Origin of the sequence: Lihuaxuella thermophila (genome assembly GCF_900110165.1) — a bacterium.
Lineage (GTDB): Bacteria > Bacillota > Bacilli > Thermoactinomycetales > Thermoactinomycetaceae > Lihuaxuella > Lihuaxuella thermophila.
This window is the reverse complement of the sequence record NZ_FOCQ01000003.1, coordinates 1-57,671: the sequence shown is the minus strand read 5'-3', so window position 1 is coordinate 57,671 and position 57,671 is coordinate 1. Positions and strand designations below refer to the sequence as shown.

The window sequence follows — 57,671 nt, the reverse complement described above, 5'->3', positions numbered from 1 at the left end:
AAACAGAAACAAGAAAGCCAAGCGAAGGCCGGGATCCCTGTGCAAAGCAGGGACTCCCTCTCCTTCCCTCTTTCCTTCACCCAGCAACGGCTGTGGATTCTCAACCAGTTGGAACCGGGGAACCCTTTTTATAATGTGCCGTCCGTGTTTCGCTTAAAGGGAAGCCTGGATATGGACGCATTGAAACGGACGCTAAATGAAATGGTTCGCCGGCACGAAGTTTTGAGGACCACTTTTGCCGAAAATGAGGAAGGGCAACCCGTGCAGAGAATTTCTCCTTCTCAGCAGATGGAAATGCGTGTGATGGATCTTCGCAACCTGGACGCTGAGAAGCGGGAAGTGGAAAAAGAGCGCTTGATTCAGGAAGAAGCACTCTATTCCTTCAATCTGTCCGAAGGCCCTCTGTTCCGGGCACTTCTGCTTCACTTGGAAGACGACGAGTATTTGTTCATGGTCACCATGCATCACACCGTCTTCGATGGCTGGTCCCTTTCGGTCTTTGTTCGTGAAATGTGTGCACTGTATGAAGCGTTCTGTCAAGGTGAAGCTTCTCCTCTTCCTCTGCCCAACGTTCAGTATGCGGATTATGCCTGTTGGCAGCGTGAAAGGCTCCAGGGTGAACTGGTGGAAAAGCAACTGCAGTACTGGAAGAGTAAGCTGGGCGGGGCTTTACCTGTCCTGGAGCTGCCGACCGACCGGCCGCGTCCGGCTGTCCAGACATTTAAGGGAACTTACCACTCCATCCTGCTGCCTGTGGATCTGTATGAGGAGCTGAAAGAGTTCAGCCGCCGCGAGGGGGTCACGCTGTTCATGACTCTCCTGGCTGCTTTTAAAGTTTTGTTGTTCCGGTATACCGGACTGGAAGATATCATTGTGGGCTCTCCGACCACCGGCCGAGAAATGCAGGAATTGGAAGGGCTGATCGGTCCGTGTGTGAATACGTTGGCTCTTCGTTCGGATTTGTCGGGAAACCCCACGTTCCGTGACCTATTGGCGCAAGTTCGTGACACTTCTCTTGGTGCATTTGAAAACCAGGACCTCCCCTTTGATCGCTTGGTAGAAGTGTTGCAGCCGGAAAGAAACTTAAGGTACAGCCCTGTTTTTCAGGTGATGTTTACACTGCAAAATTCGCTTCCGGCGATCCAGATGCCCGGTTTGTCGATGGAATTTGTTCCGATTGACTGCGGAACCGCCAAGTATGAGATTTCCTTGGATGTATTTGAGGGGCCGGAAGGACCCACCTGTATATTTGAATATAACACGGATTTATTTGATAAAGACAGAATCGAACGGATGGCCAGCCACTATCAGACCCTCCTGGAAGCCATCGTAGCTTCTCCGGAGCAACGCATTTCCGAGTTGCCGTTGCTCACAGAGACTGAGAAACACCAGCTCTTGCATCAATGGAACCGCCGCTCGCTGCAACACGGCAGTGACGATTGCATGCACCAGTTGTTTGAAAAGCAGGCACAACAAACTCCCGAAGCGGTGGCGGTATCCTTTGAGGCGAAACACTTGACGTATCGGCAACTCAATGAACGGGCCAACCAACTGGCACGTCGACTTCGCTCCCTGGGGGTCGGCCCGGAGACAATTGTGGGCATCTGTGCAGAACGATCCCTCGATATGGTGGTCGGGACGCTGGCCATTCTGAAAGCTGGCGGCGCCTATTTGCCGATGGACCCGTCTTATCCAAAGGACCGTTTGCAATATATGATGGAGGACGCCGGTGCAGAGATCCTGGTGACGCAGCAAATGCTGAACGGAGTCGTTCCTGATGGGGTCAATGCCGTTGTTTATCTGGACGATCCGACGCTCGATCTGGAAAACCGGGAAAATCTGACACCGCTTACCCATCCGGATCATTTGGCTTATGTCATCTATACATCGGGTTCCACAGGCAAACCAAAAGGAACCATGATTACCCACCGCAGCTGGGTGAATGCTTTTCACGGATATGATCAAGCATACGGACTGCGCGAACACTGCACGGCACATCTCCAAATGGCCAGTATCTCCTTTGACGTGTATGCGGGTGACCTGGTGCGGTCGCTTCTTTCCGGAGCCAAACTGGTGCTTTGCCGCAAGGAAATTCTATTCGATGCTCCCGAATTATACCGTCTGATGGCAGAGGAAAAAGTGGATTGCGCAGAATTCGTGCCTGCGGTGATGAGGAATCTGGTCGAGTACCTGGAAGAAACCAATCAGACGCTGGATTTCATGCGGGTCATCGTCGTGAGTTCGGATGTATGGTATGTCCATGAGTATCGGCGTTTCCAGCGGGTATGCGGTCCGAAGACACGGTTGATCAATGCTTACGGGGTGACGGAAGCAACCATTGACAGCACCTATTATGATGGTTCGATGGAATCATTTGCGGATAACGACATTGTTCCGATCGGACAACCGCTTGCCAATGTCTCCGTTTACATCCTGGATTCCCATCTTCAACCGGTTCCGGCCGGCATACCGGGAGAGTTATGTATCGGGGGTGCGGGTGTAGCACGCGGATACTTGAATCGACCGGAGTTGAATGCCGAAAAATTCTTGGATCATCCCTTCGTTCCGGGAGAGCGTTTGTACAGAACCGGCGATCTGGCGTGCTTTATGCCGGATGGAAATATCAAGTTGCTTGGCCGGATTGATCACCAGGTCAAAATTCGCGGTCTGCGGATTGAGCTGGGCGAAATTGAGACGGTATTGGGAGAACACCCCGAAATTCGTGAAAACGTAGTGATTGCAAGAGAGGATAAACCCGGGGATCTGCGGTTGGTCGCTTATCTTGTGACCCATCAGCAGAAGGAGTTGCCGTTTGAAGAACTCCGGATGTATCTGAAAGGGAAATTACCCGATCACATGGTGCCTTCTGCATTTGTGCATCTCGATGCCCTGCCTCTGAATAACAGCGGAAAAGTGGATCGACGTGCCTTGCCGGCTCCTGACTGGGAAGAGCTTGGCTCGAAATCCAATTTTGTCGGGCCGCGCACGGCAACGGAGGAGATGCTGTGTGACATCTGGGGTCAGGCGTTTGGGCTTCGACGGGTAAGCATATTTGATGACTTCTTTGCTTTAGGCGGTCATTCGCTTTTGGCTATTCAAATTATTTCGCAGATTAAAAAAGTTTTTCAAGTCGATTTATCTTTAAAAACGTTATTTGAAACCCCGACGGTGGCCGAACTGGCTACAGTGATCCATGGATACCGCGGGGAACAGAAGGAATATGAGGACTTTCTCAATTCTCTGCCTCAAGTGGAACCCGACCGGGAAAATTTGTACGAGCCCTTCCCGCTTACGGATGTGCAGGAGGCTTACTGGATCGGTCGCAGCGGGGAATTTGAGCTTGGCAATGTTTCCACCCACAATTACGATGAACTGGAATTTGAAAACCTGGATATGGAGCGTTTTGACCAAGCATGGCAAAAATTAATCAAGCGCCATGATATGCTTCGTGCCGTCGTTGATTCGGACGGAAAGCAACGGATATTGAAAGAGGTTCCCCATTATGACATCAAGGTAACGGATTTGCGGGGGAAAAGCCAGGAAGAAATCGATTTCAGCATTGAAGCGATTCGCCAGGAAATGTCCCACCAAATTTTAGACACTTCCAGGTGGCCGGTATTTGATTTGCGGGTGACCTTACTGGACGGAAACAAGGCCCGAATCCATTTCAGCACCGACTCACTTACTTTTGATGCATGGAGTTTCGTGGTTCTGATCAAAGAGCTGGTCCAACTTCATGAAAATATCGATACCGAACTTCCGGAATTGGAGTTTTCGTTCAGGGACTATGTATTGGCGGAACGTTCTCTTCATGGGTCGGAACCGTACCGGCAATCGCAAAAATACTGGCAAAATATCATTCCGTCCTTGCCTCCCGCACCGGAACTGCCGTTGGTGAAGAGCTCGAGTTCGGTCACGCGGCCCCAGTTTAAGAGATTGCACGCCAGCCTGGAGCCGGATGTCTGGAGAAAACTGAAAGGGAAAGCAACCAGAAGAGGCATGACTGCGACGGGAGTACTGTTGGCTGCTTACGCTGAGGTGTTGACAGCCTGGAGCAAAAGTCCCCATTTTACACTCAACCTGACCTTTTTAAACCGGCATCCGTTCCATCCGCAGGTGAATGACATTGTGGGTGAATTTACCTCACTCACCTTATTGGAAGTGGACAACTCGTCACAGGAGCCGTTTGAAGTGCGGGCACGCAAGATCCAGGAGCGGCTGTGGAGCGATTTGGAACATCATTATGTCAGCGGAATCCAGGTACTCCGGGAATTGAAACGAATTCAGGGCGGCGTCACCAGCGCCAAAATGCCGATCGTATTTACCAGTGCCCTTACCTTGCCCATCCCCGACCAGGAGGATTCCCCGATTTCGTTGAGACCGATCCACAGCATCACGCAAACCTCTCAGGTTTCGCTGGACTGCGGGGTTTGGGAAGATTCCGGCACCCTGTATTGCAACTGGGATGTAGTGGAGGAAATTTACCCGGACGGAATGCTGCAGGATATGTTTGATGCCTACTTCCGTTTGTTGCGCCGGCTGGCCGAAGACGAAAGCCTCTGGTCCGAAACGGTGATTCCTTTGATCCCCGAATCCCAACTTGAAAAACAAAAAGAAGTGAATGAGACAAAGGGACCCGTTTCAACCGGGATGCTGCACACCTTATTTACAAAACAAGCATCACAAAGAGTGGACCAACCGGCAGTCGTCACCTCCGGGCGAATGCTCACCTATGGCGAAATGGACCGGCTTTCCAACCAGGTCGGACACCTGTTGCGGGAGCAGGGGGCCCAGCCCAACAAACTGGTCGGTGTGTTCATGGAAAAAGGCTGGGAACAGGTCGTAGCGGTCCTGGGCATTCTCAAGTCGGGTGCGGCTTACTTGCCGATTGACCCTGAATTGCCTCAAGAGCGCGTCACGTATTTGCTGGAACACGGCGAAGTGAGCCTGGTACTGACCCAATCGTGGGTAGCTGAAAAGGTGGATTGGCCGTCCCATATCAAACGCTGGAATCTGGATGGGGACGAGTTGCGGCACTTCTCAACCGAACCCCTTTCCAGCGTGCAGAATCCCGGAGATTTGGCGTATGTCATCTTTACCTCCGGCTCGACCGGATTGCCGAAGGGGGTCATGATCGACCATACGGGTGCGGTTAACACGATCAACGATATTAATTCCCGCTTTGACATCGACAGCAACGATCGCGTTTTCGCTCTTTCGGCTCTGAACTTTGACCTGTCTGTCTACGATATCTTCGGAACGCTGGCGGCGGGCGGAACGATTGTGATCCCGGATGCCGACTCCAGAAAAGATCCCGCCCACTGGATGGACCTGATGGAGAGGGAAAAAGTGACGGTCTGGAACTCTGTTCCCGCTTTAATGGGCATGTTGACGGAGTTCGCGGAGGGGCGGCAAGAAAGATTGCCGGGCAGTCTGCGCCTGGTATTGTTAAGCGGCGACTGGATTCCGCTCAACCTGCCGAATAAGATCCGGTCCTTGTCAAACGATGTACAGGTGATCAGTTTAGGCGGTGCCACAGAAGCGTCCATTTGGTCCATTATTTACCCCATTGAGGCTGTGGACCCTGCCTGGCAGAGCATTCCGTACGGGAAGCCGATGGTCAATCAAACCTTCCACGTTTTGAATGATGCTCTCGAACCCTGTCCGATTTGGGTCACGGGACAGCTGTATATCGGCGGGATCGGTCTGGCAAAAGGGTATTGGAAAGATGAAGAGAAAACCCGCTCCAGTTTCATTATCCACCCGAAGACCGGGGAGAGGCTGTACCGCACCGGGGATCTCGGACGATATCTTCCGGATGGGAATATTGAGTTCCTGGGCCGGGAAGATTTCCAGGTCAAGGTGCAGGGTTACCGCATTGAATTGGGAGAGATCGAGTCCGTATTGACCCAGCACCCCTGTATAGCGGAAGCGGTCGTCACCGCGGTGGGAGAGCAAAAAGGAAATAAGAAACTGGCTGCCTACGTGGTTTGCCGGGAAGGCATGCAGGCAGATCCAGACGAGTTGCGCGGTTTCCTCCTGCAAAAACTGCCGGAGTATATGGTGCCGAAGTATTATATGGAACTGGTTGCGCTGCCGTTGACTCCAAATGGAAAGATCGACCGTAAATCGCTGCCCAAAATTGAAGCGATGGAGGAAGAAATCAAACAAAGTTTTGTTCCCCCGCGCAATGAAGTGGAGCAAAAGATGGCTGACATTTGGGCGGAGTTGCTGGAGATCGAGAAAGTTGGAGTGACGGACAACTTCTTTGAATTGGGAGGCGACTCCATGTTATCGGTCCGGGTCGTCAACCGGTTGCGCCAGGAATTCCAGGTTGAATTGCCGCTCAGAAAGATTTTTGAAACGCCTGATATCGCGCGGTTGGCCGAGTACATCACCAAGAAATTGAATGTATTAAAGATTTAAACACAACGACGCTGCCAATTGCACCCGGTGATTCCTTTGCCGGGTGCAGAACCGGCAGCCGTTTGAAAGGATGGTCGTCAAAATTGGAAAAAAATGTTTGGTTACGCAGGTTTGTGATGATCGGAATTCCTTTGTTCATGGCCATTTTGGAAACCACTCATCCTGTGCACTTGAAACCGACCGGTGTCTACCGTGCCCTGAGTTCTCACGTCGATTGGTGGATTTTTCTTCATGTGATCCAATTGGTTCTGTTTGGTCTGTTGGGTCTGGCGGTGTACTGGCTGGTCAGCGGCATTCGGGGGCTTGCAGCGACGGTTGCACGCATTTCCGTCTTGTGCTTTGTGATTTTCTACAATGCGTTTGATGCATTGGTCGGCTTGGGGAATGGCATTTTGATCAAGTATACGCAAGGCACTGCCCCGGAACAGAGGGAAGTGCTGGAGAAAGCCATTGATGCTTTTTGGACCAGCGGAATTGCTACTTTGATCACCGCACTTGCAGTAACTTCCTGGTTGATTGCTGTTTTCGCCGCAATGATCGCCCGGGCGGAAGCAGAATCAAAGCGCTGGCTGGTATTGTTGGGGGTTGTCGCAGTACCTTTTGGCTTGTTTAGTTTTCCTGCCGGAATTTCCGGCACGCTTGTTTGGTGGATCTGTGTCGTTGGGTTGGGCGTTGTTTTTGCCCTGCTCGCCAAACCTCGTCTGTCGACGGGGCTGTTAACGGTAGCCGCTTTGCTGTTTGCTTCCAGCCACACACCACCATGGGGGCCTCCGGGTCTGTTTTGTTTCTTCCTGGCCACCTTGCTGGTGGAGTTGAATCTGGAAAAGCAATTCGCATTCCGTGTTCAGTTGGCCAGGAAAAGCCGGGCATAAGCAGACATCTGGAAAGGAGCACATCATGTCGAGACCATCCGTACCATCCATGAAGAATGAATGGATCTTATCTTCCCATCCCAAACCGCACGCCAAACTCCGCTTGTTTTGTTTCCCTTATGCAGGCGGAAATGCCGTGATTTATCGTTCATGGCCGGAATTATTTCCCCAGGAGATTGAAGTGTGTCCCGTCCAACTTCCCGGCAGAGGGAACAGGTTGTTGGAACCTCCTATCAACCGTCTTGATTCTTTATTGGAAGTGATGACAGAAGCGCTCCTTCCCTTGATGAATCTCCCTTTTGCTTTTTTCGGGCACAGTATGGGAGCACTCATCAGCTTTGAGTTTGCGCGTTATTTACGGAGAAACAAAGGCTTAGAGCCGGTTCACCTGTTTGTTTCCGCACACAGGGCTCCCCAGATCCCCAGAGCCCGGTCCGACATTCATCAGTTGCCCGATCAGGAATTCATCCAATCGTTGAAAAAATTAAACGGCACACCGGAGGATGCACTGCAAAATGAAGAGTTGATGAAGTTGTTATTGCCGGTCATCCGGTCCGATTTTGCGCTGTGTGAGACGTATGAATACAGGAGAGAGTCTCCGCTCGGCTGCCCGATCACCGCCATGGGCGGGTCGGAAGATACAGGAGTTCCGGTCGAACATGTTGCCGCATGGAAGGATCATACCGTCAATACCTTTGCGATGCAGTTATTTTCAGGAGATCATTTTTTCCTCCATGATCACCAGAAACAACTGTCGGAGTTGATCTTTCAAAACTTGACTTTGTCGGCGCTTGCGAGATGAGTGTTTTCCGAAAGTGATCCGGGAGAGCTCTGTCACTCCGCTCGTAGACAGGGGATAAAGATCCCGGATCTTGGCCAATCACTTTCAAAGACCGATACAGGGAGATGGATCACATGTATAACTATGAACGGTTCGAATCGGAAGTTCGCAGTTATTGCCGGTCATTTCCTACCGTTTTTTGCAAAGCGAAAGATCATCTTCTATGGGACATTGAGGGGAAAGAGTATATCGATTTTTTTGCCGGGGCAGGAGCATTGAACTACGGACATAACAATTCATTTTTGAAAGAAAAGCTTATAGAATACATCGTGGGCGATGGGATCACTCATAGCCTGGATATGGCTACGATGGCAAAAGAAACGTTTTTGGGTAAGTTTTACGAAGTGATTCTGGCTCCCCGCCGGATGAATTATAAAATCATGTTTCCGGGTCCTACCGGCACGAATACAGTGGAAAGCGCCCTGAAAATAGCGCGCAAGGTGACGGGCCGTACCTCTGTGATCAGCTTTACGAATGCCTTTCACGGGATGAGCCTCGGTTCCTTGTCGATGACCGCAAATCCCGGAAAAAGGCGCGGAGCAGGGGTTCCGCTGGAATATTGCATACGCATGCCTTATGATCGCTTTTTAGGTGATTCAGAAAGTTCGCTGGCGTTTATGAGAAAATTTTTGCAAGATAAGGGAAGCGGAATCGATCTGCCTGCGGCGATGATATTGGAAACGGTTCAAGGTGAAGGGGGATTGAATGCAGCCAGTTTCTATTGGTTAAGAGAGGTCGAAAAAATAGGCCGGGAATTGGGGATCTTATTAATCATTGATGATGTACAGGCCGGCTGCGGACGTACAGGAACCTTTTTCAGCTTTGAACCTGCGGGAATCCAACCGGATATTATTTGCTTGTCCAAATTGATCAGCGGATATGGTTTGCCTATGTCTTTAACTTTAATTAAACCGGAGTACGATATTTGGAGCCCCGGTGAGCACAATGGAACCTTCAGGGGGAATAACGCTGCTTTTGTCACGGCTGCCGCTGCCTTAACCTATTGGGAAGACCGGACATTTCAGGAACAAATCCAGCAAAAGGCGGAGAGAGTCCATCGGAAACTAACACAAATGATCGCGGACTATCCGGAATTGAGAGGAGAGGTACGAGGCCGGGGACTGATGCAGGGCATTGCCTGCGGAGTGGATGGATTGGCTGAAAACATCTGCAAATCCGCGTTCCGGCGCGGAGTGATCCTGGAAACTTCCGGTCCCCGTGACGAAGTCGTGAAGCTGCTCCCGCCTTTAACGATTACGGAAGAGGTGCTTGATCAGGGTTTGCAAGTGTTGGAAGAGAGCATCCAGGAGTGCCTGAACAACGAACTTCATGTGGCCTAGCCCATTTTTGGAACAGGTAACGAGTCAGGGGTTCACCTGAGGGAATCTCCGGTCTCCCCATCCAACCGATGGATCCGGGCCGCCGCCTGTCGGATGCGGGAGCCCTCGGCAGGATTGTAAAAATGGTTAAACTTGCGTTTTCTCTGTTTCTCTGCAACTGCACACATGATAAGATATAAAAGTAATCTACATACGAGGAGGAGCACCAGCATATGACTCAAGAGCGCCAAGGAGCCGTTACGTTTAAGGGAAATCCCGTAACTCTGCTGGGTCCTGAGATTAAAGCGGGGGACCAGGCACCGGACTTTACCGTATTAGCCAACGATCTTTCCACGGTTACCTTAAATGACAGCAAAGGTACGGTTCGCATCATCAGTGTCGTTCCGTCTCTGGACACGGGTGTCTGCGATCTGCAAACCCGCCGCTTCAACGAAGAAGCCAGCAAACTGGAAGGTGTGAAAGTTCTCACGATCAGCGTAGATCTCCCGTTTGCGCAAAAACGCTGGTGCGGGGCGGCCGGGGTGGACAACCTGCAAACACTGTCTGATCACCGCGAACTTTCCTTTGGCACCGCTTATGGTGTTGCGATCAAAGAATTGCGGTTGCTCACCCGCGCGGTCTTTGTCATCGACAAAAATGACAAAGTGGTTTATGTGGAGTATGTACCGGAGGTAACCAACCATCCGGATTACGAAGCACCGATCCTCGCTGCCAAAAAAGCACTGGAAGCTTAATTTCTCTTTTGAACAAAAACCCGGCGGTAGTGCTGGGTTTTTGTTTTACTGTCTTTAAAGTGTAGGTGAGATCTGTTGAAATCAACTCTTCGATTATTTGTGGCCGTCCCTCTGCCACCGGAACAAAAAAGGATGTTGAGCCGCTGGTGCCATGAGCGGAAAAAAGAGTGGCCATTTGGAAAATGGGTCTTTGAAGAAGATTATCACATTACTTTGCAGTTTTTGGGCGATTGTTCCCACGGGCAACTGGAGTCCATTGTTTCCGCTTTAGAAGCGGTTGCAGGGAAAGAGCGGCCTTTCACGTTAACCATTCGGGGAATTGGCACGTTTGGCCGGCTGGAGCAACCACGGATCTTATGGGCAGGCGTGGCAGGAGACTTAGAGCGTTTGCGCCATTTGCAGCAGCAAGTGACCACGAATTTGGCGCCCATCGGGTTCCCGCCGGAAGACCGGCCCTATCGCCCGCATATCACCTTGGCGCGCAAGTACCAAAAAAATGATTTTATCACCCGGCAGGCAGGGCAGATGAATCCTTGGGAGACAGATGAGTCCGCCTGGGAGGCGGAGGAAATCGTCCTCTATGAAACCCGTCTGGGCCAGCAGCCGATGTATCATCCCATCAGCCGCTTTCGGTTTCCATAAAATCTTGATCATGGTCTGGCCGACCAAGGGTGGGTGAACATGTGGCAACCAGGGGGGAGAACCAGCCATCCCTTTAGAAAGATGGAAAACTTGGCTGCAAAAAAGGAGGGTTCCTTCCCGGACGCCTCCTTTTTTCATCGCCTTTGGGCAGGTATTAAATTGGCCGTCGACCTTACGAACCGGTTTTTGCTTTCATCCATTCTTTTCCTTTCAGCCAGCGGGTGATGATCATGCTGGACACGGTGTCTCCGGTAGAGTTGACCATTATCGCGGGCGGATCGACGAGCGTTCCCAGAATCGCCAGGAGAGGCAAAGCCTCCGGCTGAAAACCGTACATGGTAACGATCAATAATTCACCGATAAACCCGCCGCCGGGAACACCGGACATAACGGTTCCGCTCAAGATGGCGATCAAAATGGCTGTCAGGTATGTTTCGATTCCTTCAAACGGGATTCCAAAAAGGCCGAACAAGAAAGAGATTTTCAGGATCGCGCTGATACAGGAGCCATCCATGTGAATGGTCGCACCGATCGGGAGAACAATTTCCCGTATCTCTTTATCTACGCCAATTCGCCGGGCGGCAGTCAAGTTTGCCGGGATGGTTGCTACGCTGCTGCCGGTTCCCAGTGCCGTTACCGCAGGGGTGAGGATATGTTTCCAAAAGGAGCGGATGCCTTGTTTACCTCCCGCCACCCAGGCATATAAAGTGAAAAAGATAAAGAAGTAAAGAATGGATACCGGGTAATAAACGGCTGCCGCACGGGCATAAGAACCGAGCAGTTCCGGACCGAATACGCCCACCAAATTGGCAAAATAGGCTCCCAATCCCAGTGGAGCGATCCACATGAGCACGAAGATCAATTTCATCATCACTTCAGACAGGGCATCCAGTCCCCTGGCCACGATTTTTCCCTTTTCGCCCGCCAGGCTGACTGCCATTCCGAATAAAATGGCAAAAATGATCAAGGGAAGCATGTTTTTTCGGGAAAGCAGATCTTTGAAATCAGGAACTGTAAAGGTAGAAACGATTTGATCCGCGGTTTTCAGCGGTTCCGCTTTTTCCGGCTCGGGGAGCTGGACGTTGATTCCTTCTGCGGGAGGAAACAGCTTGACAGCCCCAATGGTAAGCGAAGCGGAGATAAAACCGGTGATGAGGAAAACGATGAGCATGATGCCCAGAATTTTGCCCAGTGTCTTCAAATTTGCGATATTTGCTACCGCACTGGAAATCGTAATCAGAACGAGCGGGACAACAACGGTAAAGATCAGATTGAGAAAAATATCCCCAATCGGCTTAAGGACCGCTGCCCTGGGGCCAAATACAACTCCGATGACACATCCGACGGCAATCGCCGCCAGCAATAGAACCGGGAAACGATAGTTTTGGTAGATACTGGTTTTTCCTGTTGCTTTCACTATATACCATCCTTTCTTTCTGATTCTACTACGTCTTAACAAGAAAAAACCCTTCTGATTGATAGGAAATCCTGTCCCGGCTCCGGTCAACATTTCGGCCTTAGAAAGAAGAATAAAAAACCTTCCGGCGGGGAACCGGAAGGTTGGGATACAGCCTCTACCGATAAATGGACGATCCAGTTTCTTTAAACTCTTTCGCTTTTTCCTGCATGCCTGCTTCTGTCGCTTCCTGCAAGGGGAGACCGTTTTTCTCCGCATATTCGCGAATGTCTTGTGTAATGCGCATGCTGCAGAATTTGGGGCCGCACATGGAACAGAAGTGAGCGGTTTTGGCCGGTTCGGCCGGCAGGGTTTCATCATGAAATTCACGGGCCCGTTCCGGATCGAGAGACAGGTTGAATTGGTCGACCCAGCGGAATTCAAAGCGGGCTTTGGACAAAGCATCGTCTCTTTTTTGCGCCCCCGGATGCCCTTTGGCCAGGTCAGCAGCATGAGCGGCAATCTTGTAGGCGATCACCCCTTCTTTTACATCCTCTTTATTGGGCAGACCCAGGTGCTCTTTCGGTGTGACATAACATAACATCGCCGTACCGAACCAGCCGATCATCGCCGCACCGATCGCCGAGGTGATATGGTCATAACCCGGAGCGATATCCGTCGTGAGCGGGCCTAACGTGTAGAATGGCGCTTCGTGGCAGATTTTTTGCTGAATATCCACATTTTCTTTGATTTTGTGCATGGGGACATGGCCGGGGCCTTCGATCATCACCTGCACATCGTACTCCCAGGCGATTTTCGTCAGCTCACCCAATGTTTCAAGTTCGGCGAATTGCGCCTCATCATTGGCGTCAGCGATGGAGCCCGGACGCAAACCGTCTCCCAGCGACACAGAGATATCGTACGTTTTCAGGATTTCGCAAATCTCGCGGAAATGAGTATACAGGAAGTTTTCCTGATGATGCGCCAGACACCAGGCAGCCATGATCGAACCGCCGCGGGAAACAATTCCGGTGACCCGCTTGGCGGTGAGCGGGATGTAGCGTAACAGCACCCCGGCGTGGATGGTGAAGTAATCCACCCCCTGTTCCGCTTGTTCGATCAACGTATCGCGGTAGATTTCCCAAGTGAGTTCTTCCGGTTTTCCGCCTACTTTTTCCAGAGCCTGATAGATGGGGACTGTCCCCACCGGAACCGGTGAGTTGCGGATGATCCATTCCCGGGTGGTGTGAATGTTTTTCCCGGTGGACAGATCCATGATCGTATCCGCACCCCAGCGGGTGGCCCAGGTCATTTTCTCCACTTCTTCTTCAATCGAAGAGGTGACCGCGGAATTTCCGATGTTGGCATTGATCTTGACATGAAAGTTCTTGCCGATAATCATCGGCTCAGCTTCGGGGTGGTTGATGTTTGCCGGGATAATGGCCCGCCCTCTGGCCACTTCGTCGCGCACAAACTCCGGGCTTACATTTTCGCGGATGGCGACAAACTCCATCTCCGGAGTAATGATCCCTTTTTTGGCATAATGCATCTGCGTCACGGTTTTTCCGGCTTTCGCCCTCAACGGACGGTAATGGGCGTGCGGGAAAATTTCCTGCTGCCCGGCTTTTTCCTCCGAGCGGTACCCGTTGTCGATCGGCTGTACTTTGCGCCCTTCGTACTCTTCCACATCCCCGCGTTCCAAAATCCATTGCCGGCGAAGTTTAGGCAGCCCTTTCCGCAAATCGATGGCGGCATCGGGATCGGTATACGGACCGCTGGTATCATAGACCCGGACCGGTTCATTGGGAGTTTCCCCGCGCCAATCCTTGGTGGGGGAAAGCTGAATCTCGCGCATCGGAACCAAAATATCGGGTCTGGAGCCTTTTACATACACTTTTTTACTGGCCGGAAATGAATACATGTTTTTTTCCTCCTGATGTTGTAATTTAGCAACTCATTTTCGGAGACGTGGAGTGGCGCTCACCGATACTGAGATTATTGGCGCTGATACGCAAAAAAGCCGCACACCAAGCGCGTGCGGCTCCCATCCAACCATTGGAAAAAATCCAAATGCATCCATTGGAAGAATGATAGAAAGGACGATTCGTCCATCCCTGCGCTGGCATTATCCAGATCAGGTTAACCGGTCGGCGGCAGAGTTCTCCGCCCTCTCAGCCTGGCTCACTCCAAGCTCCCGTTTCTATCCTTATGTAGTTGCTATTATCAACGTAGCATAGAACGGACAAATGGTCAATCGATCAGAAATGCGATTTCGGCAGCAAATCTTTTAGGATTTTAAGAATAGATTTATTTATCTTTCCCCGCTTGTCACCAGTTTGCTAAAATATCAATACAGTTGGGCAAGACACCTTCCGGTTTGTCGGCTATACTAATAGTACATTGCTTCAACGGTCGCGTTGATATCATAAATCTATTTATAAATGAAAAAATGTTTTGATGTTTTGGCTCCTCTGTCATTTCGTCTTTGTTTTCGGTATCCTATTAATAGGCTGTAGTGGAAAGGATGGCGTTTCTTTTGAGAATTGACTGGTCTCATGTGAGCAAAATATATGAGCCCCGGAAAGAGATTCGGGGACCTTACCACAGAAGAACACGTCATATGGGCTTGCTCGATTTTTCGGCATCAGTAAGAAGAGGAATCACAGCCATCCTGGGGCCTGAAGGTTCCGGCAAGACTACTTTGCTCCGATTAACGGCAACATGGATGGTTCCGGATGACGGAAGGATCACTTATATAAATCATGACGGAGAAACTTACGTTTGGTCCAAAGGCAGCGTAATCACTTCAGGGACTTCCAGCCTCGGCAACTTAAAAGAGCAAATTAGCTACATACCCCATACAAAAAAATTGGATCATGATATCACAGTGGAATTATCCCTCCTACACCTCGCTCAACTTCGTCGTGTTCCGAATCCCAAGAAAAGAAGTGCAGAGATGATCGCCAAATGGGGACTGGCCGCCTACCGCCGCACACCGCTTCACCAATTGGCCGGCGGCGTGCTGAAGAGATATTTGCTTGCACAAAGCTTGATCGTCAGCCCGAAAATCTGGCTCCTGGATGAACCGACCAACGGGCTTGATGAGTTAGGAAAACGCTTGTTATGGCAGGAGTTAAAAAATAACCCGGCAGACCGCATCACCCTGATCGCCACCGATGACATGGATCTGGCAGAATGCTCGGATGATCTGATGTTGTTGGAAGCGGGTTCCTGCCGCCGCCTCGGAAGGAAGAAACTGCTTACCGCGAGCGTTCCGGAAGGTACGGTGGCCGCATGGTACCGGGCGATGCAAGCTTTTTCCCAGTTGCGCAGTTACCAGCGATAAGAGATCCATCGTTCTCCACAATGTTACAAAAACGAAGGGGTGGGGGAGCAGGAGTGGAGTCCGAACAAACACAGACCTTTCAAATGAATTGGCGAAAATTTTATCAGTTAGTCAGGCAGGCCCGCCTGCCAAAAATGGTGATCGTGCTTGCCGTTGGGCTCAGTCTTTTGCAGACGGCGGCAGGTTTGGTTGTTCCCTGGTTTACCAAAGACATGGTCAATGTGCTGTCAACCGCCCGATTAGACCCGGGGATCATCCTCCTTTTGAGCGCGGCTTTTCTATTGCAGGCTGTTGCGGGAGGCTTTTCGTCCTATCTTCTCTCCTATCTCGGGGAAACGGTGGTGGCCAATCTGCGCAAGCGTTTGTGGCAAAAAACGTTAAGCTTGCCGGTCTCTTACTTTGACCAGAACCGGTCGGGGGATTTGATCAGCCGCGTCAACAACGACACTTACATGATTAAAGATGTGATCACCAATCACCTGGTTTCCTTGTTTTCCAGTATCGTCTCCGTCATCGGCTCTCTGGCCCTCCTGTTTTATCTGGACTGGTCGATGACTTTGGTCATGCTGATCGCCGTTCCGGTTCTGTTTCTCGTCATCCGCCCGGCCGGACGCAGGATGTATCAGATCTCCAAGAATTTGCAGAAGGAAACGGCGGAATTTACCAGCCTGCTTGCCCAGGTCATTTCGGAAATCCGACTGGTCAAAGCCTATACAGCGGAACCGATCGAGCGGGAAAACGGAGAGAGAGGAATCCGGCATCTCTTTCAGTTCGGATTAAAGGAAGCCCGGGTGATCGCCTTCCTGCAACCACTCATGTCACTGGTGATGACCGGCATGCTGGTGGTGATCATCGGGTTCGGAGGGATTCGGGTAGCCACCGGAGCGCTGACTGCCGGTGAATTAGTCGCCTTTATTCTCTATTTGTTTCAAATCATCATCCCGCTCAGCATGATGGCCCGCTTTTTTACCAGCTTGCAGAAAGCGATGGGCGCAACGGAGCGTTTAAGCCAAATCCTGGAGCATGAAGAGGAGGAGCAGAAGGAAACGGATCTTGCCGTCAACCCGGCACTGCCTATCATCATCGATAATGTCACTTTTTCCTATGTCACGGGTGAAGAAGTGTTGCGCCGTCTTTCATTTACCATTGAACCGGGCAAGATCACGGCGATTGTGGGCCCCAGCGGAAGCGGCAAAACGACCCTTTTCTCCCTGCTGGAACGTTTTTATGAACCGACAGCGGGAGAGATTCGCCAGGGAGAGATTCCGATCCGGCGGTTTCGATTGCGTGACTGGCGAAGTCAGTTTGGCTATGTCTCCCAGGAAAGCCCCCTCATGGCCGGAACTATTCGCGAGAATATCTGTTATGGGATGGAACGGGATGTTTCGGATGAAGAAATAAGAAAGGCAGCGAAACTGGCTTTTGCGGATGAATTTATTGACAAACTGCCGAATGGATACGACACCGAAGTGGGCGAACGGGGAATCAAGCTGTCCGGCGGCCAGCGGCAACGCATCGCGATCGCCCGCGCCCTGCTTCAGAACCCCGGGTTCTTGATGTTGGATGAAGCGACTTCCAACCTGGATTCAACCTCAGAGAAAATGGTGCAGGAAGCCTTATCCAACCTGATGAAAGGCAGAACAACCCTCGTGATCGCCCATCGCTTATCCACCGTTGTCGATGCAGACAAGATCGTGGTCATCGAAAAAGGGCAGGTCACCGGAGAAGGGACTCACCATGAATTGCTCCGGCACCATCAGCTCTATCAGCAACTGGTGAAACAGCAATTCAGATGGGAGTTGGAGGGGAATGTTGCAAATACGGACCAGACAGCGAAAGGGCTCTCTTGAAAGGAGGGCCCATTTTTATCCATGCACAGCCCGGCCCTCTCGTTTCAAAAGGAGTGATAGAAGTGAAGACGGCAGGCGGTATTTTCATATTTTTAGGCATCGTTCTTTTAATCATGGCCAAAGTTGAGCTGGGGAATAGAGACGGAAATGAATTGGATGCCATGATTGAAGAAAGACGTACTGCTGAGGAAAAAGAAAAGAATGCGAAACGGGGAATCCGGCTGGCTCTGATTGCGATCGGGCTTCTTTTAACGGGAGTTTTGTTATTTAAGCTGTAGCGGGAACAGTCGGCTTCATCCTGTTATTTTACATTAGTTACTCTACAAAAGTAAGTATAATTCCATTATACTTATAGAAAAGCAAGTTCATTCTATGTGATAAAGGAAGTGGAACAAAACGTGATGAAAATATATCCCGCTGCATCCCGGTTTACATCGGATCACGGGTGGTTAAAAAGCCATTTTAGCTTTTCATTTGCTGAGTATTATGATCCAAACAATGTGAGCTTCGGATCGATGCGTGTCCTTAACGATGATGTTGTCCAGCCGCTGACGGGGTTTGGCATGCACCCTCATCGTGACATGGAGATTGTATCGATCGTCTTGAAAGGACAACTGAAACATGAGGACAGCGAGGGGAACTCTGAAATTTTGCGTCCGGGGGAAGTGCAACGGATGACGGCAGGAACCGGGATCGTTCATTCTGAAATGAACCCGTCATCTACAGAAGAAGTCAATTTTTTGCAAATGTGGTTCATGCCGAATGAGCGAGGATTACAGCCTTCCTATGAGCAAAAAGCTTATAATCAAGAAGCGATGAAGAATCATTTATTGCCGGTGGTTTCCAATCTCCCTCAATCCGAAGAGGTGGCTTATATCCATCAGGATTTGACCATTTATCTTTCCAGGCTTGATTCGAACAAAACTCTTTCATTTCAGCAGGAAGAGAATCGTAAAATGTTCTTCTTTGTCATCGAAGGCGATGTCATTCTCAACCAAGATGTCAAACTGAAAAAACGTGATTCAGCTCGAATCACAGATCAGCCGGCATTAACGATTCAAAGCGATTCCGGCGCATTTTTCATGTTAATCGATTTAGCGTAAGATGACCCGCCCTGAACGGGGGCTGGGCTGCACCGTGAACTCAGCGGTGCAACGAATGAAACAAGATGAGATCGAGCTGGAGAAGGTATTCCCGTGAAGCAGAAGCCTTGGATAAAAAACGGAAAAACTCAGTTCTCTTGTTTGACGGAGACCTGAGTTTTTTTCTTCAACAGGATCTGGGATCCTTCGCCACCGGTTATTTATCTTATACTGAACCCCGGTTACCTTCTGCCGCATCCATGACTTATTCCTGTTCATACAACTCGACGACCGAACGGGCCAGGTCCACCACTTTCCGCTTCAACTTCTCAGGGGAAAGGACCCGGATTTGGCAGTTGTATCCCAAAATGCATTCCATCGCTTCCTGCTCCGTATCAAAACGGAGGGTGGCTGATATCCATCCGTCGGGACCCGGTTCGCCTGCGTCCAGCACCCGGACAAACCGGTCGGAGAAGCGAATCCGTTTCAGCGTTTGCGGTGTCAGCTCTGCTTTCACAAGATATTCCGGCAGTTTGGTCACAAATTGTTCTTTGGAAGTTCTCCAATGCGCGGCCAAATCAAACCCGGGAGGGCGGCGGAAGCTCTCTTCCAGCACGGTGATCGATCGGATGCGGCCGGTTTTGTAACTTTTGATGATACCTTCCTCGTTTTGAGCCACCAAATACCATTGGTTTCCCCGGGCCACCAGCCCCAAAGGTTCCACCATCCGTTTACTTTTCAGTCCATCCGCCCGCTCGTATTCCATGGTTACTTTTCGCTCCTCGAATACCGCGCGAACCATCGGTTCCAAATCGAGCTCTTTTTTACCGCCTGACTTTTTCCAGGGTTCCGTGTCGATGTGGATGCGTTCCCAAAATTTTTGCGCCCGGCGTTCCGCGGCCAGTGGCAAGCTGGGAAAAAGCTTTTGACGCGCGGTATGGTAAGAGCGGTTCAAACCCAAATCCTTCAGGTATCTGTCGGGGAATGAAAGGAATAAAGAAGCGATTTCTTCCTTGTTCAAGGTTAGCAAGGTCTTGCGGTAGTGATCCAGCAGGCGCCATCCCCCATTTTTCCCGCGGTCGGCCACCACGGGTATGCCCATCCCGCTGAGCGCATTCAGATCCCGAAGAATGGTGCGCGGGGAAGCTTCGAGTTCCTCCGCCAACTCGCGGGTAGTGACTTTTCCCTTTCTTTGCAAAATCAATAAGATGGACATCAATCGGTCCGCTCGCATCCGGATCATCCCCGTTTTTTTAACACAATGAAATAAATATGACAAAAGATGACGTGTTTTGACCGTTATTATGTATCTTACCTGTTTTAAAAGTTCACCTCAAGATGGAAGGAGACATTGGCATGGAACGAAAAGTGGTCGTGTACATCGCCATGAGTTTGGACGGGTACATCGCGCGCGAAAACGGCGAGATTGACTGGCTGTTGGAAAATAGCCCTTCCGATCCCGGCGAATACGGCTATGATGATTTTTACAAAACCATCGATACCGTGATCATGGGCAAGGCCACCTATGACCAACTTCCCGAGCTCTCCGACACGTTCCCCTATTCCGACAAGAAATGTTATGTCTTCTCAAGGACGGCGACCGGGCGGAATGAACATGCAGAATTCGTAAATGAAGAGGTGGGGGTTTTTCTCTCAAAACTGAAACAGCAGCCGGGCGGAAACATCTGGCTGGTCGGCGGCGGGGAACTGATCAAAGATTTTATCGAGGCGGGAGCGATTGATGAATGGATGATCGGGGTGATTCCGGTTCTGATCGGGAAAGGCATCCCGCTTTTCAAACCCAACGGCCGGGAAGATCGGTTGAAGCTGAAAAATCATTTCCGTTTCGCTGATTGCGTGATGCTTCATTACGAAGTGATCAAAAAGTAGGTTGGATAAGCCGTTCCTGAGCCGAGGAACGGCTTTTTGCATGGGAGTTTATGCTTTTCCGGCGGTTACTTCCGTTTTTCCAATGGTTCATCTTGGAGACCAAATAAATGATACAAGCCTGTTGACTCCCTTTACAAACCGACCGTCGGTTTGTATATTAATAATAATAGCAACCACTCCGGAATAACCAAAGATGGAAAGAAGGAAGGACCAGTGGATCGTGAATGGAAAAGAAGCCGGACCAAACAGACGCTTTTGGACGCAACCAAAGAATTGGTACGTGAAAAAGGTTGCAGCAAAATGACCTTGAACGACATTATGGAACGAACAGGATTTTCCAAAGGAGCCATTTACCATTATGTAAAAAGCAAGCATGAATTGCTTGCCTGGGTATTGCAAGAGAGGATCGAAGAGATCAACGACCGCTTTTTTTCTAAAGTGAAGCAAGGAAAAAAAGAACTGGACGGGCCGCTGCAAGAAATCATTAACAATTTGCCGTCGCTGCAAGATCCGCACGATGTCACCAATCGAATCTTTATTTATCTGTTGGGACAAAGTGATGACCCTGCCGTGCGCGAGGTGGTTCAACGATTTTACCAACATTCGATCCAACTGGCAAAACAGTGGATTGCAGCCGGACAGCAGGCCGGAGTGATTCCTTTGTCAATCAACGCGGATCAAACGGCGGAATTGTTTACCCTGATCTCATACGGGCTGCGAATCCGAAGCAATTTCACCTCTTCCGATTCTTATGCATTTACCGTTGACGATTTCGCTGCATTGATGACCGGCATTCTGCAATCCAAAAACGAATAAGAGAAGCGGAGGGATCAAAATGGCTCCGTTTATTGTCCTCATCGTGTCATGGTTGGTTTTTCGTCTGATCGGTATTTTTGGAATCCAGCATTTGAATGATTGGCAACATTCACTCCAATGCGCTGTGGCTCTGATGTTTTTATTTACAGCCACGGCCCATTGGGGAAAGAGACGTCCGGATCTGATCAAAATGGTGCCTCCGGCTCTGCCGAATCCGGGTTTGATCGTGACGATGACCGGAATATTCGAGATTATGGGAGCCATAGGTCTGCTGATTCCGGTTACCTTACGTATCGCTTCCATTGGTCTGGCCTTATTACTGATTGTCATGTTTCCGGCAAATATTCGTGCTGCACGGGAAAAAATCACGATTGGCGGAAGGCCCGCTACACCTCTTTTCCTGCGAACGATTTTGCAAATTGTATTTTTGATCGCTGTGATTTTGGCGGGATCGTAAAGCCGGGGCATTCCCTTTGATCGGAAATGACGGCATTTTGATTCATGATGGGATCGAAGCTGGAAAAGCTATGTCCATAAGGCAAAAGCCACGACTCAGAACAGAAAAACTCAAAAAATAGCAAACCGACTCCTAATGTGCAGGGAGTCGGTTAAGTTCTCTATGGAAATGATACCACCCAATTTTTAATTATTCATCTGGTGGCGGGTCTCCGAGTTGAGCTTGGGTTGCGTTGATTTGATCAAGCTGTTTCATGAACTTGTCCTCCTCAATATTAAATTAAGAATCCGGCGGCGGGTCTCCGAGTTGAACTTGAGTTATATGGACTTGATCAAGCTGTTTCATGACTTTGTGGCCTCCTTCGTGGGGTTGTAAATGAACCTGTAAGAATTCTTCGACATACTTTTGGTAACTTTCAGGAAAGGCATTTTTGCAGCAAGCGATCAACCTGATTAAGATTTCGCCCTTTTTAAAAATGAAAAAACGGCAAACAGAAAATCTTCTTCAAAGAGAAATCGGCTATCCGAAAGGAGGTTCATTCTTTGTTTGCTAAAGAAAAAAATTGAATGAAAGATAAAAAAGAATGAAGCAGGTTTTTGCAGACGATGTTTAGAAATTGGAAGGAGAGTAAATTGCACGGATTTCTTTCCGTGCAGCATGGGAGGGAAAGTCGATCCTGGGCTTGCTCTGTTTTTGTGTAGCCATCTCGGGAGCCGGATATCTGGCTGCCATCGCCTGCCAGTCAACCGTGTGGAAGTATTTGTTAAAACCGGGAACCATGGTTTTGATTCTGCTCATTGCTTTAAGTAAAGCCGGGGAAGCGGGAAGTTATGGCTGGCTCATCGTGTTGGGGCTCTTATTTTCCATCATCGGAGATATCTTTTTAATGTTGCCGAGCGATCGGTTTGTAGCCGGATTGACTTCTTTTTTCCTGGCCCATGTCGTGTATATACTCGCCTTTCCGGCGAAGTGGACGTTCGATGCCCTTTCTGTCATCACGGGGTTGATTCTGGGTGGGATCGCTCTTATTTATTTTATGCTCATTCGTTCCGGGGTGAGGGCAGAGGGAGGGACCCTGTTGCAAATCGCCGTTGTTCTCTATATCACCGTGATCTCCTTGATGGTGTATCGGGCGGCTTTCAGCGGGGAAATTTCTGTTCTGGTCGGAGCGGTCTCTTTTTACCTCTCCGATGCGATTCTGGCCTGGAACCGCTTTGTAAAGAGGGATCCCCGGGGGGAATATGCCGTGATGATCACGTATTTTCTGGCGCAAACATGCATCGCGGTCAGCGTTTGGTAGAGAGAGCCACACCGCAAGGAGGAATCGTCCACCTTCGGTGTGGCGCTTTTCGTAAGGCAGAGCAGCTCATTTAAAGCCTCTTCCGTAAAAAGATTGCACCCCCTGAAAGACCCTCGTTGATCAAGTTGAAAGTTCGGGACAGGTGGAGCATACATAGTAGACAGTTTTCTTCGATCAATAGATTTGGTAGAATGGTCAAAGGTTTTCCGGAAACGACTGATTCAAGAAAGCACAGGTGCTGAAACTGAAGGTGATCAAAGATCGCAAATAGCCAAACAAAGATCAGAAACGTTACGGAGCCGTTTCAACGTCCATTTCCGGTTGTGAGGTCACAGCTAAAAAATGTGACAAACCTTGAAAATATGTTGAGTTCCGGTTCGCTGAAACGTTTCGTTTGATGTACACTCACAATAGACTCTTCGTCTTCTATCCTTTCTATTACATAAAGAGATGGAGGTTATATCATTGCAAAACTGGATTACAGATTTTATGGAACAGTTTGGGTATTGGGGAATTTTTCTCATGATTGCACTCGAAAATTTGTTTCCGCCGATCCCGTCGGAGATCGTTTTGTCTTTCGGCGGTTTTATGACGACAAAATCTGATTTGACCATTACGGGTGTGGTAATTGCCGCGACGTTAGGGTCTGTTGCAGGGGCAATCATTCTTTACTTTATCGGTAACATGCTGGACGTGGAACGTCTGGAACGGATCATTGACCGCTTTGGACATATGCTGAGAACGAAAAAAGAAGATATTCACAGAGCGAACAACTGGTTTCACCAATACGGAATCTGGACGGTATTTTTTTGCCGGATGGTGCCCATCTTGCGCAGTTTAATCTCGATTCCTGCCGGCATGGCGAAAATGAATTTCCTCTTGTTTTTGACTTTTACCACAGTGGGATCGCTGATTTGGAACCTGATCCTGGTCAATGTGGGAGCCGCCCTTGGCGCATCATGGTCGAAGGTGCTGGAGTATATGAGTATCTACGAGAATGTCGTCGTAGTGGTGATCGGTATACTGTTTATTCTGGCCGTTATCTGGTATGTGCGGCGTCCTCGTTCGTACAAAGCTTAAAAACATTGAAAAGCCATCCATACCGAAATGACTTGGGTTCCAAGCAGCGGACTCAAGTCATTTTCTGTTATCCCCTCTGGATTCCTCTGTGTAAACGTACTTAACTCCGCCCGATTGGTATCAATCTCCCCTGCTTGTTCTGATATAATATAATTATATAAATATTCAGTATAAAAGCGGGAGGAGATCCATTGAATGGAGTAAATGTTCACCGGCAAAAGCTGTGTGTCTCCTTGCTGGCACTTGTTTGTAGTCTCGTGTTGGTACTACCGGGAATTCTTCATGCTGAGGATGGTGCGGCAAAAGAGATGGAAACCTACGTTTCTCCTAAAAGACAGTTGCGGGCGGTCTGGATCGCCACCGTCGTCAATATTGACTGGCCCTCCAGAACCGGACTTCCAAAAGAGCAGCAACAGCAGGAGTTTATCCGGATCCTGGACGAATCCAAAGCGATGGGGATGAATGCGGTTGTCGTTCAGGTCCGGCCGACGGCAGATGCATTTTACCCTTCGCGAATCAATCCGTGGTCCAAATATTTGACGGGGGTTCAGGGGCAGGATCCCGGTTATGACCCGCTGGCGTTTATGATCAGAGAAGCGCATAAAAGAAATCTGGAGTTTCATGCCTGGTTCAACCCTTACCGGGTGAGCATGGATACCAAGATCGAAAATCTGGTTCCCAACCATCCGGCCCGACTCCATCCGGACTGGGTTATCTCCTATGGGGGAAGGCTCTACTACAATCCGGGCATTCCGGAAGCGAAAGACCATATCATCGAGAGCATTATGGAAGCAGTAAAAAACTATGATATTGACGCTGTCCACTTTGATGATTACTTTTACCCGTACCCCGTGAGCGGGCAGGATTTTCCCGATGAGGCGGCTTATCAAAAATACGGGGCGGCTCAGTTCCCGCAAAAAGCGGATTGGCGCCGCCACAATGTCAATACGTTGATCCGGGAATTGTCTGAAGCCATCAAACAGGAAAAACCTTATGTCAAGTTCGGCATTTCCCCGTTCGGCATCTGGCGAAACAAGTCGACTGACCCGACGGGTTCGGATACGGCCGGTCTGCAAAGCTATGACGCGGTCTATGCCGATACACGCACCTGGATCAGACAGGGCTGGATCGATTATGTGACTCCGCAAATTTACTGGAATTTTGGCTATCCTCCAGCCGCTTATGAAAAACTGACCGATTGGTGGTCCCGTGAAGTCAGGGGGCGAAACACTCACCTTTATATCGGACAAGCCGCCTACAAGGTGGGCATCAGCAATCCTCCGGCCTGGCAGAACCCGGAAGAGCTTCCGAACCAGCTGAAACATAACCTGCTTTTTGCAGAAATCAAAGGCAGCATCTTTTTCAGCTTCAAAGATTTAAGGAGAAATCCGTTGGGGATTAAAGACCGTCTGACGCAGGAGATTTACAAGGTTCCCGCGCTGGTCCCGGCCATGCCCTGGCTGGACGATGAACCTCCGAAAAAACCAAAGCTGAAAGCCGCAGACTGGACCAGCGAAGGGGTTGAAGTCATCTGGCGGGATCATCCTTTGAACGATTCAGCCTATTTTGTCGTTTACCGCTTTGATGGGCATCAGGTGCAAAACATCGAGGATGCAACGCACATGCTGGCAACGGTCAGAAAGACGGGATTGAGACAATCATTTCTCGATCAGACAGCCAGACCGGGCCAGGAATATACGTATGTGGTAACCGCTGTGGACCGGCTCCACAATGAGAGCGCGGTCAGCAACAGCATCACGCTGAAAAGCAAATAACTTGCGGGAAACGTGTACCCCTTGAAACTCCGTGTTCAAGGGTTTTGTTTTTCTTCCTTTACAATAACGGTGAGAGAACCACATGCATCAGATCCGTGATAAACGGCACAGCGGTGTTGAATATAGGCCCGAATACATATTCCCCCAGCGGAGTGATCGCCAGGATGAGGAAAAGGAAAATCCCGTATTGTTCATATTGGACCATTTTTGCTCTCGTATCGTTGGGAACCAGATCTTCTATAATCCGATATCCATCCAGCGGAGGAAACGGCAACAGGTTAAAAATGAACAGGACGACATTTAAATGAATGATATGCAAAAAGATTTGGTTGATCATCAAGGCAATCCGCTCGGACAGCGTATCCATCCATCCCAGGCCGGTCAAAAGATACAGGAAAAAGGTGAAAATAAACGCCAGCATCAGGTTGCTTACCGGACCTGCTACGGATACCAGCGGTCCTGCCACCCGGGGATTCTTAAAATAGAAACGGTTGACGGGAACCGGTCTGGCCCAGCCGAATCCGGCCAAAAAGATCATAATGGTCCCCACCAGGTCCAAATGAACAAGCGGATTTAAAGTAAGCCTCCCCTGGTTGGCGGCCGTGGGATCCCCGAAACGATAGGCTGTATAAGCGTGAGCAAATTCATGGACGGCAAAGGCAAGAGACAGAGCGAGCAAAACATAAGGAATCTGTTCCAACGGATACCTGAAAAAGGAAGAAACGTCCAAATCTCATCACCTCAACGATCATCGTATAATTTCTCCATTGGAACATCAACTCATTTTTTAACTCTCGCCGATTTCTGTGCAGGCTGTTCGGCTTGGCTGATAAGCCGGTTGGGATCGTAAAAAACAGCAGTGCCCGAAGACACTGCTGTTTACGGTTTGGTCTGTTGTATCAATTCTACCCGGTTTCCAAACGGATCGCGGAACTCCAGACGTTCATATCCCGGGATGGGTACGGATTCCAGCACTTGTACTCCGTTCTCCTGGAGGCACTTTCTCCAGGCGGAGAGATCATCGACGAGGTAAGCCAGATGGGCTTTGGTTTTGGATCGGTCCACCCCGTCCTCGGTACCTACATGGACTTCCTTTTCGCCGGCCCGGAGCCAGAAACCGCCCCGCCCCTGCAAGGAGGCGGGTTTCTCGATTTCAGGAAGGCCGAGCACTCCGCAGTAGAAGCGGCGGGCTTGCTTTTCCATCCCTTTGGGAACGGTGATCTGGGCATGGTGCAAATCCAGGATTTTCATGCGTTACGCGGTCACTTCTTCTTTGTCGTTCAGGATTTGGCGCAAAACCGTTTGCAGAATTCCGCCGTTGCGGTAGTACTCGATATCCACAACGCTGTCCAGTCGGACGGTGACGTCAAATTCGATGACGGTGTTGTCCGGTTTGGTGGCGCGTACTTTCAAGGTTTGGCCGGGCTGGATCTCATCGTTCAAACCGAGGATGTCGATGGTTTCCTTACCGGTTAAGCCGAGTGATTTCCAGCTGTCTCCGTTCTTGAATTGCAACGGGAGAACCCCCATGCCGACCAGATTGCTGCGGTGAATGCGTTCGAAGCTTTCCGCAATGACTGCTTTGATGCCGAGCAGATTGGTTCCTTTGGCTGCCCAGTCACGGGAGCTTCCGGTTCCGTATTCTTTACCGGCAAGCACGACGAGCGGAGTGCCGGACTTTTTATATTCCATGGCCGCATCGTAGATGGACATGACTTGGCCGGACGGTACGTGTTCGGTTACGCCGCCTTCCGAACCGGGTACCATTTGGTTGCGGATGCGAATGTTGGCAAAGGTTCCGCGGGTCATGACACGGTCGTTACCGCGGCGGGAACCGTAAGAATTGAAGTCTTTCACTGCCACGCCTTGCTCTTGCAGATATTGGCCGGCGGGGCTGTTGGGAGCGATGCTGCCCGCGGGAGAGATGTGGTCGGTGGTGACGGAGTCTCCCAGGAGAGCCAGGATGTTCGCTCCCTGGATCGGTTTGATTTCTTCCACATCTGCGGCCATATCGACGAAGAACGGCGGCTCTTGGATATAGGTGGATTTTTCATCCCACTCGTAAAGAACGCCTTTCGGAGTCGGCAGTTGGTTCCAGCGTTCGTTTGCATCGAAGACGCGTGCATATTGTTTGCGGAATTGTTCAGCGCTGATCGCTTCTTTCATGACATCGCTGATCTCTTTGGAGCTCGGCCAGATATCTCTCAGGTACACAGGTTGATGATCTTTGCCATAGCCGATCGGATCTTTTTCAAAGTCGATGTCGACGGTTCCGGCCAGTGCGTAAGCCACAACCAGCGGCGGAGAAGCCAGATAGTTGGCTTTGACGAGCGGATGGATCCGGCCTTCAAAGTTCCGGTTCCCGGAGAGTACGGAAGCGACGGTGAGGTCGTTTTCCTCAATCGCCTTGCTTACATCCTCAGGCAGGGGTCCGCTGTTTCCGATACAGGTCGCACAACCGTAACCGGCGACGGTGAAGCCCAGTTTGGCCAGCGGCTCGATCAGGTTGGCTTGTGTCAGGTAATCGGTTACGACTTTGGAACCCGGAGTTAAGCTGCTTTTGACATAAGGAGGTACAGAGAGTCCTTTTTCGATGGCTTTTTTCGCCAACAGGCCCGCACCTACCATCACGCTCGGGTTGGAGGTGTTGGTACAGCTGGTGATCGCCGCGATGACAACGGAGCCGGTTTTCAGTTCGTAGGATGTACCGTCTGCCCGTTCCACTTTGACCGTTTTCTTGATCTCTTCCTCAGAGAGCCCGAATCCGCGCTCCTCAATCGGTTTGCGCAGGGTTTCATTCCAGGCTTCTTTCATCTTGGTCAGCTCGATGCGGTCTTGCGGACGCTTCGGACCGGACAAGCTCGGTACGACATCGCCGAGGTCGAGTTCAATGGTGTCGCTGAACACCGGATCCGGAGTATCATCCGTGCGGAACAACCCTTGGGCGATGTAGTATTCTTTGACCAGTTGAACCAGGCTTTCGTCACGGCCGGTGTTGCGCAGGTAGTTGAGCGATTCTTCATCGACAGGGAAGAAACCGACTGTAGCGCCGTATTCAGGAGCCATGTTGGCAACCGTGGCGCGGTCAGCCAGACTGAGGTTGCTCAGACCCGGGCCGTAGAATTCGACAAACTTGCCAACGACTCCTTTTTTACGGAGCACTTCGGTAATCGTGAGTGCCAGGTCGGTCGCGGTTGCGCCTTCAGCCAGTTTACCGGTCAACTTGAAGCCGATCACTTCAGGTGTGACGAAATAGAGCGGCTGACCCAGCATACAAGCTTCTGCCTCAATGCCTCCGACACCCCAGCCCACTACACCCAATCCGTTGATCATGGTGGTGTGAGAGTCGGTCCCGACGAGGGAGTCAGGGAAGACAACGGTTTCCCCGTCTACTTGGCGGGTGACGGCAACGCTCGCCAGGTATTCGAGGTTGACCTGATGAACGATTCCGGTTGCGGGCGGAACAGCCCGGAAGTTGTCGAGCGATTCGGCAGCCCAGCGGAGCAGCCGGTAACGCTCTTCATTGCGCTCAAATTCGAGGTTCATATTATATTCCAACGCATCTTGCGTACCTGCCCGGTCCACCATCACCGAATGGTCGATGACGAGATCCACGGGAATGAGCGGGTTAATGCGTTCCGGATTCCCGCCGACTCGGGCCATGGCGGAGCGGAGAGCAGCCAGGTCCACGACAGCCGGCACGCCGGTGAAGTCTTGCAAAACGATGCGGGCGGGTTTGAAAGCGATCTCTTTGTCGGAACGTTTTTCTGCCCAGCGGGCCAGCTGTTCAATATGTTCCTTTGTTACGGATTTGCCGTCGTATTGACGTACGGCCGCTTCCAACAATACTTTGATTGAGAACGGAAGTTTGGAAACGGGGCCGATCCCTTGTTCTTCCAAGCCGTTCAGGCGATAGTAGACATACTCTTTGCCGCCGACGGACAGTTTGGAGCGAACGTTATACAAATCGTTAGCCATTCCGGGTACCTCCTTTTAAAGGGGATGGATCCTTTCAGTATTAGTTTCATCTGACGAAACAAGGTTTCTTTTTTCGTAACCATTATACAATGGATTGAAAAAGTTGTATACCCCTTCAACCTATAAAAATCGTCCAAATGAGTAGAAAGAACTTCCATCTTTTTTTCCTTCGTTTTTCTTTAATATTTGCGAGAGGCAGAGTATAATGATTGAAAACAGGTTTCAAAGAGTGAAACACGGAGGGCATCACCGTGAGTGAACAGAGCAAAACAACCGTTCGGTCTGTCGAACGTGCATTGGATATCTTGCTGTGTTTTGTAGACGAATCCCAACTGGGAATGATGGAAATTGCGGAACGGACGAAATTGAATAAAAGCACTGTTTTCCGCTTGCTTGGAACCTTGGAAGCAAAAGGCTTTGTGAAGCGGGATCCGCAGACGGAGAAGTACCAGCTGGGGTTCCGCATCTGGGAGCTTTCGGCCAATCTCGACCATTCGGATGACCCGGCGGTTTTATTCCTGCCGGAGATGGAGCGCTTACGGGATGACCTGGATGAAACGGTCAGCTTGTATATTCGCGACGGACGGGAACGGATCCGCATCCAGGCGGTGGAAAGCAGACAGGCGATCCGGCGCGTGGCCCCGGTAGGAGCCCGTATGCCCCTGTCCGTGGGAGCCTCCAGCAAAGTGCTGATGGCTTATGCTGATAAAGAACTGCTGGAGCAGGTACTCTCCGATCCCATGTGGCCCGGCGGCATTGACCGGGACGTTTATGTCTCACAGTTGAAACAGATCCGGGAAGATGGTTATGCCATCAGCGTGGAAGAGCGGGAAGCCGGAACAGCGGCCGTGTCCGTGCCCATTTTCAGCAGGGCCGGCCGCCTGATCGCCGCATTGGCGGTATCGGGCCCGGTGTCGCGGATGAACGTAAAAAAAATGATCCAGTTCGTGCCAAGGTTGATCCAAGCCGCTGAAGAGATGGGGAAAATGGTGAGAGAATAAATGAACAACAGCCCTTAGTTGCTATATATGCACAGGGGGCTGTTGTTATTTTGACTGGTGGTTGATGGAAAAGCAAGTTTGCGGATGTTACTGCCAAAGCGGCAAGTTCGATGGCCGTCCCTCAATTTTGGCAAAAAGTGCTTTGATAACAGGTTAATCAAGAAGGCAAAGGAAGAGGAGATAAATCTTTCTACACCCGATGCCCGTGCCGGAAAAAGTGGCCCGGCCCGCGGCTTCGCGTCGAAATCATCTTTCATACATGTTCAGTTGACAGTAATATTTCATATGATTAATATTTAATTATGTTAAATTTAAGTTGTATGGAATATCCTTTTGGAAGGGTTGAATATCCTTGGAAAGGAATGACGAAATCGCTGATTACAGCTTAGCTGTTTCAACATTTCGCTCAACGGTATCATCCATATATTAAATGAGGAGATGAACATGAATACAGATCAAGCTGTGTTACAGCTGGAAGAGCAACAACAAGCCAAGGAAAACAGGGGGATCCTGATTGCCGGCCTGATTATCGCCATGTTGTTTGCGGCCTTGGATAATACCATCGTCGGAACCGCTTTGCCCCGGATTGTCGGCGAATTGGGGGGATTGAGCCTGATGGCCTGGTTGACGACCGCCTATATGTTAAGCTCGACCACCATCGTCCCCATCGCGGGTAAGTTGGCGGATCTGCTTGGACGAAAAAATGTATATGTAGCCGGGCTGGGGATTTTTATCATCGGATCCGCGCTGTGCGGAATGGCTCAGACCATGCACGAGTTGGTCTGGTTCCGCGCCTTGCAGGGAGTGGGCGGCGGAATTATGATGCCCATGGCGATGATCGTCATCGGCGATTTATTTTCCGGAAAAGACCGGGCCAAATGGCAAGGGATTTTTGGGGCGGTTTTCGGTCTCTCTTCCGTGATCGGTCCGCAGGTGGGCGGATGGATCGTCGATTCGCTGAACTGGAGATGGGTTTTTTATATCAACTTGCCGGTCGGAATCCTGGCCACCATCTTAATTGCCATCGGTTTAAAAGGGCACCGGGCGGCGGGACCCGTCAAAATCGATTTTGGCGGCATGATTACCATGTCAGCGGGGATTGTCAGCCTGCTTCTCGCTCTTACCTTCGGAGGTAAAGATTACGAGTGGGGGTCATGGCAAATTTTATCCCTGTTTGCCGTCTCCGTTGTCTCATTTATTCTCTTTGCCGTGATCGAGACGAGAACCAGCGAGCCGATTCTGCCGCTCCAACTTTTTAGAAACAAAATCTTTACGTTGATCAACGGTATCGGATTTTTGATGAGTGTGGGAATGTTTGGCTCCATCATGTTTGTTCCGCTGTTTATGCAAGGGGTTGTCGGAGTAAGTGCCACCGAATCCGGCACGATTATGACTCCGATGATGATCACCATGATCATCGCCAGCATTGTAGGCGGAAGATTGTTATACAAGATCGGGGTCCGGGTCCAAATCCTGGCGGGAATGTTCTTGATGGCAGTCGGGTTTGGCCTTCTGTCCACCATGGGGGTAGACACCTCGAGTTGGGTGGCCACAAGCTATATGATGGTACTTGGTCTGGGAATGGGACTTGTGATGCCTACGCTCACCATCATCCTACAGGAGACATTTCCCAAATCGCAGTTGGGTGTTGTCACTTCATCCAGTCAATTTTTCCGTCAGATTGGCGGAACATTTGGCATGACGGTTCTCGGTGCGATCATGAACCATCAATCATCGCAGTTGCTGACTGAAAAACTGGAACCTGTCCTGCAAAAAGCACCGCCGCAGGCAAGCGGGATGATTGATAGCCTGACCTCCATGATACACAAGGATGCCCAGGGATTGTATTCTTCGCTCTTAAATCCGGAAGCGATGCAAAAGATGCCGGACATGTTGAAACAGACCATCGTTCCGATCTTAAAGGTTTCGCTGGTGGATTCTTTGCAAATCGTCTTTCTGTCCGGGCTGATTTTTGTCATTCTCGGAGCTGTCCTGGCTCCCTTTTTGGGAAAGCTCAAACTTAACAATCCCGGGGAAAATACCCCCGAAGAAACGACTAACCCCTCGCTCTGATCAGAGCAAGGGGTTTTCTCCTCTCTTTTCGAATATGAATGAAAGCTACCCATTTCATGAAAGGAAGAGGGAGATGGCAAACTTTCAAGATCGTGTGGTGATTGTTACCGGAGCCGCACAGGGAATCGGAAGGATCATTGCCGAACATTATGCGGCCGTCGGGGCGAAAGTGGTGCTTGCAGATTATAGCGAGGACAAGCTTTCAGAAACGCAAAAAAGAATCCGGGAATGGGGAGGGCAGGTTTTGTCCGTTCCTGTCGATGTGCGAAAAGAAGAGGATGTGATCCGGTTGATCAGAAAGACGGATGAGCAATATGGAGCCATCCACATCCTCATTAATAACGCCGGAATTTCCCGCTGGAAATCCCCCTATGAATTGACGGTGGAGGAATGGGATGATGTGATTCAAACCAATTTGCGCAGCGTTTTTCTCTGCTCGCGGGAGGCGGCAAAGGTGATGCGCAGGGGTTCTCGCGGGGCCATCGTCAACATCGCTTCCACAAGGGCCCTCATGTCCGAGCCAAACAGTGAAGCGTATGCCGCCTCCAAAGCGGGAATTGTGGGGCTCACCCATGCGTTGGCCGTTTCCTTCGCCGGGGACAAGATCCGCGTGAATGCCGTCAGCCCCGGCTGGATTGAAACCGGGGATTATGAAGCATTGCGACTCGCGGATCATAAACAGCATCCGGCGGGACGGGTAGGGAAACCGGAGGATATCGCCCGGGCCTGTTTTTACTTAACAGATCCCGACAATGATTTTGTGACCGGAATTAATCTGGTGGTCGACGGAGGTATGACCCGCAAGATGATCTATGAAGAGTGACAGGAGCAAAAGGAATCTGAACGCCGCAGAAATTGAAATCTGCGGCTTTTTTCTATCTTGCATGAACGGTCAAAGAAAAATTAAAAAACTGGGAAAAAATACTTGCTTAGATCCTATAAATGGTTTATCGTAAGTAATAAGTAGTAAGTAGTAAGTGATTAGTGGTAAGTGGATATCGGTGAGTTGAATAAACACGAAATTGGAGTGATTCACATGCCCGTGGAGCTTACACTGCCTGAAGAGTTATTGATTCTGGGGATTGATGACACCCACCGCTTTAAGCTTCATTTTCGTTCGCACCAAAAAAACTACACGGTGGGGACGGTTCTGTTGGAGTTGCTTCTGCGTGAGATCATTGAAATGGACGAGAAAGGCCGGCTGATTTTAACAAGCTCGTCCATGACGGGAGTACCCTATCTGGACCGGGTCATCCAGCTGTTGGCTGAACATGAACGTAAGCCGAAAAACCTGAAAAAATGGATCATCTATTTTGGCAACCGAAACAGGCTGCGCAACCAGGTGAATCAGGCGGTTCTGGAAAGTTTGCAGACAAAAGAAGTACTTAAGGTGGAACAATCGCGTTTTCTGTTCATTCCGGTCAAAAAATTCGTGGTAAACATGGATGCGCGTGAGTATGTGGTGCAGAAGATTCGTGCCGAATTGCTGGAAGAAGGGCCGGTGGAGGCTCAGACAGTGCTCTTGGTGTTTCTTTTGGAACGGGCCAAATTGCTGGGTGATTATTTTTCCCACTATGAAGAAAAACAGTTAAAAAGCCGGCTGAAAGAGTTAAAGGAGCAAGACCAACAAATTGCGGAATGGGTAAAATCCGTCAGAAAGGCTATGGATGAGATGGATGCGGCAATTACCACCATTATTGCCACAACTGCCAGTTGATTGAAGGTGACAGGACATGGGGCGCAGGCGAAGTTTGGAGACAATTCAACAGGCGGAAACCGTCACGATCAGCGAACTGGTTCGCTTATCCGGTGTTCGTTACAGCACGATCAAATATTATACCGAAGAAGGATTGCTGCCGTTTGAGCAGGAAGATACACGGCTGACGAGACGCTATCATCGGGAGAAGGCGCTGGCGCGGCTCACCGAGTTGCGGAAGTGGCGCCAAGAGGGATTGTCGATCCGGGAGATTAAGGAAAACCTCAGGAAAGGTGAAAATGAACATGTTGGAGAGATAATTGAACCTGACCCCAATTCCCTCTGTTCTGTAAGTTTCTCACCGTTTCAAACAAATGAGGGGAATCGACCCGAAAGTTGAACAGCCAGCTTCAGCCTAATGGCTGACCGGTCGATGCGCGGACGTTTCCGGCTGTCACCTGTTTGGAATGCGGGAACGGGTTCCGGCCGGACCCTCCCTCTTTTTTGTTGCTCAAAACTGTGAATCGATGATTTCCACAGGGAAAAACACCGCCGAACAGGACCGGCGGTGTGCATTAATTGATTTTGATTTCGAATTTCTCGCTGAGCAGCTTTTTGATTTTCTCTTTTTGTTCCAAGTGCCATCGATCTTCATAATCTTTTAGACTCTGATAAGTTTCGCGCAGAGCAAATTCGATGATCGCACACTCATCGGCACCGAAAGTTCTGACATACATGTCATTCATATTTTTCAACTGATGGTTATCCGCCATCATCCCATCCCTCCTCGTTCTAAGTGTTGACAAGGAAAGGGATGGTTAGCCGTTTTCAGGCCGATTCTTTTGTCCGTTGAGAAAATCCTGGAGCGGTATCTTCGCTGGTTCCTTGAGCCGGCAGAAAAGATCCGCTTCTTCCGTTGCTGCCATCAAATGCTTCTTGATGTGTGCGCTGGTGAATATAATGAACTCAGTCATTCGGTTTCGTCGATTTACGGAAAGGGCTGAATGAAACGGAACGAAGAATAAGGAAAAAAAAGGATTTTTTCTCCCGTTCCGTGCATACTAACAGAGCCCTTTTGATACATAAAGGAGGGAACCTGATGGACCGGGCGATACATTACTTCTACCAAGCCGGCGGGCCAGAAGAACCGGAGCATTTATCTCACTCGCTGTTTGGATCGTCACTGCAAACGGAAGAGTGTTGGATGGGGAAGATCGGGTCCTGTCACAAAAGGTTTGAACAGCCCGACACTTCTATTCGCTCGATTGAGGTTCAATCGTTAGAAGAGGCGGCTGAAAAAATCCGGCAATGCGGAGGGCGGTTAATTGTTCCCAGAGTGGAGATTCCGGATATTGGTGTGCTTGCGTATTGTTTGGACGGGGACGGTAACCTCTTGGGAATCTTGGAACGAACTTCATCATAACAGGCTTGGCTCCCGCTCGCCAAGCTTTTTTCTTTTGCATGCACACACCCTCGGGAAGAAAAAGAGGACTGGTTCATCGTCAGAACATTGCGCATTAGTCACGGGAAGTTGCGAATCATAGATTTCATCTGATAGCATGGGCTTAGCAGAAAAAGCAAGGGAAATAATTGAAAATACTTCCGATTATATATAGATTTCATAGAAAATAGTCATGAATTCTATTAAAACTGAGTCGCCAACTCGGGAGGGGACGGGCCATTGGTGTGCAGCGACCATCAGGAATGCGGGAGCATCAGGAATACCCCAACCCGACCTGCGATCTTCCAGGACAGAAAAGAGGTGAAACACTTGCAAGAAGCGCTGGAACAGTTGGACGATCCCAAACTTCCGATGGTGGAAGTTTTTCAAACGGTGGAGGGGGAGGGAACCCGGGCGGGATTTCCCACTACCTTTGTCCGTGTCTTTAATTGCAACTTGCGTTGTACATGGTGCGATACACCTTATAGCTACGCCCCGGCCAAGCCGGAGTATCTGGCAGCGGTTTCGGAAATCGTGGAGCAAGTGAGGCAATATCCCAATAAACATATTTGTCTGACAGGGGGAGAGCCGCTGATGCACGGGCACAAGTCTCTCGTCCTGATCAAGGCCCTTGCGGACATCGACTATGTTGAAGATATTCATATCGAAACCAATGGGGCCATTCATCTCGGACCTTTTCACCGCTTACGGGAAAACGACGAACGCGTCGGAAAAAAAGTGCGCTTCATTCTGGATTATAAGCTGCCCGCGAGCGGCGAAACCGAGAAGATGCTTCCTGAGAACTTTGCTTATTTGCGGGATTCGGATGAAATTAAGTTTGTCATCGCAAATGAGGAAGACTTTCACCATGCGGTCGACATTCTGGGGCGTCTGGTCCAAAAAGGTATTCCTCTTTTCAGCCCGGTGTGGGAAACGATGCGCCCGGAGAAGTTGGTTTCACTGATCCTTGAACATCGGTTGACAAACGTCAAGCTCAGTTTGCAGATCCATAAGGTGATCTGGGAACCGGATGCCAGGGGAGTTTAATGTCAGGAGGGGAACAGAGATGAAAGAGAAAGCGGTCATCGTATTGAGCGGGGGGTTGGACAGCACGACCTGTATGGGTATTGCCCGGGATCGGGGTTATGAACTTTATCCGATAACTTTTTTCTATAACCAGCGGCATCACAAAGAAGTGGAACATGCCAAGCGGGTGGCTGAACATTACGGAGTGGCTGACCGTCATAAAGTCGTCAATGTCTCTTTTTTGGGGGAGATCGGGGGCAGCGCACTGACTGATGAAACCATCGCTGTCCGTACATCGGGTGTGGATGAGGAGATCCCGGAAACGTATGTGCCGGCCCGGAACCTGATCTTTTTATCCTTGGCCGTCGCTTATGGCGAGGTGATCGGGGCGAGAACGATTTATACCGGAGTGAATGCGGTCGATTACAGCGGATATCCGGATTGCCGTCCCGAATTTATCCGGTCACTTACAGAGACGGTCAATTTGGCCACCAAGATGGGGGTTACATCCGAACAGAAAATCAAAATCGAAACGCCGCTCATCCACTTGACCAAAGCGGATATCATTCGGATCGGTCTGGCATTGAAGGTTCCGTACGAATTGACCACCTCCTGCTATCAAGGCGAAGAAGAAGCGTGCGGCGTTTGCGACAGTTGTTTGCTGCGGCTGAAGGGTTTTGCCGAAAACAATGCGGTTGACCCGATTCCATATAAATCCATTTCGTGAGCAGGAGGGAGTGACATGCGCGGGAAATACACGTTGGTCAAACATTTTTGGCTCTCCTGTGCTCATCGTGTTCCCGGGGCGGGCAAGTGTGAGCGGATCCACGGCCACAATTACAAAGTCACCTTTTGTGTGGAAGGGTATGAGCTGGATGAGCAGCAGATGCTGATCGATTTCAGACAGGTCAAACATGCCATTGAGAAAAAGTTCGACCATCACCTGCTGAACGATTTTCCCGAGTTTGACCCCGGCCGGGGAGGAAGCGCACCGACAACGGAGAAAGTGGCGGAAGTCTTTTTCTCGATCATTGAGGAGTTGTGTTTACAAAAGGAAAACAGGCCCACGGTGAAATGGGTGGAAGTGCAGGAGACTGAAGAAGCTTATGCCAGATATGAAAAAGTGTAAAGGAAGAACGGAGGGAACCGACCATGGGAAGCAACCGCGGGGATTTGAATCTCAAGTTGCTGGGAAATAAAGAAACGGAGTATCTGTTTGAATACAACCCGGATGTGTTGGAAGTATTTGATAACAAGCATCCGGATACCGATTACTTTGTCAAATTCAACTGTCCGGAATTTACCAGCCTCTGCCCGATCACGTCGCAACCGGACTTCGCTACCATCTACATCAGCTATGTCCCGGATCAAAAGCTGGTGGAGAGCAAGTCACTCAAATTGTATCTCTTCAGTTTCCGTAACCATGGGGATTTTCATGAAAACTGCATTGTCACCATCATGAAGGACCTCATCAAGGCCATGGACCCCAAGTACATCGAAGTCTGGGGCAAATTCCTGCCGCGCGGCGGAATCAGCATCGATCCGTATGTGAACTACGGAAAAAAAGGAACAAAATGGGAAAAGATCGCTGAAGAGCGATTGGCCAAACATGATCTGTACCCTGAAACGGTGGATAATCGTTGACCTACGGCGTTGTCAATGTATCTTGATTGCTTTGGGTCATTGACAGAACGAAGTGAAGTGGACGCTGGCTGGGGGATTGGATAAAATAAACCCTAAGGAGGGATCATGGTGTCTCAAAATTTCTATTTCCAGCAAATGCAAATGATGGTTCAGCCCATGCGCGATGAGCTGACCCGACTCGGCATAAAAGAGCTTCGCACTCCCGAAGAGGTGGACGAAGCCTTACAGGGTGAAGGTGCGAAAGGGACCACGTTGGTCGTTGTGAACTCCGTCTGCGGATGTGCTGCCGGCCTGGCACGCCCGGCCGTGGCTTTGTCTCTTAAACATGACAAAGTGCCCGACCATCTGTACACGGTTTTTGCCGGGCAAGACCGGGAAGCCACAGCCCAGGCGCGTACTTACTTTGAAGGCCAGCCGCCGTCTTCCCCGTCTTTCGCTCTGCTCAAAGACGGCAAATTGGTTCATATGATTCACCGGCATGAGATCGAAAATGTGCCGCTCGAAGAACTGGCAGCCAAGTTAACCAGCGCTTACGACAAGTATTGTGATTGACCGAAGAGCCGCTCCCCTTTTCCGTTCCGGATTAAAAGGGGAGTTTTTATTTTTGAAAATTTAACTGGAACTCATTCCTCCCGGGCATTTACAATGGAAGTAGAGAGAGGATGGTGAATATGGAAGTTATTGCATTTGTGTTACTGGTGTCGTTTATCGCCATCGTCATTATCGTAAATGCCTTCTACCGTGCAGCCAAAAAAAGTGACCGCAATCGTCTCTATGTTCTGCCCGATCTGGGGATTCAAAACCACTCCGAAGCATTTAAGCGGGATATGCTTGCCTTCATTGATCATTTGGAAGAGTCATTATCGGAAAGTTATGTCGAACGTGTCAAGGAGCGGGTGATCCGCGAACATAAGATCAGTTTGATGGAATGGGAAAACCGCTGGTTTGAATGGAAGCGTTATTTGGTGATGACGGCCCTTTTAAAATCGGTTCCGATGTATAGCCGCGAAGTGGACGAAGTATGGCATGAGATGCTCATGTTTACCAGGGAGTATGATGATTTTTCGAAGAAGTTTTTAAAAACGATGCTCCACCATGCTCCCAATGCACCGGCCCAATCCTTCGACCCCCATGAGCGCGCTTGGTTTGATGTCATATATGCCCTGTTGTTTAAACCGACCAAGTACAGCATTTCCACCTGGGGGCCGTTTATGAAACATCCGCTGTCCAAAACGCTCATGTCTGACCTGCAAAATCGGCCCCTGCATGAGTTGACCGCCAAATATTTTAATGAACATGCCATGCAGCACTTCCCGGTTGTGTCCGGTTTAGTTCGCTTTATTGTCGATGAATTGAAAAACCGGCTTTCAGAGATCGACAAGCATGTGAGGCAGCAAGGAACGAAGGTAAACAAGTTTGCCAAAAACCGGGCCTTTCATGCCGGCGAACCCGATCTGGCCCTCTGGATGTTAAACGGCGTCTTATTTTTATCGCTGGTTCATTCGGATCATTTTGAGGAACTATATGAAGAAATGTTTCCCAGGCAAAGCAGTAGCCACGGTTCCGGTTGTTCGGCCGCTTCCGGTTGTTCGAGCTGCACCTCGGGGGACAGCGGAGGTAGCAGTTGCAGTAGCAGCAGTTGCGGCGGTGGAGGAGGATGCGGGGGAGGCAGCTGATCATCACATCACAGCCCCGGTTGTCGATCGGACAATCGGGGCTGTGCCATTCAACAGTTTCTATTTTCGACGGACACTGCTTATGCTCCAAAGAAAAATTTCAACGCTTGCGGGATGTCGCGTTGCCAGAAACCCCATGTATGGTCCCCTTCGGCTTCGACATAGTGAACGCGGGCCTGTTTTTCTTCCAGATGGCGGCGGACTTCACGGTTTCTCGCCAGCAGATCCAGATTGCCCATATGGGTGGGAACAGCGGTTTCCGATTGGCCGATCGATTGGTAAATGGTGAGGTGATCCAGTGATGAAGCGCGCAGGATCGCCTCATTGGTTGCTTCCAGAAAGGCTCCGGACTGCGACAACACTTTAGAGCAGATATCGGGATGATTTAAAGCGATGTGCAGGGAGACTGTTCCGCCCAACGATGAACCGCCGATGACCAGCTTTTCGATGGACGGGTCTACGGGGTATCGCTGCCGGATCCGCGGAAGCAGCTCTTCCGTGATCATGCGGATATGTTGGGAATGGCGGTTGCCTTTCGGGGAATATTCCGAAGTTCTCCGTTCTTTTTGCACGGGGACGGCCACCATGACCACAGGTTCAATCTGGCCTTCCAGAATCATTTGATTGGCTTGGGTGGCAATTCTCCCCAGGTTGAAATAATCGTTGCCATCGTGGAGGACCAGCATCGGATATCGGGCGCTTTCCGCATAATCGGGCGGCAGATAGACAAGAATTTCTTTCGTTTCATCCAGATGAGTGCTGTGGAGGATTTCCTTTTTAATAATTCTTTTGTAAACTCTCGATTCCATCTCAATCAACTCTTTATCCGTAAAGTCATGTTCTCCTTCTAATATACCCCAAAACGCACGGATTTTCTTCTAAATCTGGTTGTTTCTTTTGCACATGCAAAGCCGGGCTGTTCAGAATATGATTTTTTGACCCAATACTGAAAATAGATTTAAAATAGAAGCAGGCTATTCTACTTGTAAATGGAGTGATCATGGCAATGAATCAGCCTGTTTGGGTTCCTGACCGTGAGCAAATGGAGAACACCCGCTTGTACCGCTTTATGCAGAAGCTCGGCTACTCAGATTATGATCTTTTTTACGAGCAATCCATCCGCAATATTGCCTGGCTGTGGGATGAGGCTGTCAAAGATTTGGGATTGGAGTGGATTCAGCCGTACCGCCAAGTGTTGGATCTATCGGACGGGATCGCTTGGGCCCGCTGGTTTAAGGATGGCAAGATCAATATATCCGCCAACTGTTTGGACCGCTTTGTCGCTGATCCGGCTTCCCGCCATCGTTTGGCGCTCATCTGGGAAGGGGATGACGGGGAAGTAAAGAAATATACGTATCGCGATTTGTGGTCCGAAGTCAACCGGTTTGCCCGGGGACTTACGCAACTCGGCGTAAAGGCGGGTGACCGTGTGGCCATTTATTTGCCGATGATCGCGGAAAATGTGATCGCCATGCTGGCCGTTGCCCGGATCGGAGCCATCTTTACCCCCTGTTTTTCCGGATATGGGGCGGAGGCGGTGGCCACCCGGATTCAGCATTGTGAAGCGAAAATTTTGATCACTGCCGACGGGTTCTTGCGCCGCGGTAAAGTGATTGCCATGAAAGAAGAAGCGGATCGCGCGGCCGATCTGTCGCCGACGGTAGAGAAAGTGATTGTGGTCAGGCGTTTGGGGCGCCGCGATTCGACTTGGAATCCGGACAGAGATGTGGAATGGGATTCACTCATCACAAATATGAAAACGCTTACTCCCCATGTGACGGATGCGGCCGATCCGTTTATGATCATCTATACTTCCGGCACGACGGGCAAACCCAAAGGAACCGTCCATGTGCACAGCGGTTTCCCGGTTAAAGCCGCCTTTGATGCCGCCTACGGGTTTGATGTAGGACCGGGGGACATTTTGTTCTGGGTGACGGACATGGGCTGGATGATGGGACCGTGGATGGTGTTTGGTTCGCTCTTGACAGGGAGTACGATGCTGTTGTTTGAAGGCACCCCGGACTATCCGAATCCCGACCGCATCTGGGAGGTGGTCGCCAAATACGGGGTGAGTCATCTCGGGATTTCTCCCACGTTGATCCGCGCCTTGATGAAATATGGGGATGCCTGGATTTCCCGCCATGATCTGAGCAGTTTGCGCGTCTTCGGCTCAACGGGCGAACCGTGGAACCCGGACCCCTGGAACTGGCTGTTTGAGAAGGTAGGGAAAAAACGGGTTCCGATTTTTAACTATTCGGGAGGAACGGAAATTTCCGGCGGGATTCTGGGAAATCATTTTCTGAAGCCGTTGGTTCCGTGCGGATTTACCGGGCCCCTGCCCGGCATGGATGCGGATGTTTTGGATGAAGAAGGAAATCCCGTGCGCGGCCGGGTGGGAGAATTAGTGTTGCGCCAGCCGTGGGTGGGTATGACCAGCGGTTTTTGGCAGGATGCCAAACGATACGAAGCCACTTACTGGAGCCGTTGGCCGAATATCTGGGTTCATGGGGACTGGGTAAAAATTGACGAGGACGGATACTGGTTTATCACCGGACGCTCTGACGATACGCTGAAAATTGCCGGGAAAAGGTTGGGGCCGGCAGAGATGGAATCGGTGCTGGTCGAGCACCCTGCGGTGTCGGAAGCCGCTACGGTCGGTGTACCCGATCCGGAGAAAGGCGAGGTTCCCATCTGTTTTGTCGTGTTGAAACCGGGGTCAGACCAAGGAACGTCTTTAAATGAAGAGTTGAAACAATTTGTGTCTGACCGGATGGGAAAAGCATTTAAGCCGATCCATGTTTACATCATCGATGAATTGCCGAAGACCCGTAATGGGAAAATTCTCCGCCGGGTCATCAAAGCGGCCTACCTGGGAGAGAATCCCGGTGATTTGTCTTCACTGGAAAATGTGCGTGCCATCGAAGCGATTCAAAAACTGGCTATGAAAAAATCATAATTTGTTATATAATATTTTGGCCTGGTCCATTTCCCAGGCTTTTCTTCATGGGAGGGAATTTTTTCCTTTTATTCGTGGACTTATTCCATTTATCTTCTTCGGAATAGTGGGTTTTTTAAGACCATTTGACCCGTCCATGTGACAATAATTCTGCTACAAGAGACAAAAAAATGAATGGACGTGCGAATGAATATGTAGGGAGAGGTGTCGGTATTGCATGTTCCAGGGAACAGATTTAGAACGGCGTGTACTGCAGGTGCAAGGTACCGACTCTCCGGAACAGAGAGATGAGCTGTTAAGAGAGTTAGAACCTGATGTGCGCAGAATTGCATCCCGTATTTGCAGGCGGGTGATCACCAGGCAGGATGACGAGTACATCGTTGCTTACAAAGGGATGGATGAAGCCATTAAAAGCTTCAGCCCCCATCATAAAGCGAGCTTCTTGTCATTTGCCTACAAAGTGATTCAGCGCAGGCTGGTCGATTATTTTCGCCAAGAAGCCAAGTACCAGAGGGTCGTACCTTTCTCAGGTCCTGGAGTACGTGAAGAAGAATCCTATCATCCAGAAATCGTAGCGCAGTCTTTTGAAAGGCACAAAAAGGAAGAAATCATGCAGATGCGCCGCTCAGAGATTGAAATATTTAAAGAAGCATTGGAGCGGCACGGAATTACTCTGACCGAATTGGTCAAGAAATCTCCCAAACATCGTGATACCCGGGAAAACTTGTTTCAAGTCGCCAAGACTCTAGTTTCGGATGAACAGTTACTCCGCCAATTTTACCGCCAGCGCAAATCGGATAAAAACATGGCCGAGAAGTTGGGATTGCATCGAAGAACACTGAGCCGGCACCGTACTTACTTGATTGCACTAACCATTCTTGTCGTCGAAGATTTGACTTTGATGCGCAGCTATGTGGGTTTGTAAGCGGGAAAAGAAGGGAGGGTGACACGATGCAAAAAGGAATCATCATGGAGATCCGGGGTCGCCATTGGATTGTGATGACCCAGGACGGCGAATTTGTCAAGATACCGAAAACAAACAGTGCTGCCCAAATTGGTGAAGAAATCCGCTTTCAAGAGGGAAGGGCGACGAAAAGACAGCCTTGGATGATGGTGGCATCGGTCGCTGCCGCGGCCATGCTGGGAATGTTCTTCGTCTTTCCACAGTTTTTCGCGAATCAAGCCCATGCGGAAACCTATGTTTATCTGGATCTGAACCCCAGCATAGCCATCGGATTGGATAAAGACCAACATGTGGTGCAAATCAAACCTCTCAATTCTTCTGCCAAAAAATTGGTCAGGGAGATCGATTGGCAGGATAAAAAACTGGATGAAGTCGCAGTGGATCTGCTTGATCAGGCAAAAAGCGACGGATATTTGCACAGAAAAGATCATGTGATCATCTCGGGAATCAAAGAGGACAAATACAGTGTGAAAGCTTTGAAGTCCCTGGAGAAAACCATCGAAAAAAACGCTCAGTCGATCGAAAATAGCCTTGATTTAGAAGTCCATACCCTGGTCATGCCGAAGCAGGTACAAACCAAAGCTGAAAAAACCGGGCTTTCCCCAACCAAATATGCTGTCTGGTTGCTCGCTAAAAAGGAGGGCCAACAGATTCCGGTTGAGGAGTTGGAGGAAAAATCCATTTCCGAATTAGCCAATATAGAGCCGGTGACGGAACTTCTGCAAAAACCGTTATCGGAACAAGAATGGAGCCAGATCATTCAGGAAGACGGAAGCGAAGTGCCGAGCGGAAAAGAGACCGCTCCCGGTGACAATTCCGGTGCAGATAAAAAAGAAGATGCGACCCCTGGAACGGCCGAACCCGCAGAGGGCACTGCTTCTCCATCGAATGATGGTGAGAAGGGACCAGGACAACCCGCTGACGGAAAAGAACCTGCTTCCACTGACCAGCCACCCGCAGATGGATCTCACTCTTCTGATCCGCAGAACGGCAGCGGAACCGGAGATTCAAGTTCAGAATCAACAACTGGGACAGAGACGGGCAGCTCCGAAACAACCCCTTGATAAAAATAGACCAGATAGCGATACCGAACCGACTTACACTTTCGTCCGATCATTTCGGTTGCAAGCTGACACCTCCCAAACAGCTTTCAACAGAAAAGAGGGAAGCCACGGGATGAAAGGAATCGGGATCGTAAGAAAGGTGGACCATTTGGGGCGCATTGTGTTGCCCAAGGAAATCAGGGATCTCTTAAATATCAATCCCCATGACGGGATGGAGATTTTTGTGGATAACGACACGATCGTGTTGCAAAAGTATAATCCCAGTTGTGTTCTGTGCGGAAATATGTACCAACTCTTTTACTTTCGGGATAAAATTATCTGTGAAGAATGTGTGACGGAAACAGCCAAATATGTGGCATTACAAGCCAAATCATAACAGCAGCTCCCAACCAGGAGCTGCGCTTTTTTTACCACTTTTAAGCTTTAATTCTGTACAGTAACGAACTGACAAACAACCGCTTGTTTGGTAGAATGGGAATGTATCCTCAGAATAAATCCATTTTTTATAATAAGTAGATTTGAAAACGCTTTCTATACAAGAGGGGAGGAAGGCTGTGTGGAGGAACAATACTTAATCGTTGAAAAACAGGATCGGATCGGAAAAATACGATTAAACCGTCCGCGTGTTTTGAATGCTTTGAACAGTGCGCTGATTGGTGAACTGGCTGATGTGATGGAAGAGATGGACCGGGATGATCAGATTCGCGTGATCCTGCTCATGGGCAGTGAAAAAGCGTTTGCAGCCGGAGCTGACATTCAGGAATTGGCTGAATCCTCGCCGGTCGACTTCGTCATGAAGCAATTTTTTGCCGATTGGGAGCGCATCCGCAAAATTCAGAAGCCAATCATCGCGGCCGTCAGCGGCTATGCCCTGGGCGGAGGCTGTGAGTTGGCCATGTGCGCCGACCTGATTGTGGCTTCCGAAACGGCCCGTTTTGGACAACCTGAGATCAATCTGGGTGTCATTCCCGGAGCCGGCGGAACCCAGCGGTTAACCAGAGCGGTGGGTAAAGCGCGCGCGATGGAAATGATCTTGACGGGCAAGCCGATCACTGCGCGGGAAGCCCTGGAGGCAGGACTCGTGAACCGGGTGGTGCCTGCTGACCAACTGGAAGAAGAGGCGCTTGCGCTTGCCAAAGAAATCGCCGGCAAACCTCCGATTGCCGTCCGCCTGGCGAAACAATCCGTTTTGAAAGCGATGGATCTGCCGCTTGAACATGGTCTTCACTTTGAACAAAACTCTTTTTATCTGTTGTTCTCTTCACAGGATCAACAAGAAGGAATGCAAGCGTTTATTGAAAAGCGCAAACCCAATTTTCAAGGAAAATGACAAAAAATGGAGGGCATGACATGGAAAACAAAACGGTGGTTGTGACAAAAGCGGACGGTGTGGGCTTGATCAAACTGAACCGCCCCCAGGTGTACAATGCCTTTAACAATCAGATGAGTACGGAACTCCTTGCCGCATTGCAAGAGGTAAACGCTGATCCCGGAGTTCGTTGTGTCGTGCTGACGGGAGAAGGCAAAGCGTTTTGTTCCGGGCAGGATCTGAATGACCGGTCGGCCATGCAGAAAAAAGGAGAGCACTTTTCTCTCGGGGATAGTGTGCGTTCCCGGTATAATCCGATCATCATGGCGATCGCCAAGATGGAAAAACCAGTCATCGCCGCCGTCAACGGTGTGGCTGCCGGGGCGGGTTGCAGTCTGGCTCTCGCATGCGATATGCGGTTTATTACGCCGAAGACCCGGTTCGTAGAAGCGTTCGTACGGATCGGACTGGCTCCGGACAGCGGCTCCAGCTACTTCCTGCCGCGTCTGGTGGGGCTCGGACGAGCTCTGGAAATCGCGATGACGGGCCGGGATGTCGGCGCGGAGGAAGCGGTGCAAATCGGGCTTGCCAACCGGATGGTCGAAGAAGAGCAGCTGCTCGAAGAAACGCTCTCCTTTGCAAAACGACTGTCTCAAGGGCCGACGGTTGCCATCAGCCTGACGAAACAAGCGGTCATCCGGGGAATGGAAAGCAGCTTGGAAGAAGCTTTGGAATTTGAAGCTCACGTACAGGAAGCGGCCGGGAAGACACAGGATTTTGTTGAAGGGGTACAAGCATTTGCAGAAAAGAGACAGCCACGGTTTCAGGGGAAATAGCGGAACGGCCCGTCAGCCGTGACATATGATGAATTACCAGCGGATTTTCGGTCATGACCCACAGTAACCAAGAAGAGATGGGATGATGGAACATGGAAGGCATGAAAACCGAACATGTTAGGACTGACATCCGGGAAGAAAAACAAACCATGATGCGGGATATTTTTGAGTTGATGGATCAATACGGACATGAACAGGTGGTTTTTTGCCGCCATCCCCGCTCCGGATTAAAGGCGATTATCGCTATTCATAATACAACGATGGGTCCGGCTCTCGGGGGATGCCGCATGATTCCCTACTCTTCCACGGATGAAGCCCTGGAAGACGTGCTCCGTCTGTCCAAAGGGATGACCTATAAATGCGGAGTCGCCGATGTGGACTTCGGGGGAGGAAAAATGGTCATCATCGGGGACCCCGAACGGGATAAATCTCCCGAGATGTTCCGGGCTGTCGGGCGCTTTGTGGAAGGGTTGAACGGACGTTTTTTTACCGGCACTGACATGGGCACCAATCCGGAAGACTTCGTATATGCGGCCAGAGAGTCCCGTTCCTTTGTCGGGTTGCCGGCTGCACACGGCGGCAGCGGAGATACGTCCATTCCTACCGCGCTGGGTGTGTTGCAAGGTTTGAAGGCTACAGCCAAGCATCTGTGGGGCACCACCGATTTGCACGGAAGGACGATTGCGATCCAGGGAGTCGGCAAAGTGGGCGGCCGCCTGCTTGAACTTCTGATGGAAGAAGGCGCTCACTGCATCATCGCCGACCTAAACGAGAGCAAAGTCCGCCAGTATAAGGAAAAGTATAAAGAGCAGGTCGAATTGAGTGAGGTAAACATCATCCACCGCTCCGACTGCGATATCTTTTCCCCGTGTGCCCGAGGCGGCGTGATTAATGACCAAACTCTGCCGGAACTTCGCTGTCAGGCGATTGTCGGTTCGGCCAACAACCAGCTGGTGGAAGACCGGCACGGAGACTTATTGCATGAAAAGGGCATTTTGTATGCTCCCGATTATCTCGTCAATGCCGGCGGTCTGATCCAGGTGGCGGATGAGTTGGAAGGATTTAGCGAGGAGCGGGTTCTGGCTAAAACAAAGGCGATCTATGATATGCTTCTGCAAATCTACGAACTTTCGGAAAAGGAGCAGATCCCTACCTGCCGGGCCGCCGACCGCCTGGTTGTGGAACGGCTTGAGAAAGTGGCTGATCTCCGCCGGATCCTGCTGGGGTGGGGAAGGGATGCCAGAGGGAGGTAAGTTCGTGATGCTAGGTCAACTGGAAACAACGTATGTGCAATATTTATCGCCGGAAGGAAAGCTGAGTGTCGCGGGACACGCAGTTTGGAACCAATTGTCGGCCGAAATGAAGATCAGCTTTTATCGCTGGATGAGCTTTGTCCGCATGTTTGACCGCCGGTCTGTCATTTTGCAAAGGCAGGGGCGAATCGGCACCTATGCTGCACTCGAAGGCCAGGAAGCGGCACAGGTGGGCAGCGCCTTGGCTCTCAGCAAGGAAGACTGGATTTTTCCCAGCTACCGCGAACACGGAGTAGCGATGATTGCCGGGATGCCTTTGTCGCAAATCTTTCTCTACTGGATGGGGCGCGTAGAAGGTTGTAAACCGCCGGAAGGAGTGCGCCTGCTGCCCCCCTCCGTCCCCATTGCGACGCAAATTCCCCATGCGGTAGGGGCAGCCTGGGCTTCCAAGCTGAAAAAAGAAACTTCAGTGGCAGTGGCTTATTTTGGCGACGGGGCCACCTCTGAGGGAGACTTCCACGAGGCGTGCAACTTTGCCGGTGTTTTTCGGGTGCCTGCCATCTTGTTCTGCCAGAATAACGGTTATGCCATCAGTGTGCCGTTCTCCAGGCAATCGGCGTCGCCCACAGTCGCGGAAAAGGCGAAAGCTTATAACTTTCCGGGAATCCGTGTGGACGGAAACGATGTGCTGGCCGTTTACGATGTGATGAAACAGGCCATTGAGCGTGCACGGGCGGGAGAAGGGCCCACGCTGATTGAAGCGGTGACTTATCGAAAAGGGCCCCATACCACCGCCGATGACGCCACCCGGTACCGCCCTGCTTCCGAAGTGGAAGAATGGGTGAAACACAAAGACCCGCTCACCCGCTACACCCGCTTGTTAAAAGCAGAGGGACTCCTCAGCGATGCGGAAGAGCGGGAATGGGAAGCGGAATGCAAAGCGCAAATCGACAGCGCGATCAAAGAGGCGGAATCTTCCGTTCCGGCACCGCCTGAACACTTATTTGCTCATGTATATGCCAAGCTGACCCCGAATGAACTCAGACAACAGCAACAATTGCGCAAAAGAGGTGGCCGAAGATGAAGCAACTAACCATGGTGCAGGCCATTTGCGACGGGCTCCGGGTGGCCCTGGACCAGGATCCTTCCGTCCTGATCCTGGGAGAAGACGTGGGTAAAAACGGTGGCGTGTTTCGTGCAACGGAAGGGTTATGGAATGAATTTGGCGATGACCGGGTGATCGATACCCCGCTGGCCGAAGCAGGCATCATCGGGACTTCGATCGGGCTTGCGGTGAACGGCTTTAAACCGGTGGCGGAAATTCAGTTTATGGGCTTTATCTACCCGGCGTTTGAGCAGATCGTCACCCATGCCGCCCGTTTGCGTACCCGCACGCAAGGCGCCTTTCCTGCTTCTCTGGTAATCCGGGCCCCTTATGGGGGAGGAATTCGCGCTCCGGAGCTTCACTGTGATTCGACGGAAAGCCTGTTTGTCCATATTCCCGGGCTCAAGGTGGTCACCCCCGCTACCCCGAAGGATGCCAAAGGGTTATTGCTCGCCGCCATTCAAGATCCCGATCCGGTCATTTACCTCGAACCGATGAAGCTGTACCGTTCGATTAAAGAGGAAGTGCCGGAAGGGTGGTACGAAGTGCCGATCGGCAAGGCGAGAAAAGTGCGCGAAGGGGAAGATATCACTTTAATCGCCTGGGGAACCATGGTTCCGGTAGCCGAGGGAGCAGCCAAAGAATTGGAGAAAAAAGGCGTATCCTGTGATCTGATCGACCTTCGTTCCCTCTATCCGCTCGACGAGGAAACGATCATCCAATCCGTCAAGAAAACAGGCCGTGTGGTCATTGTACACGAAGCGCCGAAAACGGCCGGACTCGGCGCTGAGCTGACCGCTTTGATCAATGAGCATGCGTTTCTCTATCTGGAAGCGCCTGTGACGAGAGTGACCGGTTATGACGCCCCCGTGCCGATGTTCGCGTTGGAAGATGATTTCCGTCCGAGCGTGAGCAGGGTTTCCGAAGCCGTACAACAAGTTTTGGCATTTTAACGCGGAGGAGGGAGAAAACATGTCTGTTGCGTTCAGGTTGCCCGATATCGGAGAAGGAGTTGCTGAAGCGGAAATCGTGCGCTGGCTGGTTTCCGCGGGGGAAGAAGTGGAAGAGAACCAGCCCGTGTTGGAAGTGCAAACAGATAAAGCTGTGGTTGAATTGCCTGCTCCCGCTTCGGGCCGGATTTCCGAGCTGAAATGGAAGGAAGGCGAAATCGTTCCGGTCGGGGAAGTGTTGTATGTCATCGGAAGCGATGAAAACGTTCCAAGCTTGGCATCGAGTGAACCGACCCGGGAAAATCCGGTATCTGCCGATGACAAACTTCCAACCGGCAAGCGCAAACAACGCGTTCTCGCCGCTCCGTCCACACGCCGGTTGGCACGGGAGCTCGGAGTGGATCTTGCGCAAGTAGAGGGAACAGGGGCGAATGGGCGGGTAACTGACGAGGACGTCCGCCGTTTTGCCTCCCTGCGGCAGACACCTTCCGTGGATGCGGTTCAAACGGTCGGAGCGGCAACCGTTTCGGCCCCGCGGGCGGAGAGGCCGGCAGAGATCGTTGAAACGCCGCTTTCTCCAATCCGTCGTGTCATTGCCGACAGGCTTTTGTTCTCGGTCACACGCAAGCCCCACGCCACTCATTTTGATGAGCTGAATGTGGCAGGGCTCGTGGCATGGCGCAAACAGCGGCTGAAAGAGCAGGAAAACGATCCCCATGCCCCCCGTCTGACTTATATGGCGATTTTAATCAAAATGGTAGCCATCACCCTTAAGCATCACCCATCCTTTAATGCCCATTTTGATGAGGAAAGCCAAAAAATACGGACTTATTCATCCGTCTCCATCGGCATGGCTACGGATACGCCGAAAGGCCTGCTCGTTCCGGTGATTCATCATGCCGAGCAAAAAAGCATCGACCAGCTGGCACATGAAGTGAATGAGCTCACCGAGTTGGCCCGGCTCGGAAAACTCTCGCCCGAGCAGATGAAGGGGAGCACCTTTACCATCAGCAATGCGGGAGCCCTTGGAGGCAAATGGGCGACCCCGATCATCAACCCGCCGGAAGTCGCCATTCTCGCCATTCACCCGATCGAACAGAGACCGGTGGTAGTGAGTGGAGAACTGGCCGTTGGCTGGCGGATGAATGTTTCCCTCAGCTTTGACCATCGCGTCCTGGACGGAGCCGACGCGATCCGTTTTACCCAGACACTGGGTAAATATACGGCTGATCCGGGCCGATTGGTGCGGGAATTGATATAAAAATGGAAATGGCCGGAACCCCTCGTGTGGGTCCGGTTTTTTTAGATTGGACAGCTGTCCCGGTATCGTCTTTGTCAACTGACACCGCCTGTCAGTGGTTTGGTCCATAATTGTCTGCGGGCAAAGAAAACGGCTGCGGCAAAGATCAACGCCACGAAACGGAACAATCCGGTGACACCTCTCTTTTGATGAGACGATTTTATCATAACATATATTTCGATTAACGAAAAAGTCGGGTGACTACAGTTCCTGACCCATCAGAAAAGAAGGATGGGTTTAGAGGAACTCGCTGGCAAACGTACTTTAATTACTTTTGAAACATTTACGTTTATAAAGTTTAAGAAAAGGGAAACAGATGGTGACCGCATCAACTGAATATGGGGAGGAGTTGGAATATGTTAACAAACAAAGTGGTGATGATTACCGGAGCATCCAAAGGGCTGGGTAAAAGCGTTGGCACACGCGTTTGCCGATGCCGGAGCTAAGCTGGCCATTGTGGCGCGGGGGGGAGACCGGCTGGAACAGGTGAAAAACGAACTGGAGCAAAAGGGCGCCGAAGTGCTGGCCATGACGGGAGATATGTCCAACCGCCGCGATGTGGAACGGTTTGTGGCCATGACAGAAGCCACATTCGGACAGATTGATGTGGTGATCAATAATGCATCCGTTTTCGGCCCCAGCCCGTCTCCCTATTTGCTCGACTACCCGGAAGAGGATTTTATCCGTGTACTTAACGTGAACACTGTCGGCCCGTTCCTGGTTACCCGGAGGGTGATTGCCGGTATGCTGACCCGAGGGACTGGTTCGGTGATCAATGTTTCCTCGGAAGCGGGGAGAGTGGGTTACGCCGGCTGGGGAGCCTACGGAATCTCCAAATTTGCTCTGGAAGGATTAAGCCAGACATGGGCGGATGAAGTCGACGGGACGGGAGTAAGGGTGAATACCGTCGACCCGGGAGAAATGGATACAGACATGCATCGGGAAGCTGTACCCGACTGTGATTATGAATTGGCAGATCCCAATGAGGTTGTCGATGTTTTTCTTTATCTTGCCTCTGATGAGTCCGCCCACATCAATGGACAGCGTTTTCAAGCGCAAACGTTTAAACGGGAAGAGGTGGAAGAGGATGGCCGCCCCGATTGACTTCGTCCTTCCTGAAATGTTGAATGCCACGGCGCCGCCCGAGCGAAGGGGGATTCGCCGGGACCATGTCCGGTTGATGATCTCCGACCGCCGGACGGGAGAGTCGCAACACACCAAATTTTACTGTTTGCCTCAATATTTGCGTCCGGGTGATGTGATCGCGTTAAATGTCAGTCGCACGCTTCCGGCTGTTTTAAAAGCGAGTTGGCGAAGAGGAGAAAGATGGGTGGACCCGTCCGTGGAAATCCGCTTGGCCAGCCGGATTGATGAACAGAGTTGGGAAGCGCTGGTGGTGGGAGAAGGAGTGAAGGCGGGTGATATCTTTCAATTTTCTCCGTCCCTTTTTGCCGTCGTGACGGTGGTCCGGGCAGAAAATCCGCTGGTCCGGTTGCGCTTCTCCCTGCAGGGAGCCGAATTATTGGAGCAGTTTTACAAGTTCGGGGAGCCTATTCGTTATGAATACATCGATCAGCCATGGGATCTGGATTATTACCAAACAGTCTATGCCAGTGTTCCCGGCTCGGTGGAGATCCCGTCAGCAGGGCGCGCTTTCAGTTGGGAGCTTCTGATTCAGCTGCGCAAAAAAGGGGTGCAAGTGGTTTCTCTTACCCTGCACACCGGGCTGAGCGATCTGCTGGATGATCGGTATCGGCTAGAACCGGAAAAAAACTGTGAGTACTACTCGATCCCGGAACAAACGGCCCGGGTCATTAACGAGGCGAAAAAATCGGGCGGCCGTGTGATCGCAGTCGGGACCACGGTAGTCAGAGCCCTGGAAAGCGCAGCGCTGTCCGGTGGAGTTTGTGTGGCCAAAGAGGGACGGACCTGTTTGCGCATTCACGAGCAGACTCCGCTACAAGTGGTCGACGGGTTGATGACCGGCTTTCATGAACCTGAAGCATCCCATCTCGATCTGTTAAGCGCTTTTGTGCCGCCTCCCATCCTGTCGGGAATGTATGACGAAGCCGTTCGCGAACGTTACTTATGGCACGAATTTGGCGATATTCATTTGATTTTGTGAAAGGGAGATGAACATGTACCATGTGGGGATGGAAGTGCGGGATTTGGAACGATCGATCCGGTTTTATCAACAATGGTTCGGATTTGTCTTGGAGAGGCTTGAAGTGTTGGGAAATGAACAGATCGCTTTCTTGACACTGGGAGAACAAAGGATTGAATTAGTGAAAAATCCGTCCATATCCTTCGCTTCTTCTTCGTTTCATTTGGCATTTGAAGTCAAAAGAATTGAACAGATATTACTTCAAATGAAAGAACAAGAAGTACCGATCACTGAGCCGCTCACGGTTTTGGAAAATGGTTGGAAAAATGCGTTTGTCTCAGGTCCTGACGGCGAATGGATCGAGCTCATCGATATTCCCTCATGAGGAGGCGATCCGACCGGGTCCTTTCGAGAAGAAGGAACCCGGTTTTTTATTTTACATAAATTTACCTTCATTATCCCAAACTAATCAGGACGATTGACCATAGTTTCCACCTGTTTACTTTTAGGGGAGTGTAGCGACTGTGGATCGGGTTACATTGGCGCGAGCCTTTTTTGGAACCTCTCTCGCTTTTCATATCATTTTTGCCACATTGGGCATCGGGTTATCGGCGATGGTGTTCCTCAGCGAATTGCTTCATAAGTGGAAAAATGATAACGATTATGCCGTAATGGCGAAACGCTGGACCAAAACGGTGGCCATTTTGCTCGGAGTGGCCATTCCGAGCGGTACGATTGTCGGAGTGCAGCTTTCCTTGTTGTGGCCGGGATTCATGAAGATCGTTGGTCAGGTGATTTCCGTCCCGTTTCAAATCGAGATTTTTGCCTTTTTCCTGGAAGGACTTGCCCTCTCCATCTATGTGTATGCCGCGGAAAGACTGCGCCCCTCGATGCGTGTACTGTCCGTTTTCCTGGTTGCGGTCGGCGCAACCGCTTCGGCTGTGCTCATCACTTCGGCCAATGCGTGGATGAATACGCCAGCCGGATTTGATATGCGTCCGGACGGAACGGTCTACCATGTGGATCCGTGGAAGGCATTTTTTAATCCCAGTTTCTTTGACGCAGCTTACCATGTGGTCGTCAGTGCTTTGATGACAGGGGCTTTTGCCATTGTTTCGGTGGCTGCCTACCGCCTGTTGAAGGCAAGGAAACAGGATTCGGAAACGGCCTATCATCATAAGGCTTTGTTCCTGTCCTTGTCGGTTGCGTTTCTGATGTCTTTGATCACGGCCATGTCCGGACACGGGGCTGCGCAAAATTTACATCAGTACAGCCCGGAAAAATTGGCCGCGGCCGAGGGATTATTCGAAACCCAGCGCTACGCCCCCCTGGCTGTCGGGGGGTATGTAGATCCGGAAACGCATGAGGTGAAATATGGAATCGAAATTCCATACCTGCTGAGTTTTTTGGCCGGGAACCGGTTTGACACCGAAGTGAAAGGACTTAACGAATTTCCGCCGGAAACATGGCCTCCTTTTTATACCCACACGCTCTTTAACCTGATGGTTGGGATCGGAATGCTGCTGCTGGTGTTGTCAGCGGCTGCCCTCGCCTATTGGTGGAAATACGTCCGGAAGAATAAACAAAGTTACCCCAAATGGCTGCTTTGGTGTCTGGTGTTTTCGGGTCCCCTCTCCATGTTGGGGATCGAAACGGGCTGGATTTTCAGTTGCAGCGGCCGTCAGCCGTGGACGATTTACGGCTATCAAACCACGGCGGAAGCGGCAACAAGAGCGGAGAATCTGGGGATTTTATTTGTCCTGTTCACTTTTGTATATATCATGCTGTGTGTGATGGTTTCAATCGTAATAAAAGCGTACTTCAAACGGAATCCGTTGCAAAAGGATCTTGAAACATTTGCACTGGACCGGTAAGGAGCGAACCTGATGGCCCCACCCATTGAACCTTCGATCGCGATTTTGATCGTCTGGATCTTTCTGTACATCTATAGTATGGCAGGCTCCATTGATTTTGGTGCCAGCTTCTGGTCGATGATCTATTTAAAGAAAAATGTCCAGGCCGGGAAATTGGCCAATCGGTTTCTTTCCCCTACCTGGGAACTGACCAACACCATCCTGGTTTTGCTGGTTGTAGCTGTGGTCGGTTTTTTTCCAAAGGCGGCGTATATGCTGGGTACGGTGCTGTTGGTGCCGGTGAGTTTGATTTTATTGCTCATTGCCGTACGAAGCGCGTTTATGGTTTTTGCTTATTCGGTTCAGGGATATCGGAAGACGCTGCGGGTGATCGCGGGAATTACCGGCTTCTTTGTACCTGTGCTGTTAATCAGTGCGTTGCCGGTGACCGAAGGCGGGTTTGTCGAGGTGCATGGAGGCAAGGAAACATTGTTGTTTGCCAAATGGCTGACCAGCCCTTCCGTCTATATGTACATGCTGTTCGGCCTCAGTTCGGAGTTGTTTCTCTCTTCTCTCTTTCTGGCGGATTACGCACGGGAAGCCGGGGATGAATCCACCTACGACATATACAGAAGAAATGCCGTTATCTTCGGTCCGGTTACCCTGGTTGTGGCCGTGATTACACTCCTGATGCTGGAACCGGAAGCGGGTTGGATTCTGGATAATATTTTGGAACAGCGCTGGTGGTTTCTCCTTTCGACTGTTTGTTTTTTAATCGGGTATTCCGCCTTATGGTTTCCACATAAAGAAAAAAAGAGAGGGAAAGCCCGCATGGCGGTGATTTTTGTCGCCCTGCAGTATGGCTTGGCCACATTCGGCTACGGAATCGCTCATCTCCCCTATATCGTTTATCCGTATTTAACGGTGAATGAGGCATTTACCAATATCGACACTTTTTATTCGTTGCTTAGAGTTTTTACCATTGGGCTTGCAATCTTGTTGCCCGGCTTCATCATCTTCTGGAAACTGTTTTTGAAGGACAAGAAGTATTTACAGCAGGAGTGATCGGGAGTTGTGAAGAAAAAGATGATCAGGGGATAAAGTTTCATTTTGTTTTTTTATAAAAAAGGGGTTGCATTTGTGATTGATCCGTGTTATATTACTATCTGTCGCCGCGATTGAGCGGTGAAACTGATGAAAACAAGCGCACCTTGAAAATTAGATATGGAATAAAGCAATTGACAAACTTGGTCAAGTTCGTCAAGTTGCATTCACCGGAGAAGAACCGAGCAAGTCCGCGTAAGTGGACAAAAGTAGGTTAAGCTACTAAGGGCACACGGGGGATGCCTTGGCGCCAGGAGCCGATGAAGGACGGGGCGAACACCGATATGCCTCGGGGAGCTGTAAGCGAGCGTTGATCCGGGGATTTCCGAATGGGGCAACCCACCAGCTGGAAGAGCTGGTACCGCCGCCTGAATCCATAGGGCGGACGGAGGCACACCAGGGGAACTGAAACATCTTAGTACCCTGAGGAAGAGAAAGCAAACGCGATTCCCTGAGTAGCGGCGAGCGAAACGGGAACAGCCCAAACCGGC

Annotated in this window: 51 protein-coding genes, 1 rRNA gene and 1 riboswitch (1 of these 53 running past the window's edge); of the genes, 44 read left to right on the top strand and 8 right to left on the bottom strand. The window is 50.6% G+C overall.

Features of this window, described 5'->3' with window-relative positions:
* The 6 genes from BMW55_RS03850 to thpR all read left to right on the top strand — a co-directional run.
* On the top strand, positions 1–6,426 hold the 3' portion of the coding sequence (locus tag BMW55_RS03850) for a non-ribosomal peptide synthetase (RefSeq protein WP_089965564.1). It extends 69 nt beyond the left edge of the window; the window shows 6,426 of its 6,495 coding nt (coding positions 70–6,495); its start codon lies off the left edge, out of view; it ends in the stop codon at positions 6,424–6,426.
* A gap of 83 nt (positions 6,427–6,509) precedes the next feature.
* Complete coding sequence (locus tag BMW55_RS03845) at positions 6,510–7,298, top strand: hypothetical protein (protein ID WP_089965562.1); 789 nt, start codon at positions 6,510–6,512, stop codon at positions 7,296–7,298.
* A gap of 25 nt (positions 7,299–7,323) precedes the next feature.
* Positions 7,324–8,100, top strand: a complete 777-nt coding sequence (locus BMW55_RS03840; RefSeq protein ID WP_280139736.1) for a thioesterase II family protein — start codon at positions 7,324–7,326, stop codon at positions 8,098–8,100.
* Positions 8,101–8,213: 113 nt separating this feature from the next.
* Positions 8,214–9,479, top strand: coding sequence for a diaminobutyrate--2-oxoglutarate transaminase (gene ectB, locus BMW55_RS03835; RefSeq protein ID WP_244527432.1), 1,266 nt, complete (start codon positions 8,214–8,216; stop codon positions 9,477–9,479).
* 212 nt (positions 9,480–9,691) lie between these two features.
* The gene (gene tpx / locus BMW55_RS03830) at positions 9,692–10,213 is read left to right on the top strand and encodes a thiol peroxidase (protein ID WP_089965557.1); all 522 of its coding nucleotides are present in this window, start codon (positions 9,692–9,694) and stop codon (positions 10,211–10,213) included.
* A gap of 75 nt (positions 10,214–10,288) precedes the next feature.
* A complete protein-coding gene (thpR, locus tag BMW55_RS03825) occupies positions 10,289–10,855 on the top strand; it encodes an RNA 2',3'-cyclic phosphodiesterase (protein WP_089965556.1) in 567 nt (188 codons plus the stop codon).
* Positions 10,856–11,027: 172 nt separating this feature from the next.
* On the opposite strand, the gene BMW55_RS03820 is transcribed toward thpR, so the two are convergent.
* Positions 11,028–12,272, bottom strand: a complete 1,245-nt coding sequence (locus BMW55_RS03820) for a dicarboxylate/amino acid:cation symporter (RefSeq protein WP_244527431.1) — start codon at positions 12,270–12,272, stop codon at positions 11,028–11,030.
* Positions 12,273–12,429: 157 nt separating this feature from the next.
* A complete protein-coding gene (gene thiC / locus BMW55_RS03815) occupies positions 12,430–14,172 on the bottom strand; it encodes a phosphomethylpyrimidine synthase ThiC (protein ID WP_089965552.1) in 1,743 nt (580 codons plus the stop codon).
* A gap of 173 nt (positions 14,173–14,345) precedes the next feature.
* A riboswitch (TPP riboswitch) is annotated at positions 14,346–14,459 on the bottom strand.
* 328 nt (positions 14,460–14,787) lie between these two features.
* Here thiC and BMW55_RS03810 point away from each other — a divergent pair.
* From BMW55_RS03810 to BMW55_RS03795, 4 genes are all read left to right on the top strand, one after another.
* Complete coding sequence (locus tag BMW55_RS03810) at positions 14,788–15,597, top strand: ATP-binding cassette domain-containing protein (protein WP_170839726.1); 810 nt, start codon at positions 14,788–14,790, stop codon at positions 15,595–15,597.
* 53 nt (positions 15,598–15,650) lie between these two features.
* Positions 15,651–17,447 carry an ABC transporter ATP-binding protein gene (locus BMW55_RS03805; protein ID WP_170839725.1) on the top strand — a complete coding sequence of 599 codons (1,797 nt, stop codon included), beginning with the start codon at positions 15,651–15,653 and terminating at the stop codon, positions 17,445–17,447.
* Positions 17,448–17,509: 62 nt separating this feature from the next.
* Positions 17,510–17,725 carry a hypothetical protein gene (locus BMW55_RS03800; RefSeq protein ID WP_139179428.1) on the top strand — a complete coding sequence of 72 codons (216 nt, stop codon included), beginning with the start codon at positions 17,510–17,512 and terminating at the stop codon, positions 17,723–17,725.
* Between the two features lie 120 nt (positions 17,726–17,845).
* A complete protein-coding gene (locus BMW55_RS03795; RefSeq protein ID WP_089965545.1) occupies positions 17,846–18,550 on the top strand; it encodes a pirin family protein in 705 nt (234 codons plus the stop codon).
* Positions 18,551–18,794: 244 nt separating this feature from the next.
* On the opposite strand, the gene BMW55_RS03790 is transcribed toward BMW55_RS03795, so the two are convergent.
* On the bottom strand, positions 18,795–19,763 hold the full coding sequence (locus BMW55_RS03790) for a helix-turn-helix transcriptional regulator (RefSeq protein WP_089965544.1): 969 nt from the start codon (positions 19,761–19,763) through the stop codon (positions 18,795–18,797).
* Positions 19,764–19,885: 122 nt separating this feature from the next.
* On the opposite strand from BMW55_RS03790, the gene BMW55_RS03785 reads away from it, so the two are divergent.
* From BMW55_RS03785 to BMW55_RS03755, 6 genes are all read left to right on the top strand, one after another.
* Positions 19,886–20,419, top strand: coding sequence for a dihydrofolate reductase family protein (locus BMW55_RS03785; RefSeq protein WP_244527430.1), 534 nt, complete (start codon positions 19,886–19,888; stop codon positions 20,417–20,419).
* Positions 20,420–20,632: 213 nt separating this feature from the next.
* Positions 20,633–21,235 (top strand): TetR/AcrR family transcriptional regulator, encoded by a 603-nt coding sequence (locus BMW55_RS03780; protein WP_089965541.1) that lies wholly within the window; start codon positions 20,633–20,635, stop codon positions 21,233–21,235.
* Between the two features lie 19 nt (positions 21,236–21,254).
* Complete coding sequence (locus tag BMW55_RS03775; protein WP_089965539.1) at positions 21,255–21,692, top strand: DoxX family protein; 438 nt, start codon at positions 21,255–21,257, stop codon at positions 21,690–21,692.
* Between the two features lie 682 nt (positions 21,693–22,374).
* Positions 22,375–22,992 carry a lysoplasmalogenase gene (locus tag BMW55_RS03770; RefSeq protein ID WP_089965538.1) on the top strand — a complete coding sequence of 206 codons (618 nt, stop codon included), beginning with the start codon at positions 22,375–22,377 and terminating at the stop codon, positions 22,990–22,992.
* A 465-nt stretch (positions 22,993–23,457) separates the two neighbouring features.
* On the top strand, positions 23,458–24,072 hold the full coding sequence (locus tag BMW55_RS03765) for a DedA family protein (protein ID WP_089965536.1): 615 nt from the start codon (positions 23,458–23,460) through the stop codon (positions 24,070–24,072).
* 221 nt (positions 24,073–24,293) lie between these two features.
* Positions 24,294–25,847, top strand: coding sequence for a glycoside hydrolase family 10-like protein (locus BMW55_RS03755; protein ID WP_425283819.1), 1,554 nt, complete (start codon positions 24,294–24,296; stop codon positions 25,845–25,847).
* Positions 25,848–25,905: 58 nt separating this feature from the next.
* Here the strand turns inward: BMW55_RS03755 and BMW55_RS03750 are convergent, their stop codons facing one another.
* The 3 genes from BMW55_RS03750 to acnA all read right to left on the bottom strand — a co-directional run bounded on the left by BMW55_RS03750 (position 25,906) and on the right by acnA (position 29,825).
* Positions 25,906–26,577, bottom strand: coding sequence for a site-2 protease family protein (locus BMW55_RS03750; protein WP_089965530.1), 672 nt, complete (start codon positions 26,575–26,577; stop codon positions 25,906–25,908).
* A 149-nt stretch (positions 26,578–26,726) separates the two neighbouring features.
* Positions 26,727–27,098, bottom strand: a complete 372-nt coding sequence (locus BMW55_RS03745; protein WP_089965529.1) for a VOC family protein — start codon at positions 27,096–27,098, stop codon at positions 26,727–26,729.
* Positions 27,099–27,101: 3 nt separating this feature from the next.
* A complete protein-coding gene (acnA, locus tag BMW55_RS03740) occupies positions 27,102–29,825 on the bottom strand; it encodes an aconitate hydratase AcnA (protein ID WP_089965527.1) in 2,724 nt (907 codons plus the stop codon).
* Positions 29,826–30,076: 251 nt separating this feature from the next.
* On the opposite strand from acnA, the gene BMW55_RS03735 reads away from it, so the two are divergent.
* The 5 genes from BMW55_RS03735 to BMW55_RS03710 all read left to right on the top strand — a co-directional run bounded on the left by BMW55_RS03735 (position 30,077) and on the right by BMW55_RS03710 (position 34,995).
* Positions 30,077–30,826, top strand: coding sequence for an IclR family transcriptional regulator (locus BMW55_RS03735; protein ID WP_089965526.1), 750 nt, complete (start codon positions 30,077–30,079; stop codon positions 30,824–30,826).
* Positions 30,827–31,270: 444 nt separating this feature from the next.
* Positions 31,271–32,899, top strand: coding sequence for an MDR family MFS transporter (locus BMW55_RS03725; protein ID WP_089965522.1), 1,629 nt, complete (start codon positions 31,271–31,273; stop codon positions 32,897–32,899).
* Positions 32,900–32,972: 73 nt separating this feature from the next.
* Positions 32,973–33,722 (top strand): SDR family NAD(P)-dependent oxidoreductase, encoded by a 750-nt coding sequence (locus BMW55_RS03720; RefSeq protein ID WP_089965521.1) that lies wholly within the window; start codon positions 32,973–32,975, stop codon positions 33,720–33,722.
* 183 nt (positions 33,723–33,905) lie between these two features.
* Positions 33,906–34,616, top strand: a complete 711-nt coding sequence (locus BMW55_RS03715; RefSeq protein WP_139179427.1) for a GOLPH3/VPS74 family protein — start codon at positions 33,906–33,908, stop codon at positions 34,614–34,616.
* A 16-nt stretch (positions 34,617–34,632) separates the two neighbouring features.
* On the top strand, positions 34,633–34,995 hold the full coding sequence (locus BMW55_RS03710; protein ID WP_089965517.1) for a helix-turn-helix domain-containing protein: 363 nt from the start codon (positions 34,633–34,635) through the stop codon (positions 34,993–34,995).
* 175 nt (positions 34,996–35,170) lie between these two features.
* On the opposite strand, the gene BMW55_RS03705 is transcribed toward BMW55_RS03710, so the two are convergent.
* A complete protein-coding gene (locus tag BMW55_RS03705) occupies positions 35,171–35,368 on the bottom strand; it encodes a hypothetical protein (RefSeq protein WP_139179426.1) in 198 nt (65 codons plus the stop codon).
* 326 nt (positions 35,369–35,694) lie between these two features.
* On the opposite strand from BMW55_RS03705, the gene BMW55_RS03700 reads away from it, so the two are divergent.
* From BMW55_RS03700 to BMW55_RS03670, 7 genes are all read left to right on the top strand, one after another.
* Positions 35,695–36,018 carry a VOC family protein gene (locus BMW55_RS03700; RefSeq protein WP_089965514.1) on the top strand — a complete coding sequence of 108 codons (324 nt, stop codon included), beginning with the start codon at positions 35,695–35,697 and terminating at the stop codon, positions 36,016–36,018.
* Positions 36,019–36,408: 390 nt separating this feature from the next.
* Positions 36,409–37,083 carry a 7-carboxy-7-deazaguanine synthase QueE gene (locus BMW55_RS03695; protein ID WP_089966006.1) on the top strand — a complete coding sequence of 225 codons (675 nt, stop codon included), beginning with the start codon at positions 36,409–36,411 and terminating at the stop codon, positions 37,081–37,083.
* A gap of 19 nt (positions 37,084–37,102) precedes the next feature.
* Complete coding sequence (gene queC, locus BMW55_RS03690) at positions 37,103–37,789, top strand: 7-cyano-7-deazaguanine synthase QueC (protein ID WP_089965512.1); 687 nt, start codon at positions 37,103–37,105, stop codon at positions 37,787–37,789.
* A 15-nt stretch (positions 37,790–37,804) separates the two neighbouring features.
* Positions 37,805–38,191, top strand: a complete 387-nt coding sequence (locus tag BMW55_RS03685; protein WP_089965510.1) for a 6-pyruvoyl trahydropterin synthase family protein — start codon at positions 37,805–37,807, stop codon at positions 38,189–38,191.
* Between the two features lie 23 nt (positions 38,192–38,214).
* Entirely contained in the window at positions 38,215–38,706 is a 492-nt protein-coding gene (queF, locus tag BMW55_RS03680) for a preQ(1) synthase (RefSeq protein ID WP_089965509.1), read from the top strand.
* Between the two features lie 105 nt (positions 38,707–38,811).
* Positions 38,812–39,258 (top strand): BrxA/BrxB family bacilliredoxin, encoded by a 447-nt coding sequence (locus BMW55_RS03675; RefSeq protein WP_089965508.1) that lies wholly within the window; start codon positions 38,812–38,814, stop codon positions 39,256–39,258.
* Between the two features lie 119 nt (positions 39,259–39,377).
* Positions 39,378–40,382, top strand: coding sequence for a glycine-rich domain-containing protein (locus BMW55_RS03670; protein WP_089965507.1), 1,005 nt, complete (start codon positions 39,378–39,380; stop codon positions 40,380–40,382).
* 80 nt (positions 40,383–40,462) lie between these two features.
* Here BMW55_RS03670 and BMW55_RS03665 read toward each other — a convergent pair whose 3' ends face one another.
* Positions 40,463–41,191: an alpha/beta hydrolase gene (locus tag BMW55_RS03665; RefSeq protein WP_089965503.1), complete on the bottom strand. Its 729-nt coding sequence runs from the start codon at positions 41,189–41,191 to the stop codon at positions 40,463–40,465.
* Between the two features lie 197 nt (positions 41,192–41,388).
* On the opposite strand from BMW55_RS03665, the gene BMW55_RS03660 reads away from it, so the two are divergent.
* The 16 genes from BMW55_RS03660 to BMW55_RS03585 form a co-directional block, all read left to right on the top strand.
* Entirely contained in the window at positions 41,389–43,338 is a 1,950-nt protein-coding gene (locus BMW55_RS03660; RefSeq protein ID WP_089965497.1) for an acetate--CoA ligase, read from the top strand.
* 217 nt (positions 43,339–43,555) lie between these two features.
* Positions 43,556–44,263, top strand: a complete 708-nt coding sequence (locus BMW55_RS03655; protein WP_089965495.1) for a sigma-70 family RNA polymerase sigma factor — start codon at positions 43,556–43,558, stop codon at positions 44,261–44,263.
* 26 nt (positions 44,264–44,289) lie between these two features.
* Positions 44,290–45,366: an anti-sigma factor domain-containing protein gene (locus tag BMW55_RS03650; RefSeq protein WP_089965494.1), complete on the top strand. Its 1,077-nt coding sequence runs from the start codon at positions 44,290–44,292 to the stop codon at positions 45,364–45,366.
* Between the two features lie 112 nt (positions 45,367–45,478).
* Positions 45,479–45,742 carry an AbrB/MazE/SpoVT family DNA-binding domain-containing protein gene (locus tag BMW55_RS03645; RefSeq protein ID WP_089965493.1) on the top strand — a complete coding sequence of 88 codons (264 nt, stop codon included), beginning with the start codon at positions 45,479–45,481 and terminating at the stop codon, positions 45,740–45,742.
* 180 nt (positions 45,743–45,922) lie between these two features.
* Positions 45,923–46,696, top strand: a complete 774-nt coding sequence (locus tag BMW55_RS03640) for an enoyl-CoA hydratase-related protein (RefSeq protein WP_089965491.1) — start codon at positions 45,923–45,925, stop codon at positions 46,694–46,696.
* Positions 46,697–46,716: 20 nt separating this feature from the next.
* Positions 46,717–47,511, top strand: coding sequence for an enoyl-CoA hydratase-related protein (locus tag BMW55_RS03635; RefSeq protein ID WP_089965489.1), 795 nt, complete (start codon positions 46,717–46,719; stop codon positions 47,509–47,511).
* A gap of 101 nt (positions 47,512–47,612) precedes the next feature.
* Positions 47,613–48,764 (top strand): Leu/Phe/Val dehydrogenase, encoded by a 1,152-nt coding sequence (locus BMW55_RS03630; RefSeq protein WP_244527442.1) that lies wholly within the window; start codon positions 47,613–47,615, stop codon positions 48,762–48,764.
* Between the two features lie 7 nt (positions 48,765–48,771).
* Complete coding sequence (pdhA, locus tag BMW55_RS03625; protein ID WP_089965488.1) at positions 48,772–49,848, top strand: pyruvate dehydrogenase (acetyl-transferring) E1 component subunit alpha; 1,077 nt, start codon at positions 48,772–48,774, stop codon at positions 49,846–49,848.
* A complete protein-coding gene (locus BMW55_RS03620; protein WP_089965486.1) occupies positions 49,845–50,822 on the top strand; it encodes an alpha-ketoacid dehydrogenase subunit beta in 978 nt (325 codons plus the stop codon). The genes pdhA and BMW55_RS03620 overlap by 4 nt, the downstream gene beginning before the upstream one ends.
* 19 nt (positions 50,823–50,841) lie before the next feature.
* The gene (locus tag BMW55_RS03615) at positions 50,842–52,080 is read left to right on the top strand and encodes a dihydrolipoamide acetyltransferase family protein (protein ID WP_089965485.1); all 1,239 of its coding nucleotides are present in this window, start codon (positions 50,842–50,844) and stop codon (positions 52,078–52,080) included.
* A gap of 453 nt (positions 52,081–52,533) precedes the next feature.
* Positions 52,534–53,223: an SDR family NAD(P)-dependent oxidoreductase gene (locus BMW55_RS03610; protein ID WP_342027732.1), complete on the top strand. Its 690-nt coding sequence runs from the start codon at positions 52,534–52,536 to the stop codon at positions 53,221–53,223.
* Positions 53,207–54,244 (top strand): S-adenosylmethionine:tRNA ribosyltransferase-isomerase, encoded by a 1,038-nt coding sequence (locus tag BMW55_RS03605; protein ID WP_089965483.1) that lies wholly within the window; start codon positions 53,207–53,209, stop codon positions 54,242–54,244. The genes BMW55_RS03610 and BMW55_RS03605 overlap by 17 nt, the downstream gene beginning before the upstream one ends.
* A 13-nt stretch (positions 54,245–54,257) precedes the next feature.
* Positions 54,258–54,608: a VOC family protein gene (locus tag BMW55_RS03600; RefSeq protein ID WP_170839724.1), complete on the top strand. Its 351-nt coding sequence runs from the start codon at positions 54,258–54,260 to the stop codon at positions 54,606–54,608.
* Positions 54,609–54,747: 139 nt separating this feature from the next.
* On the top strand, positions 54,748–56,097 hold the full coding sequence (locus tag BMW55_RS03595; RefSeq protein ID WP_089965480.1) for a cytochrome ubiquinol oxidase subunit I: 1,350 nt from the start codon (positions 54,748–54,750) through the stop codon (positions 56,095–56,097).
* Between the two features lie 12 nt (positions 56,098–56,109).
* Positions 56,110–57,141 (top strand): cytochrome d ubiquinol oxidase subunit II, encoded by a 1,032-nt coding sequence (locus BMW55_RS03590; RefSeq protein ID WP_089965478.1) that lies wholly within the window; start codon positions 56,110–56,112, stop codon positions 57,139–57,141.
* A 251-nt stretch (positions 57,142–57,392) separates the two neighbouring features.
* A 23S ribosomal RNA gene (locus BMW55_RS03585) occupies positions 57,393–57,671 on the top strand; the annotation flags it as partial.

Excerpts from the sequence above, each read along its gene's own strand:
- BMW55_RS03590 (WP_089965478.1), top strand. The coding sequence starts at position 56,110 with ATGGCCCCACCCATTGAACCTTCGATCGCGATTTTGATCGTCTGGATC.
- BMW55_RS03665 (WP_089965503.1), bottom strand. The coding sequence starts at position 41,191 with ATGGAATCGAGAGTTTACAAAAGAATTATTAAAAAGGAAATCCTCCAC.
- BMW55_RS03685 (WP_089965510.1), top strand. The coding sequence starts at position 37,805 with ATGCGCGGGAAATACACGTTGGTCAAACATTTTTGGCTCTCCTGTGCT.
- BMW55_RS03790 (WP_089965544.1), bottom strand. The coding sequence starts at position 19,763 with ATGCGAGCGGACCGATTGATGTCCATCTTATTGATTTTGCAAAGAAAG.
- BMW55_RS03700 (WP_089965514.1), top strand. The coding sequence starts at position 35,695 with ATGGACCGGGCGATACATTACTTCTACCAAGCCGGCGGGCCAGAAGAA.
- BMW55_RS03675 (WP_089965508.1), top strand. The coding sequence starts at position 38,812 with ATGGTGTCTCAAAATTTCTATTTCCAGCAAATGCAAATGATGGTTCAG.
- BMW55_RS03705 (WP_139179426.1), bottom strand. The coding sequence starts at position 35,368 with ATGGCGGATAACCATCAGTTGAAAAATATGAATGACATGTATGTCAGA.
- BMW55_RS03645 (WP_089965493.1), top strand. The coding sequence starts at position 45,479 with ATGAAAGGAATCGGGATCGTAAGAAAGGTGGACCATTTGGGGCGCATT.
- queC (WP_089965512.1), top strand. The coding sequence starts at position 37,103 with ATGAAAGAGAAAGCGGTCATCGTATTGAGCGGGGGGTTGGACAGCACG.
- BMW55_RS03660 (WP_089965497.1), top strand. The coding sequence starts at position 41,389 with ATGAATCAGCCTGTTTGGGTTCCTGACCGTGAGCAAATGGAGAACACC.
- acnA (WP_089965527.1), bottom strand. The coding sequence starts at position 29,825 with ATGGCTAACGATTTGTATAACGTTCGCTCCAAACTGTCCGTCGGCGGC.
- BMW55_RS03745 (WP_089965529.1), bottom strand. The coding sequence starts at position 27,098 with ATGAAAATCCTGGATTTGCACCATGCCCAGATCACCGTTCCCAAAGGG.
- queF (WP_089965509.1), top strand. The coding sequence starts at position 38,215 with ATGGGAAGCAACCGCGGGGATTTGAATCTCAAGTTGCTGGGAAATAAA.
- BMW55_RS03600 (WP_170839724.1), top strand. The coding sequence starts at position 54,258 with ATGTACCATGTGGGGATGGAAGTGCGGGATTTGGAACGATCGATCCGG.
- BMW55_RS03775 (WP_089965539.1), top strand. The coding sequence starts at position 21,255 with ATGGCTCCGTTTATTGTCCTCATCGTGTCATGGTTGGTTTTTCGTCTG.
- BMW55_RS03635 (WP_089965489.1), top strand. The coding sequence starts at position 46,717 with ATGGAAAACAAAACGGTGGTTGTGACAAAAGCGGACGGTGTGGGCTTG.
- BMW55_RS03630 (WP_244527442.1), top strand. The coding sequence starts at position 47,613 with ATGAAAACCGAACATGTTAGGACTGACATCCGGGAAGAAAAACAAACC.
- BMW55_RS03695 (WP_089966006.1), top strand. The coding sequence starts at position 36,409 with ATGGTGGAAGTTTTTCAAACGGTGGAGGGGGAGGGAACCCGGGCGGGA.
- pdhA (WP_089965488.1), top strand. The coding sequence starts at position 48,772 with ATGCTAGGTCAACTGGAAACAACGTATGTGCAATATTTATCGCCGGAA.
- thiC (WP_089965552.1), bottom strand. The coding sequence starts at position 14,172 with ATGTATTCATTTCCGGCCAGTAAAAAAGTGTATGTAAAAGGCTCCAGA.
- BMW55_RS03670 (WP_089965507.1), top strand. The coding sequence starts at position 39,378 with ATGGAAGTTATTGCATTTGTGTTACTGGTGTCGTTTATCGCCATCGTC.
- BMW55_RS03840 (WP_280139736.1), top strand. The coding sequence starts at position 7,324 with ATGTCGAGACCATCCGTACCATCCATGAAGAATGAATGGATCTTATCT.
- BMW55_RS03655 (WP_089965495.1), top strand. The coding sequence starts at position 43,556 with ATGTTCCAGGGAACAGATTTAGAACGGCGTGTACTGCAGGTGCAAGGT.
- BMW55_RS03710 (WP_089965517.1), top strand. The coding sequence starts at position 34,633 with ATGGGGCGCAGGCGAAGTTTGGAGACAATTCAACAGGCGGAAACCGTC.
- BMW55_RS03725 (WP_089965522.1), top strand. The coding sequence starts at position 31,271 with ATGAATACAGATCAAGCTGTGTTACAGCTGGAAGAGCAACAACAAGCC.
- BMW55_RS03720 (WP_089965521.1), top strand. The coding sequence starts at position 32,973 with ATGGCAAACTTTCAAGATCGTGTGGTGATTGTTACCGGAGCCGCACAG.
- ectB (WP_244527432.1), top strand. The coding sequence starts at position 8,214 with ATGTATAACTATGAACGGTTCGAATCGGAAGTTCGCAGTTATTGCCGG.
- BMW55_RS03615 (WP_089965485.1), top strand. The coding sequence starts at position 50,842 with ATGTCTGTTGCGTTCAGGTTGCCCGATATCGGAGAAGGAGTTGCTGAA.
- BMW55_RS03620 (WP_089965486.1), top strand. The coding sequence starts at position 49,845 with ATGAAGCAACTAACCATGGTGCAGGCCATTTGCGACGGGCTCCGGGTG.
- BMW55_RS03650 (WP_089965494.1), top strand. The coding sequence starts at position 44,290 with ATGCAAAAAGGAATCATCATGGAGATCCGGGGTCGCCATTGGATTGTG.
- BMW55_RS03605 (WP_089965483.1), top strand. The coding sequence starts at position 53,207 with ATGGCCGCCCCGATTGACTTCGTCCTTCCTGAAATGTTGAATGCCACG.
- BMW55_RS03785 (WP_244527430.1), top strand. The coding sequence starts at position 19,886 with ATGGAACGAAAAGTGGTCGTGTACATCGCCATGAGTTTGGACGGGTAC.
- tpx (WP_089965557.1), top strand. The coding sequence starts at position 9,692 with ATGACTCAAGAGCGCCAAGGAGCCGTTACGTTTAAGGGAAATCCCGTA.